Origin of the sequence: Sphingobacterium anhuiense (assembly GCF_042686355.1) — a bacterium.
In the GTDB taxonomy this organism is placed as follows: domain Bacteria; phylum Bacteroidota; class Bacteroidia; order Sphingobacteriales; family Sphingobacteriaceae; genus Sphingobacterium; species Sphingobacterium anhuiense.
Genome location: NZ_JBHUPE010000001.1, coordinates 372,962 through 430,632 on the forward strand (window position 1 = coordinate 372,962; position 57,671 = coordinate 430,632).

A 57,671-nucleotide genomic window follows, 5' to 3' on the forward strand; every position below is an offset into this window, starting at 1 on the left:
ACCGAATTAAAGTTTTTATATTGTGTTACGCTAAATTATACATTTTTTTTACGGATTAAAAGAAACATCACAAATAAATGTCTCTTATACATAAATAAAAAAAATAGTTATAAAGAACCATTGAGACATGAGCTACCTCTTCTAATGCCTTAGGATAAAATGATGAGAAGCTTAAGACGGCTTCAAATTAAAAAAAGTAAATTATCCCCCATGACACAAGTCCCATTACACCACAATTGCCGACCTATAAGCTACTTACAATACATCCACACAATTCTAACTTTATTAAATGCAAGATTTAACGATTCTTATACAAGATTGGAAAATAATCAAATAGGAATTACACTTTGTCTGGGTTTGATTCCAAGTTTTTACTTGTAAAGTACACGTTATCCTCGGTCTATCATTTAATTGCTGCGATCCCCTCATGCCAATTACCAAGTTTAATCTATCTGTACACTAACAGCATGCTCTTGAATAGCATTCAAACCTTAACCGTATAACTACCCGGTCATGTTGCGCTACGCTAACGTATTTTGGTCCAGCGACAGCGAATATCATACACTTTATAACGAATATAGCTTAGCAGTAGGCTCCCCCTTTTCCCCTATTTATATTTGATTGTAGGAACTATACTTAATAACCTTTAAAAACAAGAAGATGAAAAAGATTTTAATGACTCTTTGCGCTATCGGACTAGTGTCCTCTGCTGCATTTGCGGGATCGGGTAAAATGCCAAAAAAAGTTAAAGATGCGGGAATATTCTGCGAGTATACGCTAAATATCTACGACTCCAATGGAAATTTTTTAGACTCGGAAGTCACATTATCCTACCAGGGTAGTGGATCTTGTGGCCGATTTTTCAAAACCATGCGATCGTATTACGCATCGCAAGGATACGAACTGAATTAACAAAAACAACTGATTATACACTAAAAATTACACATGATGAAAAAGCTATTATTTGCACTGATTGCCACATTTGGTTTGTGTGCTTCGAGCATGGCAACTGAAATGAATACTAAACATGTTTCTAAAGAAACTGCAGTAAAGAACGAAAAGGCATGGAGATGCACAATGTCTGTAACCGTTTATGTGAACGGCGATGCTGTAGGTTACGATGTTTATCATACAACGACCAATGGTTCGTGCCACACGTTCTTTAAAGCCATTAAAAAAATGTACACCGATCAAGGCTTTTCGATGAATTAGGATAACCTAAATTCAAAAGCTTTTCTAATCTGAGCCATAGTGTTATTTTTCCTATGGCTCAGATCATATTTATAGTTCTGTTCGTACACGTTATAACCGATTCTACAATTAAAATATAATACCAATGATACGTAATGTGATTTTACTGCTTTTAGCGGTAAGCGGAAGTCTAACTTCGAAAGCCCAACAGCTGATGGCGAGTTACGAATATATTCCTTCGCCCGTCGCCACCTTTAAAGAGGATGTCTATTATGACGGAACGGTAAAGATTGCGGTGCGCGACTCGATTTCGCTAAAAAAAGAAGCAACCACAGGCCAGTCTGAAGATGAAATGGAGTCGAGTGAGCTTTCTGTTGTGCTGGACGCTGGCAAAATATTCCGTAAAATTGTTATCCAAGATCCTAAACAAAAGGGACTGATAGAAACCCGATCACTTGACAGTAAAAACTATCTGGTAGAAGATCACACCTTTAAAGCGATCAACTGGAATACCGATTATCCGGAAGAAGAGAAATTCGGAAATAAAATGTGTAAAAAAGCTACTGCCGACTACCGGGGTACAAAAGTTGTGGCCTATTATGATCCGGCTATTCCTGTACCGGCCGGACCGTACAAATTCGGAGGGCTTCCTGGTCTTATTGTGATGCTATACACCGAAAGTGCTCATCCGCACTATTGGTTGCTTAAAAAAGTATCCTACCCTTTCGAAGGTCAGATTCCTGTAGACCGTGACTATATACAAACTTTGCCTAAAGTGTCACTGAAAAAATATGTAGAGCAGGATGAACGTAAGATTGCAGAGCAGATGCGCATTATGCGTTCCAAACTACCTGAAGGGGTCGAATTCAGTACCGAAAATAAAACGAAGACTCGAGGCACAGTAGAGCAGGTGTATGAATGGGAGCATGGTTCGAATTAGCTTGTTGCTGTTATTTTTAATACAGTTTTCACAAAGTTACTGCCAAACCTTGATACGGGGTAAGGTAACTGCACCATCGTCTACCCCAGCTGGTATTCGCGTCAATCTCGTTGCTGAGAATGGTTCTGGAGGTTCGCATTATTCCTTTACAGATGCCAAAGGCATGTTTTTCTTTTCGGGAATAAGTCCTGGAAATTATACGCTTCTTTTTCAGTCGCTGGCCTACAAGTCCCTCAGCAGATCCATTCATCTCAGTTCAGATACCCTGGAACTTTCAATCGAGCTGGAAGAAAGCAGGATACAGTTGCAGGAGGTATATGTAGCACCAAAAAAATTTATTAGGGCCGGGCGCGATACTATTGAACTTGATGCCAAAAACTATCTGCAAGGTGAAGAGCGGACTGTTGAAGACCTGCTTCGAAAAATTCCGGGGATGCAGATCAGTGAAAACGGCACAATCAAAGTGGGTAATAAAGAGATCGAAAAGGTGATGGTGGAAGGTGATGATTTATTTGGAAAAGGTTACAAACTGTTAACGCAGAACCTAACGGTACATCCGATCGAAAAGATACAGGTACTGCAGCGATACTCAAACAATAAACACCTGAAAGGAGTTGAACATTCTGAAAAGATAGCACTCAACCTGACCCTCAAAAGTGAAAGTAAATCGCAATGGGTAGGCAGTATCGATGCGGCAGCAAGTGTAATCCCTATTGATTTTTACAATGCACAGGCTAATCTGATGAATTTTGGAAAAAAAACAAAATATTATCTATTGGGATCGGCCAACAATAATGGTCTGGAGACTTTACGGGGTATAGACCATCTCATCTTGAGCCAGGATCCGAACGAACCTGGTCAGATAGGTCTACAGGTTTCAACTCCTTCCCTATTGGAAAATAAACCGACCTTAAATGAGTTTGACCCGCAACGGTCAAACTTCAACAACGACAAGCTTATCTCCTTCAATGGTATCTTTTCGCCAAGAAAAGATCTGAAGATCAAATGGCTGGGTTTTGGTAATAGCAAAAAAAATAGTTTTGTGAGGCGGAGCTTATCTGAATATGCAATTGAAGATCTTAAATTCACAAACCATGAAGATCTTCATTATACCAATTCGGATATTAATTATTTCAGCAAAATAGAGCTGCAATATGACCCGGGTAAAAATTCAACTATTGCGTACATAGGTACATTGGGCAACATTAAGGCAAATGATATAGGCGAACTAACTTTCAATGGTATCGGATCATTGGAAACGATTAAAAAACGAAGCCTCCTTTCAAACCATTTACTGAGCTACACGCAGAAATTAGCCGAACGTGCCGTACTGGTCTCTGCATTCCGCTGGATCAGCCAGCATTCCCCCATCAACTATGCGGTAGACCAGTACCTGTATGGCGATCTGTTTGAAGCCGAAGGTATAAAAATTGATAGTATAAAAAACGTATGGCAGGATACCGAAAATAATGTGGAATATTACGGAATCATCACCGAGTTGGTTAAGCGCGATGCGAAAGGCAACCCCTTCAGTGCTTCAATAGCGCATGAAATTACAATTCGTGGCTTCAATTCGGCATTCTATCTGATGAATAGTTCTGGAGATACTTATCGTCCAAAAGATTTTTTTAATAGATTGAATTTTGAAGAACATAACACAGCCCTATCCGCACAGTACACCTGGAAATCCCGAAGGCTGGAGTTGACACCGAGCATCACAGCACGACTGCTTCATTCGACCTTACACGACAAAATTGCTCCACAGATCCAGTCCAGCATAAATAAATTATGGTCTCCAAAATTTACACTGCTATGGAGAACGCATAGCAAGGGTAAACTGCGCAGTGAAGTTTCCTATCAGATGAATATGTCGCAAAGTACGCTTGATGTACTGCCAAACTATGTGTATAAAGGTAATCGTACTTTTTCCAGCGGTTTAAAAGAAAATCCCGTACTGGATGTATTTCATATTAATGCAGTTTATACTTTAGGAAAAATGACGGATAAACTGTATACAATCTTATCGGGAGGATATAGTCAGCAGTTCGATTACATCGGCCAACAGCAGCAACTGAATCCTGACTATAACCGCAACAATCTTGTTCTGTTTAAAAACAGAACCCTGACTTATTTTAATGCGCAGCTAAACTATTTTGTAGCTGGGCTAAAAGGTAACCTGAGGCTTACCGGAGACGGTCAGGTGGCGAAGTACCAGACACAGATCGAAGCACTTCCCCCTTTACCGATCCAAACGGCGGTTTACCAGCTAAGTCTGGACTACCGCAGTGTCTGGGAAAGTCCGATCAATATTTTTACTGGTTTGCAATTCCATAATTCGATAATTCGAAATGGATTAACAAGAAGCGTTAGCCAGTCTAAATTTGAAGCGAATATCAATGCCCGCTTGAGTAAAAAAATACGTGCATCGCTGAAGAATGAACTGTACCGATTTGAAAAAGGACAGTATAGCCCGAGCCAATATTATTTGTTCTCGGACTTTGCCCTACAATATTTCATGTTGAAAAAAATACAGGTTGAACTTACAGCAAAAAACCTATTTAATACGGACACGTTTACGCAATCTGTGCTCTCGGATAGCCATCAGTCAACCCAGTCCTATGCGTTACGTGCCAGACAGCTCATGCTTGGTATAAACCTTAGTTTTTAACCCACTTAGGAAAGTGTGTGCAATCCGATCCGCTAATCGTGAAATTATTGAGCGACAGATTGAGCTAATTTTTCAATAGTACGGGTACTTTGCATTATCTTTAAATATAATTATATTCATCTCGTATGCCTTCTGCCAAAATAAACAATATAACTGTCTTTTTACTTACACTGTTGCTGTTTTCCTGCGGTAAAAATAATCGCTCTTCTAGTGTAACAGAACAAGAAAACAGCACTTCAAAAAAAGATTATATCGCCTTTCTTATAAGCACGGATACTTTACCATTAGTGGCAAAAATAAACGCCATAACCTTAGAAGACAGTATCCTTGCTAAAAGGAAAGATAGTATATCAAGAGCAATGCATTATTTCTTTCAAGCAAAGCTTAACTATTGGGATAGCGACTTTCAAAATGCGTCTATCTTGCTGGATAGTATGAAGGTAGGACACCAATCTGGCGATCTCTATTTTTTAAAAAAATGGGCTTCGCTGGAACAACAGACCCGTGGAAGTAATGTCGTAGATGCTGCAGTGATGAAAAAAATACAAGAACTCCTGCAAAAAGCAGAAAATGCATCCAGTAGGATCACTTACCTTTTTTATGACCTCACCGCCAAGTCATTTTATCAGAATAAAAACGAAAAGGCGGCAGCAATATATGTGGACAAATATTATCACGCTCACCCCTATAAGGAGCATCCTGTTGTCAAACGACGCTACTACGATATGATATTTTTGCTAGCATCCCGACTGGATGATTATGAGAAAATGGCAAAATACAACAAACTGGCAAAACAGCTGGCATTAGAATCTAACGATAATCTCGCCTTGGCACGTACCTACGACAACGAAGCGCAAATCTACGCCCGTATGGGATTCTATGATGAAAGTCTAAAGATGAGTAGAGCGTTTGTTTCCATTTTAGAAAAAAACAACGATATCCATGATGTAGCTTACAACAATTTAGCCAAAAGCTTTATAAATATCGGCCAACTAGATTCTGCAGTATATTATTACAAAAAAGCGATTGCACTGAATAAGAAGAATATGTCAGATAAACCTAGATATCTTCTTTACAAAGGCCTGTCCGAGGCCTATGTACTACAAGGTGATTACAGAAAAGCATATGAAACCTTAGATATGGCTAGCCAACTTGAAGTAAAAACGATTAAAGAGATCGAAGCGGCTAACATTGCGGAAATAGAAGAGAAATACGAAGCAGAAAAAAAAGACCGTAATATTCTGACCTTAAAGAGTAAAAATCAGCATAATGAAGACATCATTAGGCAACAGAAATATATGCTGCTTTCTGGTCTAGCTTTGGCAGCAGGATTGCTTGCACTTATCTATAACGTGTATCAGCAAAAAAGTCTAAAGCAAAAAAACAAATTACTTCACAGTGATAACAGTAGGCTAAAACTGGAGCATAAGCTTTTGCAGACCCAGCTCAATCCACATTTTGTTTTTAACTCTATCGCCAACCTGCAAGGTCTCATCGCAACAGGAGACAGCACAGAATCTGTACGTTACCTTTCCTCGTTTTCCCAATTGCTACGGGATATATTGGAACAGAGCCGGATGGATTTTATAGATCTAAATGAAGAAATTATCTCGCTCGAAAATTATATCCATTTGCAACAGATGCGTTATCCCAACCTTTTCGGCTACCGCATAGATATAGATGAACAACTGGATACCGAAGAGGTGTTTATACCACCTATGTTATTGCAACCTTTTGTAGAAAATGCGATCGAGCATGGGTTTAGGAATATTGCTTATAAGGGCGAACTTATTATCCGGGTTGAATTAGAGGAAAATGGTCTTATCATAACGATAGATGATAATGGAAGCGGTCTGACACAGCAAAAAACACCAAGTCAGAAAAAGAAATCGTTGGCGCAAGATATATTGAGAGAACGTCTGCAGTTATTATATAGACTCAATAATCAGCAGGCACATTTTGAGCTCATTGAAAAAAAAGCCTTTGGCAAACAAGGCATTAGCATTAAAATAAATTTACCCATTATCAAAAATATATAAGGAAATTATGATAAAGGTCTACGTTTTAGAAGACGAAAAAATTATTCTGCGCCATCTGCTGCAGATACTGAATGAAATGCCAGACATCAAGGTGCTTGGCTATACCGAAGGGATCGCTGAAGCGAAAGTGGAAATACCTCTTTTAAAACCAGATGTGATCCTTGCTGACATTAGACTTAAAGATGGCAATAGCTTTCAATTGTTTGATGAGATCGGAACAGAAAATTTCCAGATCGTTTTTTTAACAGCATACGATCAGTACGCCATTGAGGCGCTGAACCTGGGAGCACTTGGTTATCTTTTAAAACCAGTAAACAAAGAGTCACTTCATGCCATGCTGGATAAATGCCGACAGCACCGTGGGCAAATGACAATGGATCCGGAACGTGTTACTCTAGCTAAAGATCACTACCTCTCTCCGGAAACCCCATTGAACCGGAGGATCGCACTCAAAAGTCAAGAGTATATCGAAATCGTATCGATGGACGATATCCTTTACTGTAAAAGCGATAAAAGTTACACTTCGTTTTTTCTCACAGATAAAAGAGAGGTGCTGGTCTCTAAAGGGCTCAAGCTCTATGAAAATATGCTGACTAGATGTGGTTTTCTCCGTTGCCATCAGTCTTATTTAGTAAACTTCTTATATGTAAAAAAATACTATCGGGAGGGTTTTCTCGAAATGACCAATAAAGAAATGATACCGGTATCAATTAGAAAAAAGGAAGAGGTCTTATTGTATCTGGAAAATTTAGCCTGATGGCTGTCTTGCTCCACTTTCTTATGCATTAAAATTAAACGGTAACGACGTGGTATACTCATTAAGCTGCTTCAGAACGTAAGACTATTTTACAGGATGCAAAACTGCTATAAGCTATAGGAGTTTTGCATCTAATTGATAATAAATCGTATTAAAATATTTAATACGATTCGATCATGAATGCAGCAAATCAGCAAGAAATGGATAATACTCAAAAGATTTGAAAGCTCTTCAGATCCTTGATTAGCAATTTATAGTTGCTTTGTTTTAGAGATGTAAATATTCAACTGGACAGCGGCATCATAGTTCATCAAATCTTTAGGTCAAAACGCACTTTGTTTTATCATTAATCTTCACCTAAAGTAACATTAATAAACATTGATGCGCATTATATTTTACTCAGTTTATGCATTTTTGAACGAAACTTAGATCAAGTCTTGAAGTTGCTCCACATGAAGACTGGGAATCTGAACAGGCCTGATGCGATCAAAATAGGAGTCGGAGATTAACATCTGAACCGTTTTCTCTATAAAATCCAATTTTACTTCCTTGACCAATATCAAATTTGGTTCTACAGAGAAATAACCATAATCTTTAAATTCACAATCAAAATCTTGTCCTAGACGAATGATATCATAGAAGTAAAGATGATAATATTCTCCATTCAATAAGACATAAATATCACTTCTGTAACCTTTGCTATACGCCTCATATTGTGCTGATTCACTATTATCTAAACAAAATATTTTATAACTATTCATTTCAATATCTGATTTAACTGTAGTAGTTTTTATTAGCCATCGATCATATACTATAATATTTTTATATGCAGAGTACCATCAAGTTAAAAAAAAGAACGGTTTATTAAATAGCTTCGTTTTGGTACAGTCAATAATACCGATTTATCGACCGAAAATATCTTAAAATTGATATTCACTAAAAAATCAAATGGAAAAGATCTGTTATGTTATTGCCTATGATGCCTGTCTATCTTAATAAATATAGCTAAAAAGGAGCGAATGAAGATATTCTTAAACCTTTATTAAAGTGAAACAGATTTAATGTTGAATGAATTTGTCAATATCAACTACGAAATAATAAAAAAATCTCCTTATGATTGTAAAATGGAAACCCTAATAGTCTTGGATCTAGACGAAACCCTGCTTTATGCTGTGCAAAATAAACTTGAAAGAGATGAAGACTTCAAGTTGGATTCGTATTTCATTTATAAAAGACCTTATTTAGATCACTTCCTTACGTTATTAGCAAGGGATTTCAAATTAGCAGTATGGAGTTCGGCAGACGATGTTTATGTAAAACAATTGGTTGAAAGAATCAAACCTGCGCATATTACATTTGAATTTATCTGGGGAAGATCGCGAACGACAAAAAAACGTAAAAGTGTGACTGATGACTACTACTTTGTAAAAAGATTATCTAAAATAAAGCAAAGAGGATTTAAGTTGGAAAGGACGCTTATTATCGATGACACAGCTGAAAAATCAATGCTAAACTATGGTAACGCAGTCCAGGTAGTTGAATTCACGGGCAATCCTTTGGATGATGAATTGCTACAGTTATCGAATTATCTTCAAAAACTAAAAGACGCCGAAAATGTTCGCGTAATTGAAAAAAGATTTTGGAGAAATGCATAGCAATGTTGCTAATTCTGACCACTAGGTGAGAAAAAACATGCTACAGATCAGAGATTCAGTTTTCCTTAAAAATTTAATTGCATTAGAGCTGTTGAAAAGGTATACACCCCAGCATAAATGATCACATAACTTATATTGTGGGTATGGTTAGCTATCTAATATTTTCTTTCGAAGGAAACACCATTGAATCGATAAACACCACTCGGATTGGCTCCTCCAAACCATAATTCGCCATCTTTACTTTTATATATGGTCCAGATATGTTGACTCTCGACACCGTCTTCTTTCGTGAAGTTTTTGATGGATTTACCATCGTATCTCCATATACCAGAGCCTACCGTCCCAAACCAGACATGCCCTAAGCTGTCCTCTCCAATCGAAAAAACTTTCTCAAGAGAATTACCTTTGGTATCCTTCTTTTTTAGTTTTTGTTCCTTGGAAAAATTAATCACTTTTTTACCGTCATATTTTAATACACCGATCCCATTATTGGCGATCCAGAGATTTCCTTTTCCATCTTCCATAATACTACGGGCATGCAGATGTCCGGTCTGATCATTGAGACCCAAAGATTCATCGTTAAATATTTTGAAATCGGAGCCATTATAACCGATCACTGCACCATAGCTCCCAAACCAAAGTGTTCCATTTTTACTTTTGACAAATGCTGTACTAATGGAATAATGATTCTCATGTCCTGGTTTTGTTTTAATAGGAAATTTACGATATGAAAGTTTCTGTCCATCATACTGATACACCCCCGGATCTCCTTCAAGCTTGTTGTACGCCTCCATTTCATTTCCTTTAAAATAAAGGTCTTGATCTTTTATTTTCCACTCGCTTTTTGAGTTATAATTTTTTGCTGTATAAATAGTCATGTGCTGTCCATCGTATGTACTTAGACCTTTACCGCATTCAAACCACAGGATACCATTCGCGTCTTCATACATATTTCGGACCTGATTGTGGCTTAATCCGTTTTCTGTTGTAAAATAATGAAGTCTTCCATCCCGAAGCATGCCAACCCCTTCACTGTGACTGCCAAACCAAATATTTCCTTTGCTATCTTCTAAGATTGAACGTATACCACTGTTGTATTTCAATCGTGTGGAATCGACTTCATTTTCAATGGGTTGTTTCTTTTTTTTAATCTGATTTGTTTGACTTTGATTTTGACAGGATATTGTGACAGCGATCACAAATAGATAGCAAAGGACAAATACATATGGTCTATTTAATGTAACTTTCATCTAAATAGTGTTTTTTGAAAAAGAATGGGTCGAGAAATTATTCAGCGTTAATCAAAGGAATACCGGCTTAGATTTCTCCATTCTTCTTGAAGAATACTGTAAACGTAAGTTCCTTTACTTTCACCATAAGACTGAATATTATAATCTCTTAAAAGCCCTTCTTTAACCGCACCGATCTTTTCTATTGCTCTTTGTGATTTGAAGTTGTTGATATCTATTTTAAACTCTACTCGACGTAAATCTAAAATGTCAAAGGAATAGTCAAGGAGAAGTCTTTTACAAATTGCATTTATACCTGTACCTTGATATTCTTCGCCAATCCATGTCCATCCGATTTCTAACCTTTTATGCTGAAAACTGATATTTCCAAACATCGTTAATCCGATTGGAGCACCCTCTTCCTTCCTGATAATGATGAGTGGGTATAATTCCCTTTCCTGTTTTGCATGAAGACAGAAATTAAAATAATCTGTCAGATCGCTTCTGTTTTTTACTCGAGCTCCAAATTCGCCTAATGCTGTACTATAGCTAATAGATTCTATTTTGTCCATATCATCAATGGTCAAGGGCCGCATTAAAATTGACTCGTTTTCAAGAATCAATTCGGATGAGAAAAATGTTTCTATATTCATTTTTATGCTTGTGGCTAACAGTTGGTTATACTAGCCTAATATACATAAGTTCCGTAACATTATTTATAACAGTAGTTTGATTCTTTTAAGTTCGAATATTTTTTTAATAGACGAATGTTCGTATATCATTAAATAGTTAAATGATAAATTCAATATCAAAGAAAGCCATGGTGGTGAAAACATAATACAAACTGAATGTATTATTTCCAAAAGTGCGATACTTTTAGAAACAATACACTTAGTTTGTATTGACGGCTAGAAAATTAATAGCATGATAAAAAATGCAACAATGATTGCTCTAGTCCCAGAAAGGATTTTGAACTAAATTTTTATTCTTATCAATTTCCGACTGAGGCACTGGAAACCAATAATTCTTTTCTGAGAAAAGACGTTTCTGATATACTGACCTTTTGAAAAACGCTTTCGGATTAGCGTCATTGTCATCTTTTTCTGTACCAGAAAAATTCATTCCATAAAAATTACCATTAATGGTCTGCTCTCCTATTTTCCATCTCCGAATATCACGATAACGAATTCCCTCATTGTTAAGCTCTACACGTCTTTCTTGACGAATGGCTTGACGTACCTGCTCTTGACTACTTGGAACGGGTAATGCGGACGGCCCTGTTCCATATTGTGGAATACCTCCCCGCTCCCGAATTAAATTTAAATATTTCAATATATCGGCGTGACCAGGGTTACTTTCATTTAATGCTTCGGCATAATTAAGATATGCTTCTCCTAAACGATAGAGAATACCTGGCCGATAAGGATTCGTGCCGTTACGAGGGTCATAATCGGGGTGTACTTTTTTTCGTACCAGGTATCCGTTCTGTGGCGCATCATGTGTCGGTCCACCATCCCAACTTCCTAAATAAAATTCAGTTGTTCGATTTTCTCTCCTAAACCAAGCGCCGTTATACAGCACAGAAATATAAAACCGTGGCTCCCGATGGGGGTACATATTAAAAGTTCCCTGTAGGGTTACAATACCTCCTCCTTTGGATTCTGCCCATTGTGTATTCCGAATTTCATTGGCACTTGAAAATCCTTTCTCCCGATACCCTGAGAGGGGATCATTGATGGTACGCCCATTTTCCATATAAAAAGCATCAACCAATGATTGTGTAATTCCTAAACCTCCATTGCCTCCTGTCCCACGTGGCTGGGCATGTCGATCGTATTCCCCAAAATCTGAATTAGGTCTTGCGAATAATATTTCTTTATTACCATCTTGCGGTCGTCTGAACATCATATTCAGATATGACATAAATGGATCTATGCTTCCATCTGAATTATATTCATAATAGAGCTTATGTCCAGAAGCTTCGGCACGATCGATAAGTAATTTACTGGCTTGCGTGGCAATGACCCATTTATTCGCATCGAATGTTGCATTATAAATGGCCTCTCCTTTATTATTTACAAAAGATTTGTAGGCGCTATTGCCATTAACTAAAGGGCTTGCCGCAAATAAAAGTAATCTTGCCCTAACAGCTAAGCACATAATGGAAGTAGCTCTTCCATATTTTTGTGTATTCGTGTAACTTGCAGGCAGCACCGCAGACAGGTCTAATAGTTCCTGATCGATCCATTTGACGACATTGTCAAATGGCGTTTGACCTAGCATTAACTCTTCTTCACTGCCATTGGGATCTGCCATACCGAGTTGAAAAGGTATTGCTCCGTATGTTTCCAGCAACAGCGAATAATAATAAGCAATCATAAAACGAGCTTCCGCCTTCATCAGGTTTACTTCGTCTTCGGTTACCAATTGTGCAGCATTGGGTTTGACATGTTCTAAAAAGATATAGGCAGAGCGGATTCTTTTAGGCAGCTCGCTCCAATAATTAGGATCCCAATCACTAGTCGGATTCCAGTTGCCGGTTTGTTTTGCAAGTAAGGTCCAACCAAACTGTTCCCATCCTGTAGATGGCGCCATATCGTCTGATAGTGGATCCCATCCGATCGAACGGGTATAGCCCCAATAGGGATCGGGAATATTACTATATATACCTGCAAGCCAATCCTCAGTACGCGTTTTATCATTGAACACCATTTCTAATGTCAATTGATCATCTGGCATCTTATCCAAATATTTTGTGCACGAGGTTAGGGCAAAGGTTATAAAAATGATGGATATTAATATCTTAGATTTTTTCATTACAGTATTTTTATAGTAATCAGGCTGTTATTTAAAATTCAATTCCATACCTATTGACATAGACTTCATAATTGGATAGCGCATACCATTATTGACGCCTAGCTCCGGATCCCAAAGCTTAAAATCTGAAATAGTCAATAAATTATTCCCTCTTAAGAAAATACGTAGGTTTTTTATTTGAATGGGATTTATCCAGTTGGAAGGCATATTAAAACCCAGTTCAACATTTCGCAATCTCAAAAAACTCATATCTCGCAACCACCAGGTTGAGGCCATATTATTATTGGAACTTTGATAATCTGACAAACGGGGATAAAAAACATCTTGCCTTGGATCGGCTACTGTCCACCGGTCGGATACGTTATCAAACATATTTCCCATAGCACCATTGGAACTTCCAGGAATAAAATTAGATCCTCCGATAATACGGTCCGTCTTGGAAAGTCCTTGCATAAAGAAGCCAAAGTCAAAAGATTTATAGCGCACATTTGCTCCAAAACCGTATACAATCTGAGGATCTTCTGTACCTCCTATTGCAGTTCTGTCAAATGCATCAATTACACCATCATGGTTTAGGTCCACGTATTTAATATCTCCAGGACGAACAGGGCCAAAAGTATGTTTAGGAATATCACTTTTTAATTGTCCATTAGCGACATCGGCAAAATCCTGTTCCTCAAAAAGACCATCTGCCACCAAACCAAATAACTGTCCGATTGACTTCCCTGTCGAAGAACGCGATGTGCCAATTACTGCTGAAGGCTCATCTTGCTCAATGATTTTGTTATGTGCGTAAGTGAATGTACCTCTTACTGATAGAAATAAATCTGGATTTAATGCTTTACTAAATTCAACAGATGCATCTACTCCTTGATTATTCACTTTACCATAGTTTGCCCACGGCGCATTTGTAAATCCACTGGAGCCGGGTATAGACCGACGTTGCATAAAAATATTGCTGCGCTTTTCTGTAAAATAATCGATTTGAAAGTCAAGTGCATTCCACAACCCCAGTTCAAAACCTACATTGGTCTTTTGTACCGTCTCCCATGTCAAATCAAGATTTCCCTGATCCCCTTCAATTCTGCCCGATCGCCTGAAATCATTATTGATACCCCACGAATAACCCGTGGACTCATTAATGGTGGTAATATAAGCGAAGCGTCGACCATCCAGTTTATCATTTCCGACTAAACCGTAAGAACCTCTGAACTTAAGTTTATTGACCGTACTTCTCAGATGTTGCATCCATGTTTCTTCTGATAGATACCATCCCAATGCAAAAGAGGGGAAGAAACCAAACCTTTTACCAGGAGCAAAATTTTCAGATCCATTATAACCAAAATTGAACTCACCTATGTAGCGGTTAGCGTAGTTGTAGGAAAAACGACCTGCAATACCTTGATTACGGTAAGGCAACAGATCGCCATTATCGTAGTTTCGCTGATTATAGAGTACCATCCCCTCAACATTATGGTTTCCGAAATTTTGAACATAGTTGATTGCTCCTTCTAAATACATACTCTTATCTCCCCAGTCAGATCCTTTGCTGTAACCTAAGAACTCCTGCCCATAGCTATCTATAACAAGTTTCAAACGTCCTTCTTCATCTCTTCCTATGGCCGGATTGTAATAATCCGGATCTTTACTTCGTACTACAGAAGTGCTAGAATAACGATCGAAAGAAAAGAGACCTCTTGCTTTTAACCCTTTTAAAAAAAAGGACAAATCTTGTTCTATGGAAAATAAGGATTCAATTTTGCTATCACTTAATCTCTCATACCCGCGTTGCGTCGCTAGTGCCCACGGATTGGTACGTCCTGAGGTACGTGGTATTTCTCCGCTCGAGTAAATGGTTGGGTGGACGTATGGGGGAATTGTAAATGCCTCCTGAAAAAGAGCATCAACACTTTGAGGTGCACGATTGCGATCTTGAAGATAACCGCCAATATTCAACCGAAATAAAGTAGTCGGGCTGACATTTATATCCACATTGGAACGTACGTTGTACCGATTTAATTTGGAAGAAGAATCCCAATCCTGCTTCTTATCTCTTTCTATGATACCCCCTTCTCTATAAAATGAAGTAACTAAGGAATAACGCAGAATATCTGAACCGCCGTTGACACTTAAATTGCCCCGACTGTTTCCTGCTCTATCTTTTAAGATCTCATCCAACCAGTTGACATCTGGATACAGGTCTTTATCTACACCCTTGCGGATATTATCAATGCGCTCCTGTGAATACAGCCCTGTTTCACCACGTTCTTCACGGATACTGTTCATAACCTCTAGGTATTCTGCAGCTCCGACAAACTTTGGTAACTGAATGGGAGAAGTTAACCCTTCTTCAAATCGAAACGAAACATTGGGCTTACCCACTTTTCCTCTTTTTGTATTGACCAAGATGACGCCATTTGCTCCCCGAACACCGTAAACGGCACTGGCAGCAGCATCTTTAAGGACAGAGAATGATTCTATTTCTTCGGGATCCATATTATCCAATGATCGTTCGACGCCATCTACTAAAATTAAAGGATTCCGATTCCCGCCAAAGGTACTGATGCCTCTGATCCAAAAATTAGAATTATCATATCCTGGTTCTCCAGAACGTTGAACAGCAATCACTCCGGACAGCTGGCCAGCAAGATTATTGCTTAAAGAACGTGTTGTACCACTTTGTAAACGCTTTGGCTGTATGGTGGTAATGGCTCCTACTACTGAAGCTTTACGTTGGGTACCGAAACCAACAACAACAACTTCATCTAGCGCACTTACACTATCCTTTAAAACAATTCTGTACGAATTTCTATCTGTTAATTCAATCTGTTCAGGTGCATAACCGACCAAACGAACAGAAAGATAACTATCTGTAGGTGAAATACTTAAACTAAAGCGTCCGTTATCATCTGTAGATGTACTGCGGTTACTCACATTTCCAGTAACAGTAGCATTTGATAAGCGGTTACCACTTTCGGTCAATACCTGCCCTTCAATAATCCTATTCTGAATAGCCTGCTCAACTTTTGCTGATTTCTTTAGAATAATGGTGTAGTCTTTCATGACAAAAGATACATTCATTCCGGTAAACAATTTGTTCAGAATACTTTCTAACTTTTCATTGTGAAATGATAATTTTATTTTTTTATTTTCATCAATATCATTGGGTGAATAAACAAATTTAACACCCATCTTTCCATGAAGGTCATGCAACGCCTGCTTAATCGTTACATTATTAAATTCAATGGAAATTTCTTTTTGCAACGTTGCTTTCAGACGAGAACTCGTCGTAGTGATGCAGATGGTCAATAAGACCAGATACATCAGAATTCTGACACCCCGAATATTTTGTTTTGTTTGTTTTGGTTTCAATTGATTCATAAATTAGTTTATTAAAAAATTGGTGATTTTAATTGTTGACTGTTTATTTGACTGTTACATAGATGACTCCTTTCTTTTCTTTAAAATCAACACTATTTGTGAGTGCAATCATGTGAAGCACATCTTCGATCGTATTGTATCTTGTAAATATTCCGGTAAGTGTTTTAGTGCTTGTCTCTTCATTCATTTCAATCGATTTGCCGTACCAGGTACCGATTTCATCCATAACTTGTCTCAGTTTTTCATTTTCAAAATAAAACTCGCCTTTTCTCCATGAATCTATTTTAGCTTTGCTGCTTTGCGAAGAAATCATAATTTTAGGTTGTATTGCTTGAAGAAATGCTTTATCTCCAGGTTTAAGGATAACCGTACCCTCCGAATGATTATGTGCCAACTTGATGCTACCTTCTTTCAACAGTACGTTTTCTTCACCTGGTATAGTCGTCGAAACATGAAATTGTGTCCCCAAGACTTCAATGGTTTGTAGCTTAGTTCGGACAGTAAAAGGAACCCACTTATCTTGAGATTGTTGCTTAGAAACGTCAAAATCAACTTCCCCTACCGCCATCACTTCCCTTGAGTTTATCCCAAAATTGGACTGGAATGAAACGGAAGAATGTTTATTTAGGCTAACTTTCGTTTGGTCCTTTAAAATAACGGTAAACGGGGTTTCGGATGGATTATTAATTTCTATAAGTTCGACTTTTTGCGATCGCTCCATATGGGTCAGATCTAAGATATGTCCCTCTCCTTTTTTGTGAAGTGTAGTGCCTACTGGTAGTGAGTCGAGTAGATTAATGCGGTGCTCTCTGTTGAGGGTTAATTGAGGAAAATCACGAGCAGTATGTTTACTTCTACTTAAAGACATAATGGTGTCCTTTCCTTGATACAAGAATAAAGCACCTAATGAAAGAACAAACAATACGCTTGCTGCAACCGCTAACTGATAATGCTTTTTTCGATTGGAAATTTTAATTTTCCGAGCTATGGCGGCGTCAACTTGCTGCTTAATATCTTTATTAATGGATTCATAATCGATATGATCAAGATCGTGAATATCGAGACGGTCATATATTTTTTCAATTAGTTGATCCTCATTTTCTGAGGTTTTACCGGATAAATACTTATTAAAAATATTTATAATAAATACTCTAATTCTAGTTTTACTAGTGGACATATATAAAGTTTATAAGTTGGTCTTTATTATATGTCGTGATTTATAGCGAAACTCCCAAAAAATTAAAAAAATAAAAATAATATTTCCTTCAACTGGTTTTTCAACCATTTGGAGGCTGTTAATAATTGGTTTTGAACAGTTTTTGGAGAAACATTTAATATTTCGCCAATCTCCTTATTGTTCAAGTCATCAAAATATTTGAGTTTGAAAATTTCTCTTCTTTTCTTCGGCAGTTTATCAATCCAGTAATTTAGATGAACTTGAAGTTCCTCTTCTCTAAAATTATGATCTGCCTGATCCATACTTGCCATGTACTCAACAATCGTTTCTAGACTTTCTAGCTTTTTAGTCGATTTCCTAAACTGATCAATAATCTTGTACCGTATAGCTGTATATAGATAGTTACTTACCTGTTGAATTTCTTTTTCATGACGCTTGACCCATAAATCAATATAAACATCCTGCACAATCTCTTTACTGATCAATTCATCATTTAACCTTGAAAAAGCGTGCTGATATAAACCTTTCCAAGTTCTTTCATACAATACATTATAAGCATCCACGTCAGATCTTTTCACCAAAAGATATAATTCTTCTAAAGAATAGAGATTCTCAGTGTACATGATATGAATAAATAATGGGCCCTTAGTTTATAGTTGTTGCGGGCAAGATAACAAAATCCTATATCACTACAAGTGCTGGATAGTTTTTTATTTAATTTTTAATCCTTCATAAAAAAGGAGCATTATTTTTTTATTTGCTTTTCAATTCATGATAAAGCCCATAATCAACATATGCTGAAATTTAAAGACTGTAGCATATAATAAATCATTTTTACAGCATTCAGAGGAATGATTTAAAACCAACAGGAAAAAAGGATCATATAAAAAAAACCGTTTGGAACGACCAAACGGGTTTAAAAGAATAAACGAATAACTATAACTTTTTAATTTTCATGTATACACTCTTCGAATCGCTTCTTTGCTACATCTGGTATCTTATAATTTGTCTACAGGGAAATCCATTATTTTAAGCTTCATCATTATTTCAATGGATATCTTAAACTTTTATTGATGAACACTATTGAGGAACTTATTCGCCATAAACAATTTTACAGATATCAGGTACAGGAATAACTGTACTTTCTAAACTATTATTTTGCAATATTATAATAGTTTTATCGCGGTCGATATGTCTTTCAATGTATGTGATATAACCTGCCCAATCGCCAGAATGAGAAACTACTTTGCCGTATTTTTCTGAATTTTCGATGAACCATCCATACCCATATGCTGTAGCTTGCCCTGTGGAAGTGTCATGGGAAGAAAATACCAACTTCTTATCATTATCGTCAATCAACTGATCGGTATATAATGCCCTATCCCATTTCAAAAGATCTTCAGTTGTTGAATTTACCATTCCATCTCCAACGACTCCATCGAGAAAAACTTCATAATTTTCGTTTCCTAATTCATCTGGAAGTATTTTTCTTTTCAAACTGTCGGAATAAATATATCCCTCGGCGTAATTCTCAATTTGCATTGGTTCGTATCTTCGCTGATATATAAACGTCCTATTCATACCGAGTGGCATAAAAATATTTTGTTTTAAAAAATCATTAAAAGAAGATTTACTGACACGTTCAATAACTGTAGCTAATACTAAATATCCGGTATCACTGTACTCCCATTTTTCATTTGGCTGAAATTCTCTTTCCGGCTTAACCTGTTCAAATAATTTAAGAATACTGGCATTGGTTGCGATATCATTCTTGTTCCAATATTTTACAGCTAGCGTCATATAATCAGGGAGGCCACTGGTATGAACTAATAAATGATGTAAGGTAATTCCTTTATATGCGGCAAGTTCTGGAACATACTTAGAAACCTCGTCCGAATAGGATAATTTTCCTTGCTTCTGAAGTAGTATAATCGCCATTGCTGTAAATTGTTTAGAAACTGATGCGAGTTCAAAAGCAGTATCATGATCAATTTTTCTTTTTGATTTTTCGTCGGCCAAACCGAAACTTTCCTGATAAAGAATCTTACCTTTTTCAGCGACAAGGACATTACCATGGAAGGCATTGCTACGATGTAAACTGTCTAGTAGATGGTTAAGCTGTATATGTCGAGTATCTTCTTGTGCAAGGCAGAGCTGCGAAAATAAAGTGAATATAATTACACCCATAAATTTAACTTGGTTATTCATAAAATAATTTAAAATTATTACGATCAAAAATACTATTTTTAAATAAAGTAAAATAATTTTCCCAATTAAATATTTTCATTGCTAAAAAAACCGTTTGAAGACACATCAGACTCCAAACGGCTTAAAAGATATTCGATTGATAACTTTTGCTTATAAACGCAGACGCCCCTAGCACCTCTTCGAGATCAGCACCAAAAAAAATCGCATTCTCAAATTATGTTTTTCGTTCTTTTCTCTTCTTTGGAATGTAAATACAATCTTTATGCTCGACATATTCAATTTTATATTCGAATAGAAGTTGAACAGTAATCATTAATTATCCTTCAAAATCGCCGCAGTCGTGCTCTTTAAAAAGTGGTAAAGCTTTTTTAATTGTGAAATACTTGGCTATTCTTTTATTTTTTAATGCTAAGTTATGGCCTTCTAATACCAGCTCATAAACAGGTGCTTTATCTATTTTTGTTAAAATATACGTGCGTTCTGATGTTTTTAAAGTTGTTTTATTTCCTTCGATAGAAGCAACGAAATCATCAATTTCAAAAGTGTCTTTATCATCACAGACATTGGTCCATATCATTTTATTCTTTGTGATGGATAAATTCGCTAAATCGCATGAATAACAGTTCCCGGAGAATTCTATACCGTATTTCACATACACATTTGTACTTGTGCTATCCAATACATCAATAGGGATTAAGGTTGAAAGATCAGTCGGAAGATCCACTTTAGTTACCGTATTTTTTCGAGGAACAGGCGCAGCGGCTGTATCTACTTTTGGAACTATATCAGTAGATTTATCCCCTTTCTTTTCGGCAACTGGTGAACAAGAAGCGAGTAGAGCCATCGCAAAAGAGAAGTTGATGATTACATTTTTCATGTGTATTGAATAATTTTAAAGTCTTTCATTTATCTTTTTTAAAATTGTCTAAAATATGCCCTTCAATAAATCCCTGCTTTCGGCCATATTAAGCCAATTTGAATAGTAATATCTTTGCTAAAAGACACAAAAAATGAAAACATTATATCCATTCGTCATATCCACCCTAGTTGTTACTTTTGTGGGATGTAATCCGTCTCCTCAAGCAACTGAAACTAGTAAAGAGACCACTGAAGTTACGAAGAAAATCATTACATTAACTGACTTCAAAAAGATAAAAGGTGTAGATAATATACAGGATGTACCCTTTCAATTATTTACCAAACTAGATTCTGTTCATTTTTTTATGGCTCCAAGCAAAGATGCTGATCACCTAAAAGTAGCTAAAAATAAACTCGATAATTATTACGGATTTGAGGAGTTTGATGATTTTTACGCGATCCATTTTAGCATTGATAATAACATTTCGAATAGCATTGAAGCTTTTGTTCTGAAGTCAGAATTCACAGCCTCATTTGATCTGACCTTAGAAGGTAAAGATCTTTATGAGATCAGAAGCAGCTTATTGAAAAAGGATCAAGACTTTAAAAATAAATCATTCTATAAATTCGGGACAATAGCAGAGGTCTCAGCACAAGAATTTAAAACAGCTTCTAAAAATCGAATCGATGAGGTCTTAGTGAAAAATCCGAAAGTAAAACTGAAAGATGGCAACTGGGTGTATACAGAAAATGGAAAAGAAATCGTGATTGTACAACATGAGAATGTCTCCACAGAAGAAGGGATGTTATCCAATGAATATATCGGGCAATCTCCCTCCCTGAATTTAGAAGTTTTCAAAGAAAACTCTCCTGAAGTATACGATTTGTACTACTCGTTTTATAATATAAAACCCGAAGTTAGTTTTAGAACATTTACTGGTGGTTATCCACAGATTATTCCAGGTAAAAATTGGATTTCTTATGTCAATTCTAACAATGACGTAGGAAGTGATTTTGCTATTAACAAATACGCGGAGCAAGTTTCTGATCAAGAAAACCTGCTGTATATTAATTTTACCAATTTCAAAATTGCAGATCATAAAAAAGCTTTTTGGGTGGATAACGACACTTTTTATGCTGAAGTATTCCCGACAAATTCAGCCCCAGCGAAGGGTAAAAACCAAAAGACAGCTTACCTAAAAATTCAGTTGAAGCCTAATCTATTTTAGGTAAGAATATATAACTGCTATTTTCTGATCAGCAGCAGTTGATCACCATTTTTCACCATATTAAAGGACATAACTTTTGATATGGTGAAAACCTCTGTTGGGGCTTCGCATGTTCCAGATCGTGCAATGCTATCAATCTGCATTTCAATTTGATCTGCTTTGGTGAAATAGTATCTTCCAAATATTTTTGTGAAACAATCATTGCCACATTCCCAACTATCATAACTTTTGAATCTTTCTTCATCGAGAAAGTCTACTGCGTAAAAATTGAAAATAAGTGCCGTATCTATTCTTTTTGATAAGCGATAGGTTGTATCACCATCTATCGTGACAAGCCCTCCTTCCTGAATGATCCAGTTGGTATTATTAAGATCGTTAGGGAAATTGCTTTTCTTTCTTTCAGCATCTACACAACTTAGAATCGTTATTGTCAGCAAGAGGCTAAAAAATGTGAAGGCAGCAGTTTTTTTCATTGTCGCTTTATTTTTTTTTAATAAACAAACTCTTTCAAGTACAATCATTGCCAAAATTTGTTTGACCTTTTCACGATCTTTAGAACAAATCCAGGTATTCTTTCTTTAATGATCTCTTTTGGATCGCTTCAATGAAAGCACTAAAACTGTCCGACACAAGTTCTGTTTCTTCAAACTCAGGTTCTTGACCATAATAGATTTTCCCAAAATTTTCTTCTGAAACATGAAGAGCAAAATAGGCATAACCTTTTTTAACAGATAGAATAATAGGTACATGTTGATTCCAAAAATTCTTTACCACTTGTTGATTTTCAACATCTCCATCAAAAGCGTCTAAGGACAGAATTTCAAATTCATTCCATTGGAAATCATTTTCATCATTTGTCTCATTAAAATCTGTAATGCTGTTAAACCATGTTGTATCGGAGTGGTTCGTGAGCAAGGAGTATGTTTTTAAAAAAGCAAGATAATCATCCGGCAGGTTCGAATATCGTGTCTGAAATCTTTTATTTAAATTTTCATGATCAGAATCCTTCGTAATAAAATGTAGGTCTTTACTTAATACGTTCATATTTTCGTTTTCAGATGTTTAAATTTTTGCAAAGAAATTAAAGGTCTGCTCAGCTATAAGTTTTGGATTGGTAGCTGCTATACCATCGATCCGGTCTTCATACAACTGGATATTTATTAATTTAACATCATTAGGTATTTTATAAATTTCATCTTTGGTATAATTATACCCCTTCACATCAGCGCTTTCCTTGCCTGAATATTTTTTAATCTCTACATAATACCGCAATGTGATGGTATTACCCTTTTGTTCTCCTCTTTCAAAACGAATTTTTCTAACCTGATGAACAGCATGGCCACTGGAACTGATGTTGCCCTGCATCCGAAATTTAAGAGTTTCAGCATTTTTATAGAGCATGTAAATAAGAGGAACTAGGCGTTCTGTGACTTCCTTACGGCTCACATAAGTTTGTATTGCACCAGTTTCTGGAATTTCTTTTGATACCCGCTTTGGTTCGGTGTAAATAGTAGAAATCTGCAATTTCTGAACATTTGTTTTACAACCGAATAATGCTAAAAATGAACTTAAAACTGCCAAATATCTCACTTTCTTATTCCTACTAAATCTTTGAATTAAAGATAACAAATGATACCGTTTGAAAATATCCCCGATACTGGTAGTTTTTAGAGTTTTAACTTTTTTTCCAACAACCTATTTATACATCCACTTTAATGATCACAGTATAACGATTGCTACCTGAGCACCTAAATTCTCTAATTCTTTAACGCTGCTGTGTATCCATTTTTTAGGACCTTTGTGATACAATATACGAGCTTCCTTACTCATTTGAAGCGCTTCAGCACCCGACAATCGGTACTTCGCTTTTAATAAGGAGACTATTTTCATTTTATTCGGACCGATATCTGTGATATACACCTCAGCCTCCTGCCAATCCGAATCGCTGATCATTTCATTTTGCTCCTCTTCTGCCATCTCTGGCATCTCCAGCACATTTTGATAAACTTCATCCCAAAATTCATTGCCTGAAATACTAAATTCCGTTAATAATGAAAGTAGGCCATTTTTATCATACCGTAGCTCAAAAATGGTTCGTAAAACATTTTGAAAAGTATCAATGTTATCCGCCACTTTAATAGGTTTCCATTTTCCTGCACCATGGAAGGCAAAATAAACGGGAAAATTTTCTTCTGAATCGTTAAAATCGATAAAAAAAGGGTCTGCAAAATAATTACTGGCAATGACTAGCCAACTTTCCTTGAAATCTCCTTCCTTTTCGCCAATCAAGCTTTTGGATGCAATCGTATTAAAAGCGTATCCATCTTGGAATGCCAGCAGTTGATCTACTACTGGAAAGTTTTCCGGGAGACAGAGATTTTCAATCGAATACGTTTGATTCCAAAAATTTAATAAGGAAGGAAACTGACCAATTTGCTCTATGAGGCGCTTATTTTCACTTTCAAAAGCCACCTGCTGTTCCGCTGTTAATTCGTTTTCCTGTTTATCTTCGTTATCAAAAGGAAATTTTCGTTGCATCCAATGCAGTAAATCTCGATCTAATATTTTAAAATATTTTTCTTCCAGGGTGCCATAAGAAGTAAGATATACCTTTTTGTCCTCGTCATTTTTAGAAATTACAGCCACTTGTCCTCCAGAATCATCGGCCACAGGAATATAATAGGGTAAATACGTCTCAAACTGATGGGTTGTAAAGCGTTCTTTAATAGCCTCCTCATCTTGAAAAACACGTATGCTATCAGACACGATTTCAGAATTAAATTTCTTCTGAAATATTTTAATAAAGTTCTGCCAGTGATTGGGTAATTTCATATGCCTATTAATTCAGTTGACTTTTCGCATCGTGCAGTATTTTTTCAGCGTTCCGTCTTATCTCTTTGGGTAATAACTTAAAATTTGCATCTCTTTCTTCTCGATACTGATCTTCTTCCTGAAAAGGAATCCAACCGGTAATCTTTGATTTTAAGAATGTTTTTCCGCCCCCATTTGTGTAAACGATAACTTTCAGCGGTTTAGCATCTAAACCATCTGATTCTTGAAAATAAGTAAGGTAAAACTCAGGAAAACCATCCTTATCTGCATCTCCAACTTCACAGTAATTGATGAGATAGATCGGTTGTGCCAATCCTACAGCAAAATCTTTAAAGGTAATTTTTGAAATTAATCCGCCATGATCTTCCAGAAAAATTCCTGCGTGCAGATCCTTGGGGTTATCGTTAAGATATGCGGCCTGTGCAGCTTTGCTTTCGTTTAAAAACCAAACATAACTTCCGCGGTTGGGAACAAATGATTGAACAACCATTACCGGATTTCCGGGCAATGGATTTCCAAGATCTTCAATTATTTCATTGAATTTTTGATCAGAAGGAAAATACACTCCTGTACGTATCTGCGCAAAAGAGGATAAACTTAAAACACAAGCAACAAGTGCTAACAGCATTCTGAAAATCATAAATATCGTATTTGGAGTTTATTATTAATTTTCTTTGTATTCTTTTCCAGAACAAATGTCAATATAGTAATAAATAGTTTGCTCTGCATTCAATTTAACCGTAACCAGTCCATCCGAATTAATGGATTGATAGGCTTTTGATCCAATGTATTGTATATTTTTATTATCGTAAAGTGCATACAATCCACCCTGTTCTTTTTGAAGCGCATAGATCTGATTTTCAGTATTCAAAACCGATATTTCATGATATTCAGGCTTTATCTCCCATATATGTTGGCGTCGATTCCACAAGCCTTTAGTGCGAAATTGTTGTTCGTCTTCAATCGGAATAATATATAAATCACCCATGCCTTCGTATGAATTTATTTTCCCAAATTTCCAATTTTTATCCATGTATCTATTTGGTAAAATCATCTTTCTATCGGGCCAGACCAAATTTCCTACTTGATCCATGACCTTAAAATTATACGTATCAATGGTATCAACGACAGTTCCTTTGGTATCAATATATAGCCAATCGAACGCCCAAATAGCATGATCATAATTAAAAACACCCAATAGAAAATAAGGTGAATTAGTTATTGAATACACTAGGGTAGTTTTTCTTATGAAATCGATCTGTTTAGCTGTTGCCTTTGTGATTTCCTTTGGAAATACCTTTTCATATTGTGGAAACGGATAAACAGCATTGGTTTCGCTATCTAATAGTAGTTTAGGAACTTCAGGTGTATAACGTTCTTTATTAATTTCATTGAGCACGATTGTTTCTTTCTCAAATTGCATTGAAAGTGTTTCGACACCTTCCAATCCGTTGTGAATTGGTTTTTTATGGTTGAGTTCATAAAGGGAAAAACCTGCATTAGAAGCTTTAATAAAGCGTTTATTTTCAAGCAATTCAGTGATATTATGTTCAATTTTATTCAAGCGATTTTTTTTGATTTCATACAGGGTACCATTCCAAAAGATGTGGTTTTCATCTACTGGGATAAAATTTAAATAGTAACTGTCGTCCAAATATGGAACATCCTTATGAAGTAAAATTTGCTTAGTTTCTACTACTCCTATTTCAATGTTGTGGTAGTTTTTTTCTTTTTGGATTCCACCCCCCAGAATATTCCATTCCCATTTCCAGATCGGCATCTTCTTGACATATTCCAGTTCTCTTTTGTAAAAAGTTAAACCATTTATAACGTTTAAGTTGATTTCGCTGGCTGAAAAATCCAAAACTATTTTTCCATTTTCGTCTATGGCCGCATATTCATTCTTGTCATTTTCAACAATTGCAAAACCTGTCGGTGTCAATAGGGAGGCCGTACGGAATTTTTGATTTGTGACAGCTTTCAAACTTGTTTTATCTACATAGATAAAATCATTTTGCTTCGTTAAAAAAGGAACACTTTTTATGGTCTTCTTTTTTAAAAGGACATCAGGAGAATTGTCCTTTTTTTCTTGTGTACAAGCTGTGATTGAAGTCAACATAAATAGGATACTAAAAGCTATAGTTTTCATGCTTAATAATTTTATTCATCTTATCCATCAATATTAGATAGAATATAAGATGAATACTATCCCAGTTATCAGCTATATTTTAGCATATTATATGGTTTCCAATTGGATTTTAAAAAGACAAATAACTTAGACACTCTCCTATTTCTTGAAGCTTATGTTTAGAGATTGACAGTGCGTATAAATGATCTTCCTTTATCAGACATGTCGATAAATATTATTAAATTAGTTTATTTAGACGAATTACCGGATAATTAAAGTTTATCTAACATCACGGTTATAAAAAAATGAAGGAATTAATTGAACTTTCGAACAAAGAAATTACCATCAGCAGAAATGAGTTTCTGAAATTAAAAGGTAGCATTGATACAAATTTGTATTATATTGAAAGTGGAAGTTTGCGCATTTTTGTTTTAGACGAATCTGAAGAACAAACGATTAGATTTGGTTACAAAAACAATTTAATCGTTTCGTTGGACTCTTTTTTAACAGATAAACCTTCTGATTTATTTATACAAGCTATAAAAAAGACGGTCGTAAAAGTAATTACAAAAACGCAAATTGAACAATTTTTGGAGGTAGAGAAAAACAGAATTTTATGGATCAAAATTTTAGAAAATTTGGTCATCCAACAAATGGAACGCGAAGTCGATATCTTAACAAATTCGCCTAAAGAAAGATATTTACGCGTTTTAAAACGAAGTCCGCAACTTTTTCAGGAAATCTCGAATAGACACATCGCGAATTACCTAAGAATGAGTCCTGAAACTTTATCCCGATTAAAAAAGTCTTGACTTCAATCAAGATTTATCAGAAATGCTTTTTAGAACTTTGCATAAAATATAAAGTTATGCAATCAGAAATATTAATAGAGAAGCTTTTAGAGCAAACACGGCTGTTTATAAATCAAGCAGAACGACTAAAGACCAATGATCTGCATTCCCTAACATGGAAAGAGAATGAAATGTCCTGGAATATTTTAGAATGTTTAGAGCATTTGAATCTTTATGGCAATTATTATTTACCACTGATAGATACTAAAATAAAAAATGCTAAATGCAAATCTGAATTTGATTTTAAAAGCGGTCTATTAGGAAATTACTTTGCCAAAAGTATGTTACCCAAAGAAAAACTCAACAGAATAAAAACATTTAAAGACAAAAACCCACTAAATAAACATTTGGATAGCACAGTTGTTGATCAATTTATAGCTCAACAAATCAACTTAATGGATCTGTTAAACCGATCTAAAAATGTGAGCTTGAACAAAGTGAAAATTGAAACCTCAATTTCAAATCTGATCAAACTAAAACTCGGTGATACTTTTCAGTTTTTTATTAATCACATCATCAGGCATTTAAAACAAATTGATTGTATACAAGAAAAAATGAAAAAGAGCTGAACTCATCTAACCGATAAACTATAAATGCTGGAACCACATTATTGAGGGATAAAAGGCCCTAAGCGTACCTGAATAATACACTATTCAAGCTAGTACGGAAACCCCTATCGACTTTAAATCACTGAAATTGGATACCTTAGGAGTCGTTAAAATTAATTTAGTATTTAAAACAACAAAAATGCCGTTATTTTAAAATAACGGCATATCGGTTTAAATTGTAAATCACTTTTGAAAATACCTTGACTTCTGACAGGATTTTCTTCTATATTTTATATTAAAACTTACTTCGACCATTCAAATGGCTTAGTACAAGGATCACACTCAAATTTCAAAACCTTACCTAAACTTTGTGCTTTTCTACCTTTTTTTACGAACACATAAGCCAGATCTAAATATTCTTCCACTTCCTTTCCACTTTCATCCCTTCCTTTTAATATGACAGAATAGTATTTTCCATCGCTATCTTTTTTATAAAACACCTCATTAACAGTAACTTTTTTAGGTGTTTCATTATCGCAGCAACTGCACCACAAAATCACAATTGGTTCTTTTTTAAGGTATACGACTGCCGCTTCTGCTTGCTTCTGTGTTAAAGCCTGAAGTTGATCTGCTCGCGAAAAAAAAGCAGTACATAACAATACAAAAAGTAAAATGGTCTTTTTCATATGGATTAATTTTATGGAATTCGATAAGCAAATACTATGCCTTTTGACATATTAACGATGGAATAATACGGAAATTGTTAGTATATCTAACCCGATATTTATTAATAAATAACTTCAATTTTTAGCTAACCGACGACCTCCTTAATTAGTAAGTGCATTGTTTTCCAGAAGATTTTCAGTAGTCAATAACATTCCTTAGAGACGAACAATGATATTCCTCTATCTCACATTATCATCACATAAACCTACTCAGGTATTTTTTCTGTTAAAATTTCATTATCGGCCATGTCATAATACTTGCATGTCATGGAATGCAGCGAAACAGTCCATTTTTTCACACCGGTCTCCGCACAATGTTTGCAAAAAGTGAAGTAATCAGTCTCCCCTTTTTGGTGTATCTTTAAATAATCCCTAAATTTTAATGGATCACAGACTGCCTTAATTTCTAAATTCGCATACGAGGGTTTTGAAACGGTCTTAAATTCATTTTCACCGATATACTCGGTGTGACTATCTCGTACCCAAGTCTCGAATGCTATTACACCTAACTTTTTTATTTCTTGAATATAGTTAGGAAAATCTGCTCCGGATTTAACTTTGCTATGCGCTTCCTCGATGTGCTCTATTGTAAACATCTTATTTGTATATTATTTTCTGTTATTATTGTTCATATATATTAAAATTCATAATTTGAAGCTACAAACTACTTTTTCAAAGGGCCTATGTCTTTGTAAGTGTTGATAAGCAGTCCCGTGGGAGTTGCTTTAGAGCTTACAAATGCAAATTCGCGCGCGGTTATACCGTCTCCTAACAATCGTTTACCCTGACCAAGCAAAACAGGATAGGTAATCAATACTATCTCATCTGCAAGTCCAGAATCTAACAATGTTGATGTTAACGTGGAGCTTCCTACAATAATCAGATCAGGTCCAGTTGTTGCCTTAAGCGCTGTAATTGACTTTAGCACATCTGTACCCAGGTCTTCTACTGGCCCCCAACTCAAACTCTCCGGTCTGTGTGTTGCAATATATTTAGTAGCTGAATTGATTGCAGTGGCCATTGGAAAATCTCCAGCATTGGGCCAAAATCTACTGAATATGTCATAGGTAGTACGTCCAAGGAGTAGGTCAAAATTTGGTCCATATGCTTCAAAAAGAAGTGCCGCACCAGCTGGGCTTCGGTATGCTGTCGTCCACGCCCCGTACTCATAATCGCCGTCATGTTCGATCACACCATCAAGCGAAATATGTTCAAAAATTCGAATCTTTCTCATGTCTTTTCAATTTGGTCAATGATTAATCAAAATTAACATATACGAGTTATGCGATCAGGGTGTATTTGCGACAATACAAGGGGGCTTTTAGCCATTCCTTTTGTATTTTTTCACAAGAAACTGATCAGTTGTCTATAACAATCTACTTACAAACTCTTTATCCAATTCTTCATGATACTTAATACCTCGGGCGAAATTGTTTCTTCAATAGTAACATATTCATTCACTTGACCTGTTTTGGCATGTTGAAACAAATGATTCAGCCCGGGCATTGCGATCACTTTAAAATTTTTATTTCCTGCTTTGGTAAGCAACGTCTTAAACCCAGAAAGGTTTTCCTGAGCCGATACCTGCACATCTTTTTCGCCGTTCAAGGCTAATACAGGTATCTTAATTTTTGTTAAAGTGGTTGCTGGATCATACTTCAAAAAGGATCTCATCCAGGGCAGAAAGAATCTTGCCGCAAATTCATCAATATTATTATAAGCCTGCGGTCCTGTATAACCAAGCTTAGCCAGAAATGCCTCAGGCTGGCTATTGAGCCATGCTTTCATTTTCTTTGCAAATATTGGCTTGAGTTCCTCATTGTCTGAATAAGTCGCCGAAAGATCAAATAACATATTCAACAGACTGTCAAATCTACTAACCTCTTCCGTATTTAATCCGAGCTGTTCATAATTACTCTTCAACTGCATCGCCATTAATTCCCGGCCTTTAATACCTACTCCTGCCAAACTAACGATGAAGGCTACATCTTTAGACTGCACAGCTGCCATAGGGCCGATAATACCACCTTCGCTATGTCCTATAAGGCCTATTTTTTTGCTATCAATCCCCTGATGTGCCTTCAAGTATTCCATACCGACCAGCACGTCTCCCGCAAAATCCAATGATGTCGCATTCATCACCTCACCTGTAGTTTCTCCAACACCGCGATCATCAACACGTAATACAGCAATACCATTTCTACTCAGATAATCAGCAATGACCCAAAAAGGTTTATGTCCAAACAAAGTTTCATCACGATCTTGCTGCCCAGATCCTGTAATTAAAATAACAGCGGGTACTTGCTTATTCGTATCGGGTAAAGTGAGAGTAGCACCGTATTGAATTGATTTATCGGCATTGTAGTAAATAACTTTTTCTTCCTTGTAAGGGAAAGGAGCCTTGGGCATCTGTGGCCGCTTAATCTCAAATTCCTTTGCAACTCTTTTTAAAACCAATGGTAGTGCGCCTCCTTGCTTCCACTCGCCAGCCAGTTCAGTTCTACCTGATTTAAATGCACCATAGAAACCTCCGCCTATTTGAGCTGAAAAAGCAGTTACACTGTCATTTGTAACCTTTAATTCAGAAACCTTCAATCCCATAGCACCTTGATCTGGGCTATCAAAAACGGCAACGTACTTATTTGTTAAGCTATCTTTCGATATTCTTAGAAATATACGGATATTTTCTATTTTGCCCTCCCATACTGTTTTAGAGGGCAGATCTTGCGCTGCCAATTGATTTATAAAGCACGTAGCTGTTAAGAAAGTGAGAAGTAATTTTAATTTCATAAAGAGGGTGATTGGTATTATAATCAAATATAACTATTTACTTTAAGGGATACGCTCTTTATAATAGCCAACATATGTATCAGTATTTATGATGTCTGTAGACTTAAACGGATAAGTATCCCATAGGACACAAGTAAAATATAAAATTGCTAAAGCATTTCCTTATGTGCCATAAGATAAGCTAATGCTTCTTTTACTGCCTGCTGGCTACTTTTCGGATTAAATCCTAATTCATTTCTTGCTTTGGAAATATCAAAATCTTGCTGCAATCCAGAAAACATGGCGATTTCTTTAGTTGTAATTAAGGGAGGTCTTCCACTTAGCTTTGCTGCAAACTGCATCAATCCGGCAATACCATATAGTATGAACTTCGGGACAGAAACGGGAATACGCAGGTTAAGTTCAGGATAGAGCTTTTGTGCAAGTTTTGTCGTTTCCGTAATACTCATGCATCTTTCATTAGTGAGGATATACCGCTCTCCAGACCTACCTTTCTCTGCAGCCAGATAACAACCTTCGGCGACATCTTTAACATCAACCCAATTGAGTGCAATATGGGTGTCCATGGGAATCTTCTTGTTTAAGATTAACCTCAATACGGCATAGGATACATTCAGCGGAAGTAAGGATTCGCTGCCTATCATTGCTCCAGGCATAACGGAAACCAATTCAACACCTAACTCCTTTGCTAGCTTAAAAGCAAGCTTTTCGCCGTCATTTTTAGAGTTGTAATAGGCATCTCTCCGGTCGGGATTGTAACCGTTACTTTCTTTTGTTGGCGTATGTTTATAGTTCAAAGCAGCTATGGAACTTACATATACAATTTTAGAAACACCAGCTTCTGCAGCTGCTTCTATGGTATTACGAATACCTTGCATATTCACATCGTAGATTTCTTTCTGTGGATCTTTAGCCCATAGTTTAAATGCGGCCCCCACGGCATAGAAAGTATCAACACCCTGCAATGCTCTTTTAAATGATTCCTTGTCTGTAATATCTGCCTGAACGACTTCACAATCCAGATTGTTGAAGTAATCTAGATTTCTAATATTACGAACGGACGCTCTAACGCGAAAACCTTTATTTATTAATAATCTTACTAAGTTGTTTCCCAAATGCCCGTTTGCTCCGGATACCAATACCAAATCTTTAGTTTTCATGTTCATTGATTTTAAATGATAAAGCAAAGTTCTGCCTTATTCATTTTAAACCACTCCACAAATGTTACTTAATGATCTTTTTACGGATACGGCTCAAACTTTTAGGGTTCATTCCTAAAAAAGAAGCGATATATTGCATCGGAACGTGATGAAGTATTTCCGGTTGTTCGTTCATTAGTTTTAAATACCGCTGCTCTGCCGTCAGTGTTGCCAACTCCCTGGATCTTTTTTCATTGTACGATAACGATTGCTGAAAAACATAGATGCTAAAGTCTTTGAATGATGGTGTCTGCTGTATTAAAAGATCTAGATCAGATCTGGTAATACGTAAAAGCTCGCATTCGGTGATGCATTCAAGATTTTCGTCTGATCGGGTCTGATTGCTAAAATTTATATAAGATGTGATAAACCCGGGAGGGCAGTTGATATGAGTCGTCACTTCATCACCCTTTTCATTATAATGAAACAAACGTACAAAGCCTGATACCACAAAATATAGATAAACTGGAACCTTTCCTTCCTCTTCGATAATACAATTTTTAGGATAAAGAACAGGTTCCATAAAACGCCTGCATAATTCTTTTTCCTGATCGGAAAGGATAACATGCTTGGTGATAAGCTCAATAAACTTGGCGTGCATGGGTTAAAATTTAATAATGATCTGTACTTTTTCGAAAATTACTTTTTACAAGAAAATTGTTTTACTAATTTTCTACTGCTAAATCCATAATTTTCTTATGCATTACCGCAACGCTAATTTACGGATAAGAAGTAATAATGTTATACTATGGTCCGTTTATATTCGCTGACGTAACCATCGTATCTTCATTATTAGCGGCGGCTGAAATAATATCCACGCACCTTGTTACCCCGTACTATTTTGCGAAACAGCACCAATCGTCTTTGATTGAATCTGCCAAAGTGATGCAACAGTACGAATAGAAGCACCGGAATACTGATCCAGCACAATACACCGAAGACGATCTTCAAAGCCGCCAGCATGGCATTGAGCTGCGAGGCCGGATACATCGCTATCCCATTGGAAAAATCACCGATATCCATATAGAGCGCACTGTCATAAAGACTCTGCCATTGCCCTTGATAGGAAGCCCAATTTAATATAGCTGCACCAAGTGCTGTTGCTACAAATGTTCTGACTATGATCAATACCCCCACAATACCGAGAAGCTCATCCATATTCAGACCAGAACCGGCATAGAACCAGATTCCAATATAGAGTATTCCCATCCCTAGCCCCTTTAAGAACATCGGAAAATAAAGATATTCCATATTCATCTGTGGCTGTATGAGCAGATACATCATCAGGCTATGAATAAAGAACACCAGAAATCCCGAAGCAATAAAATACTTCAGTAACCATTTATGCTTAAAACTCATATACCCATAAATACCGGCCAATATGATTCCAGGAATCATCCATAGATTCAGCTCCGAATTTAATAGATTATTATAGCCCAGTGCTCCTACTGTATATTGCGACAGCAAAGTAGAAGTCGCCAAATATATCCCCATCAGCAACAGCAGCAACATACTGTACCAGATGTTGACTCTTGCGGTGAACAGTTCAAATTTGACTAATTTACGTTTTGCTCCCTTTTGCCTATAAATTACGATTGCTATAAGTAGTAGACATAGCAGAATAGACACGATTATATAAGGAGAATTAAACCAGCCCTGTTGTTTCATAAAGGTAAGTGCAAAATCCAAACTCAAGGCTGCAATAGCGAGTAAACCTAAAGAAAGCCAATCAATCTGTGATAAGGGCATCCGAAAAGAGAACCGTTGATTGTGCTGAAAGATCAATGAAAGCGCCGCAATGACCAGCATAACAGCAGACATCAGAAAATAGGGCGCCTGCCAGCTTCCGTCAAACACGACGTCGGCCATGAGGTAAGCTGATAACTGAGACAGACAGATCGAAAGCGGATAAAACATCGCGTAGAATTTACCGCGATCTTCAGTAGGCGTCAGGATGACCATCATGACCAATAAAAGCTCTATAAAAGGAAAAGTTTTAAAAAAACCAATAAAGAAACCTGCAATAATAACGACCAAAGGATTGTCAGTCGTACCAATACAGTACGATAACAGAGCAAGAACAATCGAACAAAACACAATGATTTCCTTAGAGCGGAAACGCATTTTCACCCGCAGACTAAAGATAATAGCTACTCCCATTCCGATTGTAGTAGCATTACTTGCCATCGCCATATATTCCGTATAGGTCGCTAGCGCCCCTGAGATATCGGTAATACTATTGCTGTAAACGCTATTGATACTGAGTACCGGGATCAGAAAAATAAAAATGAGCAATAACATGAGCGGTTTGGGGACCCAGGTTGCAAACAATCCTTTATTATACATTATCTTAAAGTAACCTCCACATTCATTCCTGCACGCAACAGTTTTAAGTCCTCGGTTTTATTTTCCGAAGTAAATTCTATTCTTACAGGTATTCTTTGCTGTACCTTTACAAAATTACCGGTGGAGTTATCCAAAGGTACTGCCGCATACCGCGCACCTGTCGCGCCTGAGATCGCCGTGATTTTCCCGACAAACTCCTTTCCCCCCAAAGCGTCTACCTGAATGGTCGCTAAAGCTCCGATCATAACATTCTCCATCTGCTTCTCCCGATAATTGGCCGTGATCCAAATGTTATTACTGTCTACGATAGTGGCTACCTGCTGACTTGGACTCAACAGCTGTCCAATATTGATCGTCCTTCTTCCCATGATACCATCATGAGGCGCTGTGATAACCGTATATGAAAGATTGAGCTTAGCCATATTTAATGCATTTTCAGCACGTTTGATCTCTGCATCGTTCATTCCTAAACGGGACTGTACCTCAGTCACCGTAAGTACCGAAGTACCTTGCGCATTGGCTACAGCTTGGTATTGCGAAGATACCGCCTCCAGAACAGCACTACTCGCTTCATATTCCGTTTTCACCTGGTCGAATTGTTGACGGGTTACTGCCTCGTCTTTCAAAAGATTTTTATAACGGTTAAAATTCTGTTCCGCATTCCACAATCTAGCTTTTGCCGAAGCAATGTTGGCCTGAGCGGCATCGCTGTTGGATTGTGCTGTACCGATATTATTAGTTGCTGTTCTGACCGAATTAGCCGTAACATGCTTAGATGCAAGTGCCGATAAATAGGCGGCTTCCGCCTGTCCCAGTTGAGTCTGAATCTCACTATCATCCAATATAAGTAAAGTATCTCCCTTTTTTACGTACTGATGCTCGATGAAACGAATATCTTTGATATAGGCCGATACCCGCGTATTGATCGGGTTAATATAGGATTCGACCTGTGCTGCATTGGTAAAACGGTTATTACCGATATTGAAATAGGCGTGGATCACCCAATAGAGTCCTGCCAATACCACTAATAACACCAACATGCTGACGATCGTTCCTCTGTTCTTTTTTTTAGGCATTCTCTGTTTTACTTTACTTGATTTAACACCTGTATTTTCTACCGAATCTGTGCCTTGATTCTGATCTTGATTTTGTGACATATTTTTTATCTACTTCGATGGAGTTAGCTTCCAGTTCTTACATTTTCCCGCTTTCTTTCAATAATTTGTAATACGCAAACACGATATTGATTTCCGAGTTGGTGTACTGCAGTTCAGCATCCAACTTCGCATTGCTTGCATCGATCATATCAAGCAGAATGGCTAGCTGGTTATTGTATTTACTTTCCATGATTCTGTAATTCTCCTCTGTCAGATCTTTATTTTTTGCCAATGTTGAGTTCTGGCTACGTGTTTCATTATATTTTATGTAGGCGGCATTAACCGCAACTTCGATCATTTTTTCTGTTTCATTTTCCTGCGCTTTAGCTTTCTCTAATTCATATCTGTTAGTCTGTATCTTTTTCGAAGATTTATAGAGCGAACTGATATCATAGCTTAATGACAAACCTACATTCCAACCATTTGAGTACATATCCAGGGCGGGCGATGTTGTCGTAATTGGTCTTTGCAATTTATTACCTGCAAAAGCGGCTAAAGTGGGCATACGTTCGGTCTTTGTTATCTTCGTTGCTGTTTCGGATAGTTCAACACCCTTTTTACTCATGAGAACTGAGGGGTGCTGATCAATATCGTTTTGATAGAACGCTAAAGGAGATGCTTCCAAATTGGTCTGCAATAGCTTTTCATCTGCCAGGAGCTGTATTCCTTCAGGAAGACCCAAGGCAACCAAGAGCTGTTTATTCAAGATCTGCACATTATTCTCGATCACCTGTAAAGCCAGGTTTAGATTGGAGATCTGCAGTTCACCACGGATCACATCATTTCGAGTGACCATACCTTCTTTATAAAACCGGCTGATATTCTGTAAACGTTGCTCGGCCAATTGAATATTTTTACGATATACGGAAGCCTGGTTTTGCAACTTATACAAGTCCAAATAGTAGCCCAAGGCTAGCAACTTGATATTCTGCTCGTTAAACTGATAATTCAGGGTTGCGAGATCTTCTTGTAGCGATTTGGCTTCGATAGTATGTTTGACCATACCACCCTTCCAGATTAACTGAGTCGCTTCCAAGGCATAGTTATTGCCAAAATGTGGCATCTTGACCGTCGTCGAATTGGAAAAATCTTTATCAAGTAGGACACCGTCACCGATATAAAGGGCGCTGGCGCTTACATTAAGATCAGGTAGCTGTAAATTTTTAGCGACCTCTACGTTCTGTTTTGCTATTTTTATACCTGCTTTGGAAACTGACAAAGTTGGATTGTTTTCCAGAACCAAAGAAAAGAGTTCTTCAACGGTGAGCTTTTTTTGAGTAGCTTCCTGAGCAAATAGTAAGGAGTCTGAAAAAAGCAATCCGATTACCAAAAACAGATAACTGAATGGTTTTATTTTCATTGTGTGCGATACATTTTAGAATTTCACAGCACAAAAGTCGTAAAAAACAACCCCAACAAAAAGGTTGAAAGCGGGGCAAAAGAAGTCCAAATAGTATCAAAACAAGGTAACCTCGTGTTTATTCCGGTAATTTTTGGGACTTAATCCCGTATGCTTTTTAAAAAATTTACCAAAAGCATACTGATCCGAGAAGTTCAATTCCTCGGCAATCCTTGTAATGGTATCCTTTGAACTGAATAGTAAAGTTTTAGCCTCATTGAGTAAGGCTGTAGCAATGAATACAGAGGGTGCTATATCGGTAATTTCCTTAACGCAAATCGAAAGGTACTTGATCGAGATGTTGAGTTTTTTGGCATAAAAATCTAACTCTTTTTCTGTTTTATAATAATCTGTAGCCAATTCAAGAAACTGCAAGGTGATTTCCTCTTTCCGTGCATTTCGCTTTCGGTCAAATTGAAGCTGGATTTCTAATGAATCCATCAATTTATAGGTTATGGTGGAAAATATAGAGAGGATGATCTGTTCGTGAAAGAAAGATTGCCGATTCTCCATATCAGTCTGATAAATCATAAGTTCCACCAAACCTGTTAACTGGTCAAAAATCACTTTATCTGGATTGAAGATGTTTTGATTTTTCTCCGCATTGATGATCCGGTACACATCGTACCGGCTAAAGTTAAAATGAATCTTTTCCCTGATAGTCTCCCGATTATAGATCAGCATGTATATTTTAAGGTCATCGGTATAATGGCTCAATTTATAGCTGTTATGCGAGGATATCAATAGAACATGATCTTCCACATAAGAAACAGATTGGTTATTGATCTCCAAATGAATGGATCCACTTCTGATAAAAATCATGCTAAAATTAGCGGGCCTCAGGATATGGCCCATCTTAGCATTTTCAAAAAAGTCTTTTTCATTTAGTATTCTTATCAATGACATCAGCAAACTCTTTAAGTACTAAAAGACAAACTAAGATAAAATTATTTTATATGCAATATTATCTTTTGACGCTGTCTATAGAATGGCTCGTTTACTTTCTATTACATGTGCGGTTTAGAAACTGTAGCATAATTTTTAGCTATTACAGCTCATGTGATCAGCATCAGTCACACAGAACTATGATTTACCCAATTATTATTGTACTTTTAAATAGATCAATCCATTATGAAGAATAACACCAAGATCACCAATGCAAGTATAGAATCGGCAGGTTTACCGAAAGACGCCAAACATGTTATAGCAGAATATATCTGGAATGGATTTGATGCGAAGGCTACAGAAGTCTCTATCGACATCGAAAGTAATAGCCTCGGATTTATAACAAGTATCTGCATTCATGATAATGGGGAAGGGATTCCCAGGGAAACACTGAACCTTTCATTTGGAAATTTTTTAGATTCGCTCAAGAAAAATAGCTTAAAACGGAGCTCCTATACGCGTGGAAAAAAGGGAAAAGGCCGTTTTTCTTTCTCACTCTTTGCCACACGAGCAACTTGGAATACCACTGTTAAGACAGATGATGAGCTGATTTCCTATAGCATACGGATAGATCGTGACGCTAAAGAACAGTATGATATCGGGGATATCAAATCAGCGGCTAAACCTGAGGGAACTGGTACAACTGTCAAACTGGAAGGTATCTTTGGACTAACAGCTACTACACTGGAGTCTGAAGAATTTACAGATTTTCTTGCACAGGAATTTGGTTGGTATCTGCTTCTCAACCGGGATTGGGGGTACCGCATCCTCCTCAATGGGACCACACTTCATTATAATAACCTGATACAGGAGACCGACAGTACGATATTCACTCTTTATAGTATAGCGGAAAACTCGTACAGCTTCCGTGTAAACTATATCCGATGGAAAGAACAGATCGGAGACCGTTACTATTACTATTTTTTAAACAGCAACAAAACTGAAGTAGCAAAACTGCTCAGTAGTTTTAATAATAATGCGATCGACTTCCACCACTCGGTGTATATAGAATCTGACTTCTTTGATCAATTCGAGCAAGCTGATATCGCGATTTCTTCGGAAAGCAATCTCTTCAGTGAAAAAGAACAGCAGGTTATTTATCGTAAATTACTGGCTGAATTACGTGATTTTCTGGAGCGTAAACAGAAAAAATATATTCGCGAGCAGGCAGTCACAGTCAAACTTGAAGAACTGGAGAAGAAAAACCTACTGCCCCGTTATAGCTCGTCGGATATCGATGTAAACCGAAAAAGGATTTTACTATCCCTGATTCAGGAACTGTATATTGCCGATCCACGTGCCTTTGTTGGCATCAAAGCTGACCTCATACGTACTTATCTCGGTCTTCTGGACTTGCTCTTGCAAACAGACCGTAAACAGGATATAGTACCACTTTTTGAAAATGCTATTGCGCTTTCGGAAAAAGAGCGTGATACGATCAGAAAGATACTGGAAAGGTAGATCTGCTGTATTCAATGGGTGAACTTAAAATTTAAGCATTTTCCGTATCCAAATCTGAAATTAAATTCATTTGGAGGTTAGACAAGGCTGCGAAATAATTGAAAAATGCTTTTGACTTTCTGTATAATTGTCTTAAACATAAAAAATATTTAAGACAATTATATTTCTATACGAACGATCATATTCAGAATCTATTGATATAACGATTCGCGTATTTGAAGAAGACTTTTTTCTAAATAAGAAGTATCCACTGATTTTGGGAATGAACTCTCGAAATACAGTTCATCAATTTCACATTGTATCACTTCCACCTTTCTACATAATTCGTCATATGTCCATCTGCCTGATTTTATTTCGAGCAGTGCTTCACGATTAGGGCGCTTAAGAATGAGTTCTCCCTTTAATAACAAATCTCGCGCAACCTCCATAAGACGTATAGTATGCATCATATTTTTAGCATCATATCCTTGTCCATGTGCGACAGTTCCAGCATAACGCATAACATTACGTTTCTTTTCCCACTCCTTATACGCCTTAAAATCTTTACAATATGAAGAATAGGCTTCATGATTAACAAAGAGCAATGCTAAGGTCTCCTCTTCTTTCTCAATGGAACTCAAGGCAACTTCATGGCTATCTGCTTTTGCCATTATACCGCGATATAATCCTTGCTCATTCTTATCATAATATAATGCAAACACATTTTTACAATGATTCAATTTAATCAATCCGCAAAAGTGAGACTTTAGCTTATGATCCTGTAACCATGATTCTAAAGGATAACTTTTTCCGCTACTCATTATGTAAGCAAAATCTAATAAACTTTTCCGCGCTCCTACATGTGGATTATTGATCTTTTTGTTCAAGCCTTTGGCTTTTTTCACCTGCTGCATCGCATATTGAACAAAACTATCTATCAATCCCATATTAAGGAGCTTTTTAAATTGAAAATTTGCCATTAATGGATGCTTTATCAATATGGATGCTGAAGCACAAGCCAGTAGTTCCATTGCTCCCGGATTATTTTTACTGAGTAATTCCACAAATCTGCCTAATTCATAATATACCTCATCATGACTATCGTTATTAATTTGAGCGATATAGCTTAAACCATAGAACACATTTTTTGGTAAGTAAAACACACCTTTAATATCTGTATCAGATACCGCTGTATCTAAACCGTAAGCCCTGCTTCCTGTTATTACTTTAAACAGAATCAGATTTTGATCATGCAGATCTTTAATTGTCATCATCTTCTTTACGAATTAAGTCTATAAAATAACTATTGATCGGTTCTACTGAGATTTTTAAAGCAGGTAGCATCATAACAGTATCTTTAAGTTTTTTGAATGTATTTTTCATATAGATACACAACTTCTCATCCGGAGAGAATATAAAATCTTCTCTAACTGATGCTTTTATCATAATAATCGACTCCAGACTTTTAATAAGATCGGATGGAAGCAATTGCATTAAATCTTTCATTTCCATTGGCGCATAAGATCTGTTTGTTTCAATCCATAGAGCTGATAAAAGACTTCTAGCAATGTAAAGAAAATCTTTCAGCGAGATGTTTGACTGATCAAGCCCTTCCATTTTCTTATTACATAAACCTAAATAATGGTGCATATGTGCACGCAAGTTAGGTGCATAATCCAATAGTGTGATAAAATCATTTTTAAAAAAACTATAATCTCCATAACAAATTGGGGATTGCAACCATTCATATAATGTACAGTTACTTTTGTAAAGTAGCTTCAGTACTTTGCGAATATCCCAACCATAAATATCAAGATCACCAACAATTGGGTACTTAATATCCTCTTCTATAGAGAAGACCGATAGATAATCAGTCTTTCGTCTTTGATAGATAAACCGAATATCGTAGTCACTGTCTAAAGATGGAAAACCCCATGCACGACTTCCTGACTCACATGCATAAAGTATCTTTATATTTTCCTTAATTTCAATTTCTTGAATGATTCCGCATAAATAATGATGATCCATTTTCAATTTTATTTTCCACAAAGGAACATTCCTTTGTACTACATGACAAAGATGAGATCTACCTACTGCAGCTTAACTGCGCAATAAAAATTAATAATATAAAAAACTGAAAATCAAAAAAATAAAATATTTAAGATCAAAATAAACCAAGTCGAATCGCAGTAGCTACGCAACTTGATTGCGCAGGAATATAAATCATTTATTCTCTATCAAGCTACTGTATAAGTGTATAAGAAAAATTAGAGATAAAGTTCCAAACTATAGTACCATAATTATGAGCAATTGTGAAATTGTTGCCAAGCGCACTATTCACTTCATAATAAGTAAAAAGTTGCTACATTTGTCTCAGTGAAAAATTTTTCAATCTTATTGATATTATCAATTTATTTGTTTTCAACAACTGAACTGATTCAATTGTTGAAAATTCCTGTATTAATTTCTCATTGTATAGAACATAAAAATAACAACAGTAAACTGACGTTTGTACAATTCTTAAATGATCATTATAATATTCCTGTAAAAGATAATGACCGGGATACAGATGAAAAACTTCCTTTTGTAAAACATGTCAATTTTTTAAACATCACAGCAATTTCTTCTACCGTGTCATCGGAAGTACCATTAATGACATCAAGCATATTCTTTGAGAAAAAGCTGTTATTTTATCCTGATCAGTATTATTTAAATACTTATACCTGCCATATTTGGCAACCTCCAAAAATTTCTTAATTATTTTCATTTTTTTTATCCTTTATCTGTATTCATTTGTTGTTAGTTAAAACAGCATTTGGTTACGTTCTGGATTTCTTTAATAACCTTTGCTGATCATGCAATTCGAGGTTATTAGGGAAACATTTCTATATTCTCATTGAATTGACGCTTAAAAAAACAATAAAATGTCAAATGAACAAACGGCTATAAAAGCAACCTACTTTAGTATAATTGGAAATTTTTTACTCGCGCTCTTAAAATGGTTAGCTGGTTATTTTGGAAATTCATACGCGCTTATTGCAGATGCAATAGAATCTACAGCAGATATATTTTCCTCTTTTCTGGTTTTATTTGGATTAAAATATGCAAAAAGGCCGGCAGATGAGAACCATCCTTACGGACATGGTCGCATTGAACCACTTGTAACATTTGTCGTAGTGGGCTTTTTAATAATTTCAGCGACAATCATTGCTTACGAAAGCATTCAAAATATTCGCACCCCTCATGAGTTGCCCAAACCATGGACTTTATTCGTCCTATTGGCGATCATTATCTGGAAGGAAGTTTCTTTTAGGGTTGTCATTAAAAAAAGTAAAGAAACTGGAAGCTCTTCATTACGAGCCGACGCATGGCACCACCGAAGTGATGCGATCACTTCGGTAGCAGCCTTTATCGGCATATCAATTGCTCTGATTTTAGGAAAGGGCTATGAGAGTGCCGATGACTTTGCAGCGCTATTTGCTTCGGGATTTATACTTTACAACTGCTATCTTATCTTTCGTCCTGCCTTGGGAGAGATCATGGATGAAAACCTTTACGATGATTTAATCGCTGAGATACGTATCAACGCTGTAAAGGTAGATGGTATCTTGGGTACAGAGAAATGCTTTGTTCGTAAATTAGGCACAAAACATCTGGTTGATTTACATGCAATTGTAAGTGGTGATATCTCAGTAAAAGAGGGCCATCAATTAGCGCATAGGCTTCAGGACTATCTGCAAAAAAAAATGCCCCAACTGGGAAACATTTTAATACATATTGAACCAGATTAACACTGGCAGTCTGAAAGAACAATCCCAAAGGTCCTATGAATTCATTAAAAACTAGAAACAACTGGATTGAGCGACACGTAAATCAAAGATGATATGTAATATCTTAAACGAAGATTTAAAGGTTTCCTACATGGGTGTTTTCCCACCACTTTCACCTCATTAACAACAGATTAATAGATGAAAATTATTAATTCATAAAACTATCCGTGTTGTTCCTATCATATATTTTGATTCATTTAATATTCTTAAATTTAGGTTATGGAACTAAATAAAGCATTTCAACAAATCACAGAAGATTTCATCTCGCTACTTGATTCTTTAGATGAAAATGAACTGAATACGAAACATAAAGCTGACGATTGGTCGCCTGGACAAATCGGCGATCATATATTGAAGTCTTATGCTTCAGCAGAAGTCATGAATGGGCGTACCGAATTGACTCATCGGAAACCAGATGAAAAGGTAACAACCATTAAAGATACATTTACGGACTTTACAATACGCATGAAATCTCCTCAAGCGATATTGCCTTCTGAAAAACGACTCGACAAACAGCGTCTACTACAAAATCTTCGTGATCGCATTGCCCAGATCGAAACCATAATTAAGGAGAAAAATCTTTCAGATACCTGTATCGATTTTGCCATCCCGGAATATGGTCCATTTACAGTTTTGGAGTGGGCTTGGTTCAATACCTATCATACACAGCGACATGTACATCAGTTAAAAGATGTAATGCAATCAATTAAATCTTAAAATATGACTAATAAAGATCTCATTTTAGCTTATTTTAATTGCTATGAAATAGGTGACCGGAATAGGCTACAAAGCCTGCTGGATGAAGATTTTCAATTCAGTAGTCCTCACGATCCAACGCTTACTAAAGAAGACTATTTCCGAAAGTGCTGGCCATTTCATAAAAAAGCAACTGCATATCACATCGATACCTTCCTGGAAGACAAAAACAGTATTTTTGTCATTTATACCTGCACGACTGATAATGAAAATAAGTTTGAAAATGCCGAATACTTTCAGATCGAAAATGCAAAAATAAAAAAGGTCAGGGTATTCTACGGAACGCTGAATTAGTTAATATTTCTATTAATTTCATCACCCATTACACTATTCGTTAGCCATACCCTCCTCGCTTAAAATCACCCGCTGATTTTAATCATTGTAAACATAATACTTTACCCTGTAGCATAAATAAATGCGCAGTACCATAAGCTTTCATAACTAGTTCTCCTATCTCAGAAGATTTATAATAACACACGAGTCTTAAAGGCACATATGTTAATGGAGCCGTTATTCCTATACCTCCTTTCCGCATCAGCTAATGATTAAACAATAATTTTCCTTTTTTGACTTAAGTCAAAGGTTAAGGTTTGCAATACTTGCAGATTTGCACTCATAATAATAATTAAAACAAAAAATTATGAGTGTAACATTAGAAAATGGCATAACCAGTAATTTTTACAGGGCCATAACGCCGATTATAATATCGGTATTCGGAGTGTATCTTACCATAGGGATTGCATTGGGTGTACTCCCAAAATTTGTTCAGCAAACCTTAGGATTTGACAGTATCATCGTAGGCCTTGTTATTGGAATGCAATTCTTGTCGACATTATTAACTCGGGCATATGCAGGGAAACTTACAGATACCAGAGGAGCTAAAAAAAGCCAAATGATCGGTGTAGTACTTGCAGTAATAGCTGGCATTACATATCTCCTATCAGTTACAATACAAAGTAATGTAATCTTTGCATTAGCCTTACTCGTACTAGCAAGAATCATTCATGGTGTAGGAGAAAGTTTCTTGGTTACAGGAGCGTTAACTTGGGGAATCGGACTTGTCGGACCATCAAATTCTGGAAAAGTAATGACTTGGAACGGAATAGCGATGTATGCAGGTATTGCAATTGGAGCACCTTTAAGTATTTGGATCAATAAAAGTTATGGCGGTTTCCCAGCGTTTATCATGATCATGCTCCTGCCCTTTGTCAGCTGGCTATCTACAGTAAAACTACCCGCAATAGTAGTTGACAAAGACCATGTCAGAACACCTTTTTACAAAGTAATCGGAGCTATATCCGGACAAGGATTAAGTCTCGCTTTTTCTTCAATGGCATTTGGCTGTATTGCTTCTTTCATCGCCTTGTTTTTTAGCGAAAAAAATTGGGGTGATGCCACATTAGCTTTTATGGTCTTTGGGGCTTGTTACATCTTAACCAGAATTTTCTTTGCTTCTTCCCCCGATAAATATGGCGGTTATAAAATTGCATTGCTTTCACTTATTATTGAAGTGATTGGTCAAGTTTTGATCTGGACTTCCGTATCAAAAACGATTGCCATTATCGGATGTGGGATGACAGGGATTGGGTTTTCACTGGTTTTTCCAGCTCTAGGTGTTCTAGCTATCCAGAAAGTAAAGCCACAAATGAGGGGGACGGCTTTAGGTGCCTATGTAGCTTTTGTTGACCTTTCTTTGGGATTGGCAGGGCCTCTAGCAGGGTTAATAGCTGGCTGGTTCGATTACCAGACTGTCTATTTATTTGGAGGAATAAGTTGCATCCTCTCGATGATAACATTAATGATGAATAAAAAATAAGTATAACAATGGAAAATACATTAAAAATGTTTGGTAAAGATGCCAACGAAAGGGTTGAGAATGCTGTAAAGGAACTAAAATCTGGTAAAGGTGTTATCCTCTTAGACGATGAAGATAGAGAAAATGAAGGTGACCTGATTTTCTCGGCAGAAAACATGGACATTCAGGATATGGTGCAGATGATAAGACACTGTAGTGGTGTGGTCTGTCTGTGTCTTACAAATGAAAAGGCTGATGACCTCGACTTACCTTATATGGTCAATGCCAATTCCAGTCTCTTTCAAACTCCTTTTACAGTTTCGATTGACGCTCGGGAAGGTGCAACAACAGGTCTTTCGGCATCTGATAGAATTGCCGCTATTAAAGCGGCTTGTGCTGAAAATGCGCAACCTGAAGATTTGGTTCGACCGGGGCATATCTTCCCATTGCGCGCTCACGATCATGGTGTCTTAGGAAGAAATGGTCATACCGAAGGCAGTATCGACCTCATGAGGCTGGCTGGTTTAAAACCAATGTCCGTACTGTGTGAACTAATGGAAGATGATGGAACCATGTCGCGTCTGCCACAGATGATCGCTTTTGCTCAAGATCATCATCTAACGATATTATCCATCGCCGATATTATCGAATACCGAAAATTGCAGTTAGTAGCGAATGAATTATAAAGTCTTTTAATCCATCAAAAATTCAGCATTAAACAATACCATAATGAAAAAAATACGTTTCGTATTTACCGTTAAACGCAAAGAATTCCTGACACCACATATGATTCGTGTGGTGTTTGGAATCAGTAATGAACAAGCGGTACTTTTAACGCATATAAAGTCCGGATCTAATAATAAAATTTTCATACCACCTGCCGATAGAAATGTCATTTATTTCCCTGAAAAAGAATCAGAAACAAGACCTGAATTGCTGGCATCAATAAGGACATACACCAATCGCAAAATTGATCTGAAGAAAAAGGAACTGACCATTGATTTTGTCACCCACGGAGATAATGGACCTGCATCTGCATGGGCATTAAAAGCTAAACCGGGCGATGCACTCGGTATCGGTATGAAAGAAAGTATGAAACCCTTAATCCCCGAAGCCGATTCCTATCTACTAATAGGTGACGCAACAGCATTGCCCGTAATCAGTGCAATTTTAGAAAAATTAAAACCCGGGATTGATGTTAAGGTTATTTTGGAGGTATCTGCTAAAGAAGATCGCATAAATATTCCATCTTCGGCAAATGTAGATATTGACTGGCTATACAACCCGCATCCTGAGAAAGGAAGCAAATTAGCGTCTACAGTAAAGACTTTTAAATTCGCAAAGGCAGACCTGCGTAATTATGTGTATTTAGCCGCTGAATATGCTACTGTCAAAGAATTAAGAAACTATTTTAAAACTGACCTAGAGTGGGATCCACAGATGATATACAGCTGCAGCTATTGGAAGTCTGGTGAATCTGAAAGCACATATATTTAAAGATACAACACGCCAAATAAACAGCGTTACGATCGAGCTTTTATTGGTAAATTTGTATATCACTGATTTCAAATACATGCAAGAACTATTAGTTTCATATATTAAAAGTAAAATATCATTAACGGATAAAGATCTAGAGATCATTTTGTCCCATTTTAAGCCAATGAAGCTCAAAAAGAATGAACTCGTACTAACAAATGGGCAATCCAGTCAACGGACATTTTTTGTTACACAGGGATGTCTGCGCATTTTCTTTATCAATGAAGAAGGAACCGACTCCACCCGATATTTTGCTTTTGAGAATCAGTTTGCAACAGCATTAGTTAGTTTTATTACTTCCGAACCTTCAGAAGAATTTATTCAGGCTGTTGAAGATTCGGAAGTATATTACATCACACATAAAAGCTTTTATCATCTTCTGGATATCATACCCCTATGGGAAAAATTTTACCGTATATATCTTGAAATTGCTTACGTAACCAATACCAAAAGGTTAATGTCTTTTCTAATGCAGGACGCTTTGGAAAAATATCGGCAGCTCTTAGACGAAAATCCGATTATTGTCCGCAGATTATCGAATAAGCTTGTCGCTTCCTATCTCAATATTTCCCAGGAGACGCTAAGTAGACTAAAATCAAAAATCTGATTTTCTTTTTTTGACTCAAGTCAATATTTTAATATTTTCTATTGACCAACTTTGTATCACTAATACAAAGACAATGAGCAACCAGGCCAGTACCTTCGAAATATTTTCAGGAATTATTCTTCAGAAGAATAAAATAGCTGAGCATACATATCATATCAAAATTCAGAGTATGGATTTTTCGCGCATCCACTATATTCCAGGTTTTTCTATTGATATATTTTTATCCAATCCTTATTACAATCCACTGAGCGAAGTGCGAAGATATTCATTCTGGAATTATGAACCGGTCTATCATGTTGCAGACTTTGCCATTAATACCTTTTCCAATGGAAAGGGGGCACAATGGGTTCAAACCTTACAGGAAGGCGATACCATGTTTTTCAAAGAACCGTCTAGTGAAATAAGTATGAATGACACAGCCGACCACTACTTTTTAATTGGGGATATTATTGCTTTATCTCATTTATATGAAATAAACAGAGCCTTATCGGTAAGTAAAAAAGTAAGTAGTTTTATTTATGCAGAACATCAAGAAGATATTTTTCCAGATCTCGATCATAGTTTTCCTTTAGAAACGCACATAATTGAATCATTAGATCCGCAGAAAATTATTGAATTGATTTCCCTTAATTTTCCTGAACATCAAACAAATATCATTGCTTACATACTTGGTGACTCTAAAACAGTATCCTATATTTATAATTATTTAAAAGATAATCCAATGTATGACATCAGTACGATTTACATCAAAAGCTTTTGGAACAAAACAATCATTTAACATGAAATAAAGATGATTATAGCTGGTACAAAGGGAGATTGATCAAAATCAAAATAACAAAATTACCCTACGAAGCTCTATGAATAGAAGAATAGATTTGAATAGCGAAAGAACTACGATGGCAATGTTACGAACATATTTAAATTAGATCACAATAAAACTAAAAAAAATCAAGTCAAAAGAGCTTTCAAAAGAAAGTAAATAAGCTCAGATGCCACCAATCGACATTTTTTTGTATTTGGACAGAAAAATTAATCAGCTTGAAATGCAATGACTTAATGTTTTTGAGTAAAAAAAAAGTACATAAGTTTTGGAAATATAGATCATTTAAGTACTTTTGCATCACCGAAAGGGAAACGCGCTCATAGCTCAGCTGGATAGAGCATCGGTTTTCTAAACCGACGGTCTCAGGTTCGAATCCTGATGGGCGTACTTAAAATCTTCTTTACTTTTGTAAAGAGGATTTTTTGCTTTATGACTTTTTCACTTGAACATTTCTTTCGATCCACTTTTCAAATTTTTCAACAAAGGAGGTTAGAAAATCATGTGTAGAAGTATCTATAAGTTCTCCACTGGCATCAAACAACTTTGCGGCATGGCTGATATACGCTTCCGGCTGTTGTAAAGTAGGCATATTTAAGAATACCAAAGATTGACGAAGATGATGATTGGCACCAAAAGCACCTAATCCTCCAGGGGTACAACTTATAATAGCCGCAGGCTTACCATCCCACACGCTCTTTCCGTATGGTCTTGAACCTACATCCAGTGCATTCTTAAGTACTGCAGGAACCGATCTATTGTATTCGGGAGTGATAAATAATACCGCGTCATAAGGATTGATTATTTCTCTAAAATTTTGCCAGGCTACAGGTACGTCTTTTTCTAAATCCTCATTGTACAATAGCAATTCTCCAATTTCAATATCATCAAACTGCATACCGGCTATTTTAAATTGGCCAATAGCTCTTCCTATCTTTTTATTGAAAGATTCCTTTCTTAAACTTCCAACGATGAGTGCAACTTTAAATGGTTTCATAAATGATCATTTGTTTCTTTAATAACGTACAACAGTAGCTTTTGGTTTGCATATAATTCGCTGATTTGTCATGACACAACATGATTTCTAAGTTTAAAAATCATTACATTAGCGAACCATTAAACCAAATATTTTAAGCATTATGATGTCAGATATCTATAGAGAAAAATCACCTTTATCAGAGCAGGATTGTTTCGTAGTATTCGACCGCAGAAAATCATCTTTTACCTTTCCTGTACATATACATCCGGAGTATGAACTGAATTATGTAGAAGGAGCGTCTGGAGCGCAACGGATCATTGGAGATTCCATTGAAACCATCGGTCACAAAGATTTAGTTCTTATTGCCAATCCGGAATTAAAACACGCATGGAAGGATGGGGAATGCACATCAACAGACATTCACGAAATCACCTTACAATTTCACCCCTCGCTGGTTGAACAGATCTTAGACAAAAAGCAATTTCAAAGCATACAGGAATTATTTAACCGAGCATCCAAAGGAGTTCACTTTGGTACCGCAACTATTGAGAAGGTGCTTCCCTTACTACGCATTTTGACCATGGAAAAAGATGGCTTTTACGCTGTCATGAAACTCTTTATCCTGCTATATGAATTATCCAAAGGAGAAGACCTCAGAGAACTTTCTAGTTCCACAAAAATGGGTATGACTCCAAATGAAATACTCCTACAAAGACTACAGAATTACATTTCTAACAATGTTAGCCACATGATTCGACTACCGGAAGCTGCCAATACGCTGAATATGAGCCGGTCTACATTCGCTAGATTTATAAAATGCCACACGGACATGAATTTCACCGATTACCTGCTCGATTTCCGAATTAATCTGGCCACACGAAAGCTAAAAGAACAAACATCCATCGCAGACGTTGTGAACCTCTGCGGATTTAATAGCATTTCCTATTTTTATAGAGTCTTTAAAAAAGCGAAAGGGGTTACACCCGCAGAATTTAGGGACAACTGTAAAAACCATCAGCTCATTATCTAACAACAACCTAGAGACATAGTTCTCATCATCTTCCACATTCCAATGCATACCTGATTCAAAATAGGGTTTATTATGATATAAACCCTATTAAATAGCCTCCCCCCCTTCCGCGTCTTTCCACCAAAGAGCTTAAAATTCAAATAATTTGAGTGTAGAGTGCAAGAGTCAAAAAGACCAACAGTGCATAACAGACTAAATATTAGCCCATTAATACTTTTCAAACTCTTAAACGAATAGTTTTAAAAATGAAGCACAACTAGCCCAAAAGCCGTTCCATTCGGCGATTTACTCCTCCTTTCTCCCCAATTTATATAAACAAAGAATAAATAGTTCAATCAACTTGAATCTATTGTACAATTTACCAATTGTGTTTTACCGTAGTTTAGCCCCCACTGATTACTAATAAACCAATTAGCAGCTTAAGGATAAATCATTTTACCCTTAAATCCGCCAAACATGACAAACAACTAATTATCAACAAGAATATGAGAAAAACCATATTACTATCACTACTTTGCAGCTCTAGCCTATTTGCATGGGCGCAGCAGGCTATTCCAGTTAAAGGAACGGTAAAAGACAAAGAAAATAATCCAATTGTCGGAGCAACAATTATTGTAAAAGGGACCACAGATGGCACAAAGACGGATCAAAACGGTAATTTTTCAATCAACGTTCCTACTGGAAAACTTCTCCTCATTACCTATGTAGGTATGCAGCGTGCAGAAGTACCGATTAAAGACGACTCGTTTATCAATCTAAGCCTGGTAAGTGACAGCCAACTGGATGAAGTAGTCGTTATCGGCTACGGAACGGTAAAAAAACGAGATCTAACGGGAGCCGTAGCCACTGTTACGGGTAAAGATTTACAGTCTAACCTTGCAAAAAGTGCTTCAGGTGCTTTGCAGGGCCGTATAGCCGGCGTAAGTGTTTCCAATGCTGGTGGCACACCTGGAGCGGGCATGAGTATCAATATTCGCGGTCTAAGCTCCATGGGAAACAATACACCATTATATGTCGTAGACGGTGTATTCAGTGATATTAACCTGGTAGACCCTAACGATATTGCATCATTAGATGTGTTAAAAGATGCTTCTGCAGCAGCAATATACGGTTCTCGTGCCGCAAATGGTGTGGTAATAATCACAACTAAAGGTGGAAAAAGAGCTTCACCTGCTACACTTGGAATAAACGCCTACACAGGTATACAGAGTCTTCCAAAAAAAATGGACCTGATGGATGGACCACAATGGAAAAAATTTCAAAAAGAAAATAAATATCTCCCAACACAAGCTGAAAGTTTCAATGCCAATACCGACTGGCAGGATGAGGTATTTGACACGGCTCCTATCAATAAGATCAATGTCGATATTTCTGGAGGTGGCGAACGCTCTACCTATAGTGTATCTGCGGGCTACCTAAATCAAGAAGGGATCCTAAAAACAACGGGTTACAAAGCATTCAATGTTCGTTCAAAGAATACATTTAATTTTTTTAATGATCACCTCCGCATCGGAAATACGTTTCTATTAAAATCAGGTGATCGGAAATATTCGGATTTGATCATTACTGATATCCTTCGCCAAAATCCTTTGCTACCGATCTATGATGAAAATACGCTGGGTGGTTATGCCACCTATGCACCCTGGATGAAAAATTTAGAAAATCCTGTAGGTTATCTAAATCTATACAATAAACATGTTTATCAAACAGATATCATGCTTAATGGTTATGCTGAAGCAGATCTGTTTGTAAAAGGCTTAAAATATAGGTTAAACGTTGGAATCAACAGAACTTCTGGAAGAAATTACAACAAGAATGAAGCTTATACCTATGGTACAGCTAAGAATCAATCTTCACTCAATGAAAACGCTTTCTTCAACAATCAATGGTTGATTGAAAATACCATTCACTATGACAATACTTTTGACAAGCATACGATTTCCGCATTAGCGGGTTATTCTTCACAGGAAAACTCCAATCGGGGGTTTGGTGCTGGCCGAAAGGATATACCGATAGGAACTGACGTAATTGGCGCAGGTTCTCCAGCCGAACAATCCACCTCCGGAAATTTAAATGAAGCCGCTTTAATATCTCAATTTGGCCGATTAATGTATAGCTACGATAGCCGGTACCTGTTTACGGCCACAGTACGTCGAGATGGTTCATCCAAATTTGCCAGCGGACAGCGATACGGAGTATTTCCTTCTGTTGCCCTTGGCTGGAATATGATGAACGAAGGTTTCTTTGAAAGCGCTAAAAATACAGTGAATGATTTTAAACTGAGAGCGAGTTATGGCCGATTGGGGAATCAGGAAATCGGTGATTATACAACACAAAATGTAACCACCTACGGTATCAATTATATACAGGGTGGTATGTGGTGGCAGGGTGCCATCCCCGGCAACAGCTGGGTATCGCCTCGGAATTTAACCTGGGAAGAGACTGAAACCAGCAATATCGGTTTAGATCTAGCCTTTTTACAAAGCAAATTGAACATCAGTGCCGACTATTATATCCGGGATACAAAAAATATTCTTTTAGGAATTAATCAGCCCCCTTCTACAGGACTTAGTGGTACACCCACCATGAATGCGGGTACAATCCGAAACAAGGGTTTTGAGTTTTCGGCAACGTTTAAAGATGCTATTGGAGATGTAAATTATAACTTCGGCATCAATGCATCTACCGTGAAAAATGAAGTAAAAGCTGTCACAGTGGGTGGTAAACAAGAATTTGAAGGTTATAACCCACAGGGCGAAGGTACTGTATCATGGGCAAAAGTTGGTTATCCTATTGGCGGATTTTGGGCGATAGAAACCAACGGACTCTTCCAGTCGGATACCGAAGCACAAAATTACAAAACCGCAAACGGCACAGTAATCCAGCCCAATGCAATGGCAGGAGATATTAAATTTGTCGATTTTAATGGAGATGGGCACATTGATAATAATGACCGCCAGTACATGGGCAGTCCTTTCCCTAAGCTTGCGTATGGTATTCGAGGAGGCCTAGATTTTAAAGGAGTTGATTTTGCTTTTTTCTTTGATGGCATGTATGGCAACAAGATCTATAATTACACGCGCGCCCGCATGGAACAAACCAATGAGGTAAACAACCACTCGGCACGCATCTTAGATTCCTGGACTCCAGCAAATACGGATACCGATATTCCGCGCTATACAAGAGAAGATCCTAATGACAATAAACGTCGAGTTAGTGACCGTTGGATAGAGAGTGGTGCTTTCTTCCGTCTTAAAACCATCGAATTAGGTTACACCTTGCCTACACACTGGCTGAGCAAAGTGACATTGAAAAACGGCCGTATATTTTTGGCTGCAGACAACCTGTTTACCGTAACAAAATATAAAGGTTATACACCCGATCTTGGACAAAGTAATGGTGACAATGGAGCTCCGTCGGGTGTACTAACAGCTGGTACAGATCATGGACGTTTTCCGCTGGCACGTACCATTATGTTCGGTATACAAGCTAACTTTTAATGGATAGACGACTTTTAAACAACAACCTTTAATTTCCTAAATACGATATACATGAAAATTTCAATCATAAAATGTTCGATCGCGGCAACCCTTCTTCTGTCGCTAGGGGGCTGTAAATCTGACTTTCTAGACCGCATCAATCCCAACAAACCAGTTGAAGATATCTTCTGGGTCAATGAGGGAGATGCCCAGGCAGCCATGGCTACCATCTATTCACCTATTCGCTCGCAGATGAGCGGATATTATGGTGCCTATAGTGGTTATCAAACGATGAACAGAGCAGATGATGTATGGTTCCTCGCTGGTGAAGAACCATTTACCTGGGAATATATTAATTTCTTAAACTCTGCTGGGACCTCAGCGAGTGACTTTGGCAGCTTGTATAGTGGTATAAACCGGGCTAATGTGTTTTTTCAAAACATATCCAAGGTACCAATGGATGAAAATAAAAAGAAAGAACTAAGTGCTGAAGCAAGCTTCTTGCGGGGAATGTATTACTTTTTATTGGCGGCTAATTATGGCGATGTACCTCTGTTGCTAATTCCAGCTGGTGATGATCCAGAAGGAACTAATAAAGCAGCTTCTCCAGAAGCCGAAGTATGGAAACAGGTCATCACTGATTTTAAAGCAGCCAAAGAAAATCTTCCTGTAACCAGACCTGCCGCCGAAGCGGGACGAGTAACAAAAGGTGCGGCAATTGCTTATCTTGGCAAAGCCCTTGTTTACACCAAGCAATATGCACAGGCTGAAACAGAGTTAAAAGCCTTACTAACCGCACCATACACGTATGATCTGGTTGAAAATTTTGAAGATAACTTTAAAGATAATACCAAGTTAAATAAAGAATCAATCTGGGAACTGGTATATGACAGCAAATTTGGATCAGATGGTCCTTGGGGACAAGAATCGCCAAACAGCCCACAAGGATTTGTTCTGCCAAATTTTGCCGGACCTGATGGCACCGGAGCTTGGTTCAAATTAATGCCAGGTGCTTCTGTCGTGTCAAGCTTTATTGCAGAAGAGCGTCCGGCGGGATCCGACACACGTTTTGATAAAAGGATGTATACCAGCTTTTTTTGGAAATATTCCGACTATGAAACCGGTCTGACAGATGGTGCCTGGTTCGGAAATCAACCTTTTGATCTGATGTGGAGCAATGCAAGCAGCAAAAGACAACGTGGCGAACCGGTGTATCCAACGATTAGCAATAAACCGGGGCGCTTTCTAATCAAAAAATACACGAACTTTTTCTTAAATGCAGCTGGCTCGAACAGCATGTATGATGCAACAAATCGAAATAACAATTTTCGCGTATTCCGATTTGCTGAAGTATTATTATTGCACGCAGAGGCCTGTGCAAAGAATGGGAACTTGATCGATGCAGCCAAGTCGCTGACACGTGTCCGTAGTAGAGCTGGTTTGGGGACAAAAAACTGGACCGGTGAAAACGAACTGATGAAGGAGATCATCAAACAAAATGAACTCGAGTTTTTCTTTGAAGGGCATCGATTCTTTGACTTAAAACGCTTGTATACTCCAGCCGAAATGAAACAGATCCTGATAACAAATAAAAAACAAGGAGCCAATAATTTTCAACCAAAACATTATTACCTGCCTATTCCGGAATCGGAGATGAATACAAATACAAAAATACAGCAACATCCATTATGGAGATAAGTTAGTCAAAAGCAGCTCACAATAAAGTAACCACAGTTTTCTAGCGAACACAGGAATGTCTTCGCTAGAAAACTTAAAAAATTCTTCCAGCTTTAAAAATACGATACATGATGGTAACAAGTAGAACACAAAATAACTCAGCAAATAAGATCATAAAATTAATCCTCCTGGTCATACTGCTCTCTTCTTGTGCTAAAGATAAAGCTACACCTATAATAATAGGGTCACAGCAGTCACTAAGTTCTAAAATCGATGCCGGTGAGTTACTGATCAATATTTCTAAAAATGAAGATTATATCTTCACTTTTGAAAGGGAGATACTACGGATTCCATTGCAGGATATTTCCAAGATTGAAGCTGAACTTGATCGCTGGCGCACCAAGATTATCTTCCGCGACGGTTCAGAGCTTATTGTACCGACCAAAGGTACTGAACTTGATTATATCGTTGAAAAGATAAAACTCAACCCCTCCGGATACAATCCTTTAGCGGCTTTAGTCGATGTATGGTTGCCAACCTACGGTAGAATAAAAGTAACGGTAAAGGGCAAAAACAGCTCCATCGGAACAATAACACATTTATGTCAGGAAAATGCAATCCGCCAAAGTGTACCTATTCTGGGCCTTTATCCT

Annotated in this window: 52 protein-coding genes and 1 tRNA gene (1 of these 53 cut by a window edge); 25 read left to right on the forward strand and 28 right to left on the reverse strand. The window is 37.0% G+C overall.

The genetic code is table 11. The features are described 5' to 3' along the window. Nucleotides 1-660: 660 nt before the first annotated feature. From ACFS6I_RS01575 to ACFS6I_RS01600, 6 genes are all read left to right on the forward strand, one after another. Entirely contained in the window at nucleotides 661-912 is a 252-nt protein-coding gene (locus ACFS6I_RS01575) for a hypothetical protein (protein WP_380917693.1), read from the forward strand. A 33-nt stretch (nucleotides 913-945) separates the two neighbouring features. After that, nucleotides 946-1,212, forward strand: coding sequence for a hypothetical protein (locus ACFS6I_RS01580; RefSeq protein ID WP_380917695.1), 267 nt, complete (start codon nucleotides 946-948; stop codon nucleotides 1,210-1,212). A gap of 124 nt (nucleotides 1,213-1,336) precedes the next feature. Further along, nucleotides 1,337-2,131, forward strand: a complete 795-nt coding sequence (locus ACFS6I_RS01585) for a GLPGLI family protein (RefSeq protein ID WP_380917697.1) — start codon at nucleotides 1,337-1,339, stop codon at nucleotides 2,129-2,131. Next, nucleotides 2,118-4,799 carry a carboxypeptidase-like regulatory domain-containing protein gene (locus tag ACFS6I_RS01590; protein WP_380917699.1) on the forward strand — a complete coding sequence of 894 codons (2,682 nt, stop codon included), beginning with the start codon at nucleotides 2,118-2,120 and terminating at the stop codon, nucleotides 4,797-4,799. Before ACFS6I_RS01585 ends, ACFS6I_RS01590 begins: the two co-directional genes overlap by 14 nt. Before the next feature lie 125 nt (nucleotides 4,800-4,924). After that, the gene (locus tag ACFS6I_RS01595; RefSeq protein WP_380917701.1) at nucleotides 4,925-6,838 is read left to right on the forward strand and encodes a histidine kinase; all 1,914 of its coding nucleotides are present in this window, start codon (nucleotides 4,925-4,927) and stop codon (nucleotides 6,836-6,838) included. A 7-nt stretch (nucleotides 6,839-6,845) separates the two neighbouring features. Then, nucleotides 6,846-7,595 carry a LytR/AlgR family response regulator transcription factor gene (locus ACFS6I_RS01600; RefSeq protein WP_380917703.1) on the forward strand — a complete coding sequence of 250 codons (750 nt, stop codon included), beginning with the start codon at nucleotides 6,846-6,848 and terminating at the stop codon, nucleotides 7,593-7,595. A gap of 425 nt (nucleotides 7,596-8,020) precedes the next feature. Here ACFS6I_RS01600 and ACFS6I_RS01605 read toward each other — a convergent pair whose 3' ends face one another. Continuing rightward, entirely contained in the window at nucleotides 8,021-8,356 is a 336-nt protein-coding gene (locus ACFS6I_RS01605; RefSeq protein ID WP_380917705.1) for a hypothetical protein, read from the reverse strand. A 363-nt stretch (nucleotides 8,357-8,719) separates the two neighbouring features. Between ACFS6I_RS01605 and ACFS6I_RS01610 the strand changes: the two genes are divergently transcribed. After that, nucleotides 8,720-9,250 carry an NIF family HAD-type phosphatase gene (locus tag ACFS6I_RS01610; RefSeq protein WP_380917707.1) on the forward strand — a complete coding sequence of 177 codons (531 nt, stop codon included), beginning with the start codon at nucleotides 8,720-8,722 and terminating at the stop codon, nucleotides 9,248-9,250. Nucleotides 9,251-9,405: 155 nt separating this feature from the next. Here ACFS6I_RS01610 and ACFS6I_RS01615 read toward each other — a convergent pair whose 3' ends face one another. The 8 genes from ACFS6I_RS01615 to ACFS6I_RS01650 all read right to left on the reverse strand — a co-directional run bounded on the left by ACFS6I_RS01615 (nucleotide 9,406) and on the right by ACFS6I_RS01650 (nucleotide 20,939). Then, nucleotides 9,406-10,500 carry a ligand-binding sensor domain-containing protein gene (locus ACFS6I_RS01615; RefSeq protein WP_380917709.1) on the reverse strand — a complete coding sequence of 365 codons (1,095 nt, stop codon included), beginning with the start codon at nucleotides 10,498-10,500 and terminating at the stop codon, nucleotides 9,406-9,408. Nucleotides 10,501-10,547: 47 nt separating this feature from the next. After that, nucleotides 10,548-11,132 (reverse strand): GNAT family N-acetyltransferase, encoded by a 585-nt coding sequence (locus ACFS6I_RS01620; RefSeq protein ID WP_380917711.1) that lies wholly within the window; start codon nucleotides 11,130-11,132, stop codon nucleotides 10,548-10,550. 298 nt (nucleotides 11,133-11,430) lie between these two features. After that, nucleotides 11,431-13,296 (reverse strand): RagB/SusD family nutrient uptake outer membrane protein, encoded by a 1,866-nt coding sequence (locus tag ACFS6I_RS01625; RefSeq protein ID WP_380917713.1) that lies wholly within the window; start codon nucleotides 13,294-13,296, stop codon nucleotides 11,431-11,433. A gap of 27 nt (nucleotides 13,297-13,323) precedes the next feature. Further along, a complete protein-coding gene (locus ACFS6I_RS01630) occupies nucleotides 13,324-16,677 on the reverse strand; it encodes a SusC/RagA family TonB-linked outer membrane protein (RefSeq protein ID WP_380917715.1) in 3,354 nt (1,117 codons plus the stop codon). Between the two features lie 43 nt (nucleotides 16,678-16,720). Beyond that, the gene (locus ACFS6I_RS01635) at nucleotides 16,721-17,854 is read right to left on the reverse strand and encodes a FecR family protein (RefSeq protein WP_380917717.1); all 1,134 of its coding nucleotides are present in this window, start codon (nucleotides 17,852-17,854) and stop codon (nucleotides 16,721-16,723) included. 62 nt (nucleotides 17,855-17,916) lie between these two features. Further along, nucleotides 17,917-18,477, reverse strand: coding sequence for an RNA polymerase sigma factor (locus ACFS6I_RS01640; RefSeq protein WP_380917719.1), 561 nt, complete (start codon nucleotides 18,475-18,477; stop codon nucleotides 17,917-17,919). Nucleotides 18,478-18,946: 469 nt separating this feature from the next. After that, nucleotides 18,947-20,062 (reverse strand): serine hydrolase domain-containing protein, encoded by a 1,116-nt coding sequence (locus ACFS6I_RS01645; protein WP_380917721.1) that lies wholly within the window; start codon nucleotides 20,060-20,062, stop codon nucleotides 18,947-18,949. Between the two features lie 316 nt (nucleotides 20,063-20,378). After that, a complete protein-coding gene (locus tag ACFS6I_RS01650) occupies nucleotides 20,379-20,939 on the reverse strand; it encodes a hypothetical protein (RefSeq protein WP_380917723.1) in 561 nt (186 codons plus the stop codon). Nucleotides 20,940-21,072: 133 nt separating this feature from the next. Here ACFS6I_RS01650 and ACFS6I_RS01655 point away from each other — a divergent pair, with 133 nt between their 5' ends. Then, on the forward strand, nucleotides 21,073-22,149 hold the full coding sequence (locus ACFS6I_RS01655) for a hypothetical protein (RefSeq protein ID WP_380917725.1): 1,077 nt from the start codon (nucleotides 21,073-21,075) through the stop codon (nucleotides 22,147-22,149). A gap of 17 nt (nucleotides 22,150-22,166) precedes the next feature. Here ACFS6I_RS01655 and ACFS6I_RS01660 read toward each other — a convergent pair whose 3' ends face one another. The 6 genes from ACFS6I_RS01660 to ACFS6I_RS01685 all read right to left on the reverse strand — a co-directional run bounded on the left by ACFS6I_RS01660 (nucleotide 22,167) and on the right by ACFS6I_RS01685 (nucleotide 27,130). Next, nucleotides 22,167-22,622, reverse strand: a complete 456-nt coding sequence (locus tag ACFS6I_RS01660; protein WP_380917727.1) for a hypothetical protein — start codon at nucleotides 22,620-22,622, stop codon at nucleotides 22,167-22,169. A 79-nt stretch (nucleotides 22,623-22,701) separates the two neighbouring features. Continuing rightward, complete coding sequence (locus tag ACFS6I_RS01665) at nucleotides 22,702-23,193, reverse strand: SMI1/KNR4 family protein (RefSeq protein ID WP_380917729.1); 492 nt, start codon at nucleotides 23,191-23,193, stop codon at nucleotides 22,702-22,704. Between the two features lie 18 nt (nucleotides 23,194-23,211). After that, nucleotides 23,212-23,730, reverse strand: coding sequence for a hypothetical protein (locus ACFS6I_RS01670; protein WP_380917731.1), 519 nt, complete (start codon nucleotides 23,728-23,730; stop codon nucleotides 23,212-23,214). A 138-nt stretch (nucleotides 23,731-23,868) separates the two neighbouring features. Then, a complete protein-coding gene (locus ACFS6I_RS01675) occupies nucleotides 23,869-24,981 on the reverse strand; it encodes an SMI1/KNR4 family protein (RefSeq protein ID WP_380917733.1) in 1,113 nt (370 codons plus the stop codon). A 7-nt stretch (nucleotides 24,982-24,988) separates the two neighbouring features. Then, nucleotides 24,989-25,621 (reverse strand): hypothetical protein, encoded by a 633-nt coding sequence (locus ACFS6I_RS01680; protein ID WP_380917735.1) that lies wholly within the window; start codon nucleotides 25,619-25,621, stop codon nucleotides 24,989-24,991. 24 nt (nucleotides 25,622-25,645) lie between these two features. Beyond that, nucleotides 25,646-27,130, reverse strand: a complete 1,485-nt coding sequence (locus tag ACFS6I_RS01685) for a hypothetical protein (protein ID WP_380917737.1) — start codon at nucleotides 27,128-27,130, stop codon at nucleotides 25,646-25,648. Between the two features lie 284 nt (nucleotides 27,131-27,414). Here ACFS6I_RS01685 and ACFS6I_RS01690 point away from each other — a divergent pair, with 284 nt between their 5' ends. Together ACFS6I_RS01690 and ACFS6I_RS01695 are read left to right on the forward strand one after the other, a co-directional pair. Beyond that, entirely contained in the window at nucleotides 27,415-27,921 is a 507-nt protein-coding gene (locus tag ACFS6I_RS01690) for a Crp/Fnr family transcriptional regulator (RefSeq protein WP_380917739.1), read from the forward strand. 56 nt (nucleotides 27,922-27,977) lie between these two features. Beyond that, nucleotides 27,978-28,529, forward strand: coding sequence for a DinB family protein (locus ACFS6I_RS01695; RefSeq protein ID WP_380917741.1), 552 nt, complete (start codon nucleotides 27,978-27,980; stop codon nucleotides 28,527-28,529). 281 nt (nucleotides 28,530-28,810) lie between these two features. Here ACFS6I_RS01695 and ACFS6I_RS01700 read toward each other — a convergent pair whose 3' ends face one another. The 10 genes from ACFS6I_RS01700 to ACFS6I_RS01745 form a co-directional block, all read right to left on the reverse strand. After that, nucleotides 28,811-29,194, reverse strand: a complete 384-nt coding sequence (locus ACFS6I_RS01700) for a hypothetical protein (protein WP_132845616.1) — start codon at nucleotides 29,192-29,194, stop codon at nucleotides 28,811-28,813. A 245-nt stretch (nucleotides 29,195-29,439) separates the two neighbouring features. Continuing rightward, nucleotides 29,440-29,829, reverse strand: coding sequence for a DUF1398 domain-containing protein (locus tag ACFS6I_RS01705; RefSeq protein WP_380917744.1), 390 nt, complete (start codon nucleotides 29,827-29,829; stop codon nucleotides 29,440-29,442). Nucleotides 29,830-29,897: 68 nt separating this feature from the next. Further along, nucleotides 29,898-30,467 carry a dihydrofolate reductase family protein gene (locus tag ACFS6I_RS01710; RefSeq protein WP_380917746.1) on the reverse strand — a complete coding sequence of 190 codons (570 nt, stop codon included), beginning with the start codon at nucleotides 30,465-30,467 and terminating at the stop codon, nucleotides 29,898-29,900. A 146-nt stretch (nucleotides 30,468-30,613) separates the two neighbouring features. Beyond that, nucleotides 30,614-32,023, reverse strand: coding sequence for an alpha/beta hydrolase family protein (locus ACFS6I_RS01715; RefSeq protein ID WP_380917748.1), 1,410 nt, complete (start codon nucleotides 32,021-32,023; stop codon nucleotides 30,614-30,616). A gap of 149 nt (nucleotides 32,024-32,172) precedes the next feature. Further along, nucleotides 32,173-33,183: an NAD-dependent epimerase/dehydratase family protein gene (locus ACFS6I_RS01720; protein ID WP_380917750.1), complete on the reverse strand. Its 1,011-nt coding sequence runs from the start codon at nucleotides 33,181-33,183 to the stop codon at nucleotides 32,173-32,175. 64 nt (nucleotides 33,184-33,247) lie between these two features. Then, on the reverse strand, nucleotides 33,248-33,823 hold the full coding sequence (locus ACFS6I_RS01725) for a Crp/Fnr family transcriptional regulator (RefSeq protein WP_380917752.1): 576 nt from the start codon (nucleotides 33,821-33,823) through the stop codon (nucleotides 33,248-33,250). A gap of 191 nt (nucleotides 33,824-34,014) precedes the next feature. Beyond that, nucleotides 34,015-35,568: a hypothetical protein gene (locus ACFS6I_RS01730; protein WP_380917754.1), complete on the reverse strand. Its 1,554-nt coding sequence runs from the start codon at nucleotides 35,566-35,568 to the stop codon at nucleotides 34,015-34,017. Further along, nucleotides 35,568-36,725 (reverse strand): HlyD family secretion protein, encoded by a 1,158-nt coding sequence (locus ACFS6I_RS01735; protein WP_380917756.1) that lies wholly within the window; start codon nucleotides 36,723-36,725, stop codon nucleotides 35,568-35,570. Before ACFS6I_RS01735 ends, ACFS6I_RS01730 begins: the two co-directional genes overlap by 1 nt. A 37-nt stretch (nucleotides 36,726-36,762) precedes the next feature. After that, entirely contained in the window at nucleotides 36,763-38,085 is a 1,323-nt protein-coding gene (locus tag ACFS6I_RS01740; RefSeq protein WP_380917758.1) for a TolC family protein, read from the reverse strand. A gap of 96 nt (nucleotides 38,086-38,181) precedes the next feature. Further along, complete coding sequence (locus tag ACFS6I_RS01745; protein ID WP_132771129.1) at nucleotides 38,182-39,030, reverse strand: helix-turn-helix domain-containing protein; 849 nt, start codon at nucleotides 39,028-39,030, stop codon at nucleotides 38,182-38,184. Nucleotides 39,031-39,255: 225 nt separating this feature from the next. On the opposite strand from ACFS6I_RS01745, the gene ACFS6I_RS01750 reads away from it, so the two are divergent. Next, nucleotides 39,256-40,530, forward strand: a complete 1,275-nt coding sequence (locus tag ACFS6I_RS01750) for an ATP-binding protein (RefSeq protein ID WP_380917760.1) — start codon at nucleotides 39,256-39,258, stop codon at nucleotides 40,528-40,530. 191 nt (nucleotides 40,531-40,721) lie between these two features. On the opposite strand, the gene ACFS6I_RS01755 is transcribed toward ACFS6I_RS01750, so the two are convergent. After that, nucleotides 40,722-41,783 (reverse strand): DNA polymerase beta superfamily protein, encoded by a 1,062-nt coding sequence (locus ACFS6I_RS01755; RefSeq protein WP_380917762.1) that lies wholly within the window; start codon nucleotides 41,781-41,783, stop codon nucleotides 40,722-40,724. Then, nucleotides 41,770-42,537, reverse strand: a complete 768-nt coding sequence (locus tag ACFS6I_RS01760; RefSeq protein WP_380917764.1) for a nucleotidyltransferase domain-containing protein — start codon at nucleotides 42,535-42,537, stop codon at nucleotides 41,770-41,772. Before ACFS6I_RS01760 ends, ACFS6I_RS01755 begins: the two co-directional genes overlap by 14 nt. Nucleotides 42,538-42,885: 348 nt before the next feature. On the opposite strand from ACFS6I_RS01760, the gene ACFS6I_RS01765 reads away from it, so the two are divergent. From ACFS6I_RS01765 to ACFS6I_RS01810, 10 genes are all read left to right on the forward strand, one after another. Next, nucleotides 42,886-43,266: a hypothetical protein gene (locus ACFS6I_RS01765; protein ID WP_132771127.1), complete on the forward strand. Its 381-nt coding sequence runs from the start codon at nucleotides 42,886-42,888 to the stop codon at nucleotides 43,264-43,266. Nucleotides 43,267-43,433: 167 nt separating this feature from the next. Next, nucleotides 43,434-44,300 carry a cation diffusion facilitator family transporter gene (locus ACFS6I_RS01770; RefSeq protein ID WP_168125901.1) on the forward strand — a complete coding sequence of 289 codons (867 nt, stop codon included), beginning with the start codon at nucleotides 43,434-43,436 and terminating at the stop codon, nucleotides 44,298-44,300. A 258-nt stretch (nucleotides 44,301-44,558) separates the two neighbouring features. Beyond that, entirely contained in the window at nucleotides 44,559-45,056 is a 498-nt protein-coding gene (locus ACFS6I_RS01775) for a DinB family protein (RefSeq protein ID WP_380917767.1), read from the forward strand. Between the two features lie 3 nt (nucleotides 45,057-45,059). Then, the gene (locus ACFS6I_RS01780) at nucleotides 45,060-45,389 is read left to right on the forward strand and encodes a nuclear transport factor 2 family protein (RefSeq protein ID WP_380917769.1); all 330 of its coding nucleotides are present in this window, start codon (nucleotides 45,060-45,062) and stop codon (nucleotides 45,387-45,389) included. A 346-nt stretch (nucleotides 45,390-45,735) separates the two neighbouring features. After that, nucleotides 45,736-46,911, forward strand: coding sequence for an MFS transporter (locus tag ACFS6I_RS01785; RefSeq protein WP_380917770.1), 1,176 nt, complete (start codon nucleotides 45,736-45,738; stop codon nucleotides 46,909-46,911). Between the two features lie 26 nt (nucleotides 46,912-46,937). Beyond that, nucleotides 46,938-47,576: a 3,4-dihydroxy-2-butanone-4-phosphate synthase gene (gene ribB / locus ACFS6I_RS01790; protein ID WP_380918157.1), complete on the forward strand. Its 639-nt coding sequence runs from the start codon at nucleotides 46,938-46,940 to the stop codon at nucleotides 47,574-47,576. Between the two features lie 43 nt (nucleotides 47,577-47,619). Next, nucleotides 47,620-48,387 (forward strand): siderophore-interacting protein, encoded by a 768-nt coding sequence (locus tag ACFS6I_RS01795; protein ID WP_380917772.1) that lies wholly within the window; start codon nucleotides 47,620-47,622, stop codon nucleotides 48,385-48,387. A 76-nt stretch (nucleotides 48,388-48,463) separates the two neighbouring features. Then, nucleotides 48,464-49,033: a Crp/Fnr family transcriptional regulator gene (locus tag ACFS6I_RS01800; protein ID WP_380917774.1), complete on the forward strand. Its 570-nt coding sequence runs from the start codon at nucleotides 48,464-48,466 to the stop codon at nucleotides 49,031-49,033. A 73-nt stretch (nucleotides 49,034-49,106) separates the two neighbouring features. After that, nucleotides 49,107-49,811, forward strand: coding sequence for a hypothetical protein (locus ACFS6I_RS01805; protein WP_380917776.1), 705 nt, complete (start codon nucleotides 49,107-49,109; stop codon nucleotides 49,809-49,811). 358 nt (nucleotides 49,812-50,169) lie between these two features. Further along, nucleotides 50,170-50,243 (forward strand) — tRNA-Arg (locus tag ACFS6I_RS01810). Nucleotides 50,244-50,283: 40 nt separating this feature from the next. Here the strand turns inward: ACFS6I_RS01810 and ACFS6I_RS01815 are convergent. After that, nucleotides 50,284-50,850 (reverse strand): NADPH-dependent FMN reductase, encoded by a 567-nt coding sequence (locus ACFS6I_RS01815; protein WP_380917778.1) that lies wholly within the window; start codon nucleotides 50,848-50,850, stop codon nucleotides 50,284-50,286. Nucleotides 50,851-50,992: 142 nt separating this feature from the next. On the opposite strand from ACFS6I_RS01815, the gene ACFS6I_RS01820 reads away from it, so the two are divergent. From ACFS6I_RS01820 to ACFS6I_RS01835, 4 genes are all read left to right on the forward strand, one after another. Next, nucleotides 50,993-51,862, forward strand: coding sequence for an AraC family transcriptional regulator (locus ACFS6I_RS01820; protein ID WP_132845586.1), 870 nt, complete (start codon nucleotides 50,993-50,995; stop codon nucleotides 51,860-51,862). Nucleotides 51,863-52,347: 485 nt separating this feature from the next. Then, nucleotides 52,348-55,362, forward strand: a complete 3,015-nt coding sequence (locus tag ACFS6I_RS01825) for a SusC/RagA family TonB-linked outer membrane protein (protein ID WP_380917779.1) — start codon at nucleotides 52,348-52,350, stop codon at nucleotides 55,360-55,362. 51 nt (nucleotides 55,363-55,413) lie between these two features. Next, nucleotides 55,414-57,039 carry a RagB/SusD family nutrient uptake outer membrane protein gene (locus tag ACFS6I_RS01830; protein ID WP_380917781.1) on the forward strand — a complete coding sequence of 542 codons (1,626 nt, stop codon included), beginning with the start codon at nucleotides 55,414-55,416 and terminating at the stop codon, nucleotides 57,037-57,039. Nucleotides 57,040-57,146: 107 nt separating this feature from the next. Next, nucleotides 57,147-57,671 carry the start of an aryl-sulfate sulfotransferase gene (locus tag ACFS6I_RS01835; protein ID WP_380917783.1) on the forward strand. Its footprint extends 1,293 nt past the window's final position, so 525 of the gene's 1,818 nt are visible here — the first part of the coding sequence; the start codon lies at nucleotides 57,147-57,149; its stop codon lies off the right edge, out of view.

What these genes read in the sequence shown, in the direction of transcription:
- ACFS6I_RS01655 (WP_380917725.1), top strand. Translation starts at nt 21,073, where the DNA reads ATGAAAACATTATATCCATTCGTCATATCCACCCTAGTTGTTACTTTT.
- ACFS6I_RS01635 (WP_380917717.1), bottom strand. Translation starts at nt 17,854, where the DNA reads ATGTCCACTAGTAAAACTAGAATTAGAGTATTTATTATAAATATTTTT.
- ACFS6I_RS01690 (WP_380917739.1), top strand. Translation starts at nt 27,415, where the DNA reads ATGAAGGAATTAATTGAACTTTCGAACAAAGAAATTACCATCAGCAGA.
- ACFS6I_RS01740 (WP_380917758.1), bottom strand. Translation starts at nt 38,085, where the DNA reads ATGAAAATAAAACCATTCAGTTATCTGTTTTTGGTAATCGGATTGCTT.
- ACFS6I_RS01615 (WP_380917709.1), bottom strand. Translation starts at nt 10,500, where the DNA reads ATGAAAGTTACATTAAATAGACCATATGTATTTGTCCTTTGCTATCTA.
- ribB (WP_380918157.1), top strand. Translation starts at nt 46,938, where the DNA reads ATGTTTGGTAAAGATGCCAACGAAAGGGTTGAGAATGCTGTAAAGGAA.
- ACFS6I_RS01700 (WP_132845616.1), bottom strand. Translation starts at nt 29,194, where the DNA reads ATGAAAAAGACCATTTTACTTTTTGTATTGTTATGTACTGCTTTTTTT.
- ACFS6I_RS01585 (WP_380917697.1), top strand. Translation starts at nt 1,337, where the DNA reads ATGATACGTAATGTGATTTTACTGCTTTTAGCGGTAAGCGGAAGTCTA.
- ACFS6I_RS01600 (WP_380917703.1), top strand. Translation starts at nt 6,846, where the DNA reads ATGATAAAGGTCTACGTTTTAGAAGACGAAAAAATTATTCTGCGCCAT.
- ACFS6I_RS01580 (WP_380917695.1), top strand. Translation starts at nt 946, where the DNA reads ATGATGAAAAAGCTATTATTTGCACTGATTGCCACATTTGGTTTGTGT.
- ACFS6I_RS01820 (WP_132845586.1), top strand. Translation starts at nt 50,993, where the DNA reads ATGATGTCAGATATCTATAGAGAAAAATCACCTTTATCAGAGCAGGAT.
- ACFS6I_RS01800 (WP_380917774.1), top strand. Translation starts at nt 48,464, where the DNA reads ATGCAAGAACTATTAGTTTCATATATTAAAAGTAAAATATCATTAACG.
- ACFS6I_RS01590 (WP_380917699.1), top strand. Translation starts at nt 2,118, where the DNA reads ATGGTTCGAATTAGCTTGTTGCTGTTATTTTTAATACAGTTTTCACAA.
- ACFS6I_RS01705 (WP_380917744.1), bottom strand. Translation starts at nt 29,829, where the DNA reads ATGTTTACAATAGAGCACATCGAGGAAGCGCATAGCAAAGTTAAATCC.
- ACFS6I_RS01735 (WP_380917756.1), bottom strand. Translation starts at nt 36,725, where the DNA reads ATGTCACAAAATCAAGATCAGAATCAAGGCACAGATTCGGTAGAAAAT.
- ACFS6I_RS01625 (WP_380917713.1), bottom strand. Translation starts at nt 13,296, where the DNA reads ATGAAAAAATCTAAGATATTAATATCCATCATTTTTATAACCTTTGCC.
- ACFS6I_RS01660 (WP_380917727.1), bottom strand. Translation starts at nt 22,622, where the DNA reads ATGAAAAAAACTGCTGCCTTCACATTTTTTAGCCTCTTGCTGACAATA.
- ACFS6I_RS01645 (WP_380917721.1), bottom strand. Translation starts at nt 20,062, where the DNA reads ATGAATAACCAAGTTAAATTTATGGGTGTAATTATATTCACTTTATTT.
- ACFS6I_RS01575 (WP_380917693.1), top strand. Translation starts at nt 661, where the DNA reads ATGAAAAAGATTTTAATGACTCTTTGCGCTATCGGACTAGTGTCCTCT.
- ACFS6I_RS01610 (WP_380917707.1), top strand. Translation starts at nt 8,720, where the DNA reads ATGGAAACCCTAATAGTCTTGGATCTAGACGAAACCCTGCTTTATGCT.
- ACFS6I_RS01725 (WP_380917752.1), bottom strand. Translation starts at nt 33,823, where the DNA reads ATGCACGCCAAGTTTATTGAGCTTATCACCAAGCATGTTATCCTTTCC.
- ACFS6I_RS01780 (WP_380917769.1), top strand. Translation starts at nt 45,060, where the DNA reads ATGACTAATAAAGATCTCATTTTAGCTTATTTTAATTGCTATGAAATA.
- ACFS6I_RS01665 (WP_380917729.1), bottom strand. Translation starts at nt 23,193, where the DNA reads ATGAACGTATTAAGTAAAGACCTACATTTTATTACGAAGGATTCTGAT.
- ACFS6I_RS01775 (WP_380917767.1), top strand. Translation starts at nt 44,559, where the DNA reads ATGGAACTAAATAAAGCATTTCAACAAATCACAGAAGATTTCATCTCG.
- ACFS6I_RS01715 (WP_380917748.1), bottom strand. Translation starts at nt 32,023, where the DNA reads ATGAAATTAAAATTACTTCTCACTTTCTTAACAGCTACGTGCTTTATA.
- ACFS6I_RS01760 (WP_380917764.1), bottom strand. Translation starts at nt 42,537, where the DNA reads ATGGATCATCATTATTTATGCGGAATCATTCAAGAAATTGAAATTAAG.
- ACFS6I_RS01785 (WP_380917770.1), top strand. Translation starts at nt 45,736, where the DNA reads ATGAGTGTAACATTAGAAAATGGCATAACCAGTAATTTTTACAGGGCC.
- ACFS6I_RS01640 (WP_380917719.1), bottom strand. Translation starts at nt 18,477, where the DNA reads ATGTACACTGAGAATCTCTATTCTTTAGAAGAATTATATCTTTTGGTG.
- ACFS6I_RS01755 (WP_380917762.1), bottom strand. Translation starts at nt 41,783, where the DNA reads ATGATGACAATTAAAGATCTGCATGATCAAAATCTGATTCTGTTTAAA.
- ACFS6I_RS01750 (WP_380917760.1), top strand. Translation starts at nt 39,256, where the DNA reads ATGAAGAATAACACCAAGATCACCAATGCAAGTATAGAATCGGCAGGT.
- ACFS6I_RS01630 (WP_380917715.1), bottom strand. Translation starts at nt 16,677, where the DNA reads ATGAATCAATTGAAACCAAAACAAACAAAACAAAATATTCGGGGTGTC.
- ACFS6I_RS01730 (WP_380917754.1), bottom strand. Translation starts at nt 35,568, where the DNA reads ATGTATAATAAAGGATTGTTTGCAACCTGGGTCCCCAAACCGCTCATG.
- ACFS6I_RS01720 (WP_380917750.1), bottom strand. Translation starts at nt 33,183, where the DNA reads ATGAAAACTAAAGATTTGGTATTGGTATCCGGAGCAAACGGGCATTTG.
- ACFS6I_RS01605 (WP_380917705.1), bottom strand. Translation starts at nt 8,356, where the DNA reads ATGAATAGTTATAAAATATTTTGTTTAGATAATAGTGAATCAGCACAA.
- ACFS6I_RS01795 (WP_380917772.1), top strand. Translation starts at nt 47,620, where the DNA reads ATGAAAAAAATACGTTTCGTATTTACCGTTAAACGCAAAGAATTCCTG.
- ACFS6I_RS01650 (WP_380917723.1), bottom strand. Translation starts at nt 20,939, where the DNA reads ATGAAAAATGTAATCATCAACTTCTCTTTTGCGATGGCTCTACTCGCT.
- ACFS6I_RS01815 (WP_380917778.1), bottom strand. Translation starts at nt 50,850, where the DNA reads ATGAAACCATTTAAAGTTGCACTCATCGTTGGAAGTTTAAGAAAGGAA.
- ACFS6I_RS01675 (WP_380917733.1), bottom strand. Translation starts at nt 24,981, where the DNA reads ATGAAATTACCCAATCACTGGCAGAACTTTATTAAAATATTTCAGAAG.
- ACFS6I_RS01695 (WP_380917741.1), top strand. Translation starts at nt 27,978, where the DNA reads ATGCAATCAGAAATATTAATAGAGAAGCTTTTAGAGCAAACACGGCTG.
- ACFS6I_RS01685 (WP_380917737.1), bottom strand. Translation starts at nt 27,130, where the DNA reads ATGAAAACTATAGCTTTTAGTATCCTATTTATGTTGACTTCAATCACA.
- ACFS6I_RS01595 (WP_380917701.1), top strand. Translation starts at nt 4,925, where the DNA reads ATGCCTTCTGCCAAAATAAACAATATAACTGTCTTTTTACTTACACTG.
- ACFS6I_RS01680 (WP_380917735.1), bottom strand. Translation starts at nt 25,621, where the DNA reads ATGATTTTCAGAATGCTGTTAGCACTTGTTGCTTGTGTTTTAAGTTTA.
- ACFS6I_RS01620 (WP_380917711.1), bottom strand. Translation starts at nt 11,132, where the DNA reads ATGAATATAGAAACATTTTTCTCATCCGAATTGATTCTTGAAAACGAG.
- ACFS6I_RS01830 (WP_380917781.1), top strand. Translation starts at nt 55,414, where the DNA reads ATGAAAATTTCAATCATAAAATGTTCGATCGCGGCAACCCTTCTTCTG.
- ACFS6I_RS01745 (WP_132771129.1), bottom strand. Translation starts at nt 39,030, where the DNA reads ATGTCATTGATAAGAATACTAAATGAAAAAGACTTTTTTGAAAATGCT.
- ACFS6I_RS01710 (WP_380917746.1), bottom strand. Translation starts at nt 30,467, where the DNA reads ATGAGAAAGATTCGAATTTTTGAACATATTTCGCTTGATGGTGTGATC.
- ACFS6I_RS01770 (WP_168125901.1), top strand. Translation starts at nt 43,434, where the DNA reads ATGTCAAATGAACAAACGGCTATAAAAGCAACCTACTTTAGTATAATT.
- ACFS6I_RS01825 (WP_380917779.1), top strand. Translation starts at nt 52,348, where the DNA reads ATGAGAAAAACCATATTACTATCACTACTTTGCAGCTCTAGCCTATTT.
- ACFS6I_RS01805 (WP_380917776.1), top strand. Translation starts at nt 49,107, where the DNA reads ATGAGCAACCAGGCCAGTACCTTCGAAATATTTTCAGGAATTATTCTT.